The organism is Acetobacteraceae bacterium (assembly GCA_039613835.1).
In the GTDB taxonomy this organism is placed as follows: domain Bacteria; phylum Pseudomonadota; class Alphaproteobacteria; order Acetobacterales; family Acetobacteraceae; genus Sorlinia.
The window spans coordinates 1,525,001-1,581,821 of sequence record CP154827.1 but is presented as its reverse complement, the minus strand read 5'-3'; the positions used below and the strand labels follow the sequence as shown (position 1 = coordinate 1,581,821).

59 protein-coding genes, 1 tRNA gene, 2 pseudogenes and 1 riboswitch (2 of these 63 cut by a window edge) are annotated in these 56,821 nt (G+C 57.5%); of the genes and pseudogenes, 26 read left to right on the top strand and 36 right to left on the bottom strand.

Annotation, left to right across the window (positions count from 1 at the left end; all coding sequences use genetic code 11):
• From AAYR33_08780 to AAYR33_08735, 10 genes are all read left to right on the top strand, one after another.
• A protein-coding gene (locus tag AAYR33_08780; protein ID XAO71086.1) for a chloride channel protein crosses the window boundary here: on the top strand, positions 1-271 show its 3' end. 809 nt of this gene lie to the left of the window's left edge; the window shows 271 of its 1,080 coding nt (coding positions 810-1,080); its start codon lies beyond the left edge, outside the window; its stop codon occupies positions 269-271.
• Between the two features lie 194 nt (positions 272-465).
• Positions 466-816, top strand: coding sequence for an AtpZ/AtpI family protein (locus AAYR33_08775; protein ID XAO71085.1), 351 nt, complete (start codon positions 466-468; stop codon positions 814-816).
• A gap of 74 nt (positions 817-890) precedes the next feature.
• Positions 891-1,640 (top strand): F0F1 ATP synthase subunit A, encoded by a 750-nt coding sequence (locus AAYR33_08770; protein XAO71084.1) that lies wholly within the window; start codon positions 891-893, stop codon positions 1,638-1,640.
• Between the two features lie 47 nt (positions 1,641-1,687).
• Complete coding sequence (locus AAYR33_08765) at positions 1,688-1,912, top strand: ATP synthase subunit C family protein (protein XAO71083.1); 225 nt, start codon at positions 1,688-1,690, stop codon at positions 1,910-1,912.
• A gap of 59 nt (positions 1,913-1,971) precedes the next feature.
• Entirely contained in the window at positions 1,972-2,547 is a 576-nt protein-coding gene (locus AAYR33_08760) for a hypothetical protein (GenBank protein ID XAO71082.1), read from the top strand.
• 12 nt (positions 2,548-2,559) lie between these two features.
• Complete coding sequence (locus AAYR33_08755) at positions 2,560-3,078, top strand: F0F1 ATP synthase subunit B (protein XAO71081.1); 519 nt, start codon at positions 2,560-2,562, stop codon at positions 3,076-3,078.
• 57 nt (positions 3,079-3,135) lie between these two features.
• Entirely contained in the window at positions 3,136-3,870 is a 735-nt protein-coding gene (locus tag AAYR33_08750; GenBank protein ID XAO71080.1) for a glycosyltransferase family 2 protein, read from the top strand.
• A 4-nt stretch (positions 3,871-3,874) separates the two neighbouring features.
• On the top strand, positions 3,875-5,536 hold the full coding sequence (locus AAYR33_08745) for a glycosyltransferase family 39 protein (protein ID XAO71079.1): 1,662 nt from the start codon (positions 3,875-3,877) through the stop codon (positions 5,534-5,536).
• Positions 5,537-5,656: 120 nt separating this feature from the next.
• Positions 5,657-6,463 carry a creatininase family protein gene (locus AAYR33_08740; GenBank protein XAO71078.1) on the top strand — a complete coding sequence of 269 codons (807 nt, stop codon included), beginning with the start codon at positions 5,657-5,659 and terminating at the stop codon, positions 6,461-6,463.
• A 15-nt stretch (positions 6,464-6,478) separates the two neighbouring features.
• Positions 6,479-7,726: a YncE family protein gene (locus AAYR33_08735; protein ID XAO71077.1), complete on the top strand. Its 1,248-nt coding sequence runs from the start codon at positions 6,479-6,481 to the stop codon at positions 7,724-7,726.
• A gap of 42 nt (positions 7,727-7,768) precedes the next feature.
• On the opposite strand, the gene AAYR33_08730 is transcribed toward AAYR33_08735, so the two are convergent.
• The 12 genes from AAYR33_08730 to AAYR33_08675 all read right to left on the bottom strand — a co-directional run bounded on the left by AAYR33_08730 (position 7,769) and on the right by AAYR33_08675 (position 17,580).
• Positions 7,769-8,551 (bottom strand): nitroreductase family protein, encoded by a 783-nt coding sequence (locus AAYR33_08730; GenBank protein XAO71076.1) that lies wholly within the window; start codon positions 8,549-8,551, stop codon positions 7,769-7,771.
• A gap of 65 nt (positions 8,552-8,616) precedes the next feature.
• On the bottom strand, positions 8,617-9,168 hold the full coding sequence (locus tag AAYR33_08725) for an adenine phosphoribosyltransferase (protein XAO71075.1): 552 nt from the start codon (positions 9,166-9,168) through the stop codon (positions 8,617-8,619).
• A gap of 66 nt (positions 9,169-9,234) precedes the next feature.
• Positions 9,235-9,603 carry a response regulator gene (locus AAYR33_08720; protein ID XAO71074.1) on the bottom strand — a complete coding sequence of 123 codons (369 nt, stop codon included), beginning with the start codon at positions 9,601-9,603 and terminating at the stop codon, positions 9,235-9,237.
• A gap of 7 nt (positions 9,604-9,610) precedes the next feature.
• Entirely contained in the window at positions 9,611-10,615 is a 1,005-nt protein-coding gene (locus AAYR33_08715) for an MFS transporter (GenBank protein ID XAO71073.1), read from the bottom strand.
• 97 nt (positions 10,616-10,712) lie between these two features.
• Positions 10,713-10,937 (bottom strand): hypothetical protein, encoded by a 225-nt coding sequence (locus AAYR33_08710; protein XAO71072.1) that lies wholly within the window; start codon positions 10,935-10,937, stop codon positions 10,713-10,715.
• Positions 10,938-11,167: 230 nt separating this feature from the next.
• Positions 11,168-11,854 (bottom strand): VTT domain-containing protein, encoded by a 687-nt coding sequence (locus tag AAYR33_08705; GenBank protein ID XAO71071.1) that lies wholly within the window; start codon positions 11,852-11,854, stop codon positions 11,168-11,170.
• 125 nt (positions 11,855-11,979) lie between these two features.
• Positions 11,980-12,339, bottom strand: coding sequence for a lysozyme (locus tag AAYR33_08700; GenBank protein ID XAO71070.1), 360 nt, complete (start codon positions 12,337-12,339; stop codon positions 11,980-11,982).
• A gap of 580 nt (positions 12,340-12,919) precedes the next feature.
• Positions 12,920-12,994, bottom strand: a tRNA-Thr gene (locus tag AAYR33_08695).
• A gap of 120 nt (positions 12,995-13,114) precedes the next feature.
• Positions 13,115-14,446 (bottom strand): folylpolyglutamate synthase/dihydrofolate synthase family protein, encoded by a 1,332-nt coding sequence (locus tag AAYR33_08690; GenBank protein ID XAO71069.1) that lies wholly within the window; start codon positions 14,444-14,446, stop codon positions 13,115-13,117.
• A gap of 45 nt (positions 14,447-14,491) precedes the next feature.
• The gene (accD, locus tag AAYR33_08685) at positions 14,492-15,355 is read right to left on the bottom strand and encodes an acetyl-CoA carboxylase, carboxyltransferase subunit beta (protein XAO71068.1); all 864 of its coding nucleotides are present in this window, start codon (positions 15,353-15,355) and stop codon (positions 14,492-14,494) included.
• Between the two features lie 174 nt (positions 15,356-15,529).
• Positions 15,530-16,327, bottom strand: a complete 798-nt coding sequence (gene cysE, locus AAYR33_08680) for a serine O-acetyltransferase (protein XAO71067.1) — start codon at positions 16,325-16,327, stop codon at positions 15,530-15,532.
• Positions 16,324-17,580, bottom strand: a complete 1,257-nt coding sequence (locus AAYR33_08675; protein ID XAO71066.1) for an FAD-dependent monooxygenase — start codon at positions 17,578-17,580, stop codon at positions 16,324-16,326. Before AAYR33_08675 ends, cysE begins: the two co-directional genes overlap by 4 nt.
• A 173-nt stretch (positions 17,581-17,753) precedes the next feature.
• On the opposite strand from AAYR33_08675, the gene AAYR33_08670 reads away from it, so the two are divergent.
• The 3 genes and pseudogenes from AAYR33_08670 to AAYR33_08660 all read left to right on the top strand — a co-directional run bounded on the left by AAYR33_08670 (position 17,754) and on the right by AAYR33_08660 (position 19,542).
• On the top strand, positions 17,754-18,092 hold the full coding sequence (locus tag AAYR33_08670) for a P-II family nitrogen regulator (GenBank protein XAO71065.1): 339 nt from the start codon (positions 17,754-17,756) through the stop codon (positions 18,090-18,092).
• Between the two features lie 35 nt (positions 18,093-18,127).
• A pseudogene (locus AAYR33_08665) lies at positions 18,128-19,143 on the top strand (ammonium transporter).
• 33 nt (positions 19,144-19,176) lie between these two features.
• Entirely contained in the window at positions 19,177-19,542 is a 366-nt protein-coding gene (locus AAYR33_08660) for a hypothetical protein (protein XAO71064.1), read from the top strand.
• A 249-nt stretch (positions 19,543-19,791) separates the two neighbouring features.
• Here AAYR33_08660 and AAYR33_08655 read toward each other — a convergent pair whose 3' ends face one another.
• A complete protein-coding gene (locus tag AAYR33_08655) occupies positions 19,792-20,751 on the bottom strand; it encodes a retroviral-like aspartic protease family protein (GenBank protein XAO71063.1) in 960 nt (319 codons plus the stop codon).
• On the bottom strand, positions 20,748-21,692 hold the full coding sequence (locus tag AAYR33_08650; protein XAO71062.1) for a tyrosine recombinase XerC: 945 nt from the start codon (positions 21,690-21,692) through the stop codon (positions 20,748-20,750). The genes AAYR33_08655 and AAYR33_08650 overlap by 4 nt, the downstream gene beginning before the upstream one ends.
• Before the next feature lie 318 nt (positions 21,693-22,010).
• On the opposite strand from AAYR33_08650, the gene AAYR33_08645 reads away from it, so the two are divergent.
• Positions 22,011-24,266, top strand: coding sequence for a primosomal protein N' (locus AAYR33_08645; GenBank protein ID XAO71061.1), 2,256 nt, complete (start codon positions 22,011-22,013; stop codon positions 24,264-24,266).
• A 5-nt stretch (positions 24,267-24,271) separates the two neighbouring features.
• Here AAYR33_08645 and AAYR33_08640 read toward each other — a convergent pair whose 3' ends face one another.
• The 4 genes from AAYR33_08640 to ykgO all read right to left on the bottom strand — a co-directional run bounded on the left by AAYR33_08640 (position 24,272) and on the right by ykgO (position 25,652).
• Positions 24,272-24,517 carry a hypothetical protein gene (locus tag AAYR33_08640; GenBank protein XAO71060.1) on the bottom strand — a complete coding sequence of 82 codons (246 nt, stop codon included), beginning with the start codon at positions 24,515-24,517 and terminating at the stop codon, positions 24,272-24,274.
• 340 nt (positions 24,518-24,857) lie between these two features.
• Positions 24,858-25,097 (bottom strand): hypothetical protein, encoded by a 240-nt coding sequence (locus AAYR33_08635; protein XAO71059.1) that lies wholly within the window; start codon positions 25,095-25,097, stop codon positions 24,858-24,860.
• Between the two features lie 72 nt (positions 25,098-25,169).
• Positions 25,170-25,523, bottom strand: coding sequence for a hypothetical protein (locus AAYR33_08630; GenBank protein ID XAO71058.1), 354 nt, complete (start codon positions 25,521-25,523; stop codon positions 25,170-25,172).
• A gap of 3 nt (positions 25,524-25,526) precedes the next feature.
• The gene (gene ykgO, locus AAYR33_08625) at positions 25,527-25,652 is read right to left on the bottom strand and encodes a type B 50S ribosomal protein L36 (protein XAO71057.1); all 126 of its coding nucleotides are present in this window, start codon (positions 25,650-25,652) and stop codon (positions 25,527-25,529) included.
• Between the two features lie 146 nt (positions 25,653-25,798).
• Between ykgO and AAYR33_08620 the strand changes: the two genes are divergently transcribed.
• Positions 25,799-26,221 carry a hypothetical protein gene (locus AAYR33_08620; protein XAO71056.1) on the top strand — a complete coding sequence of 141 codons (423 nt, stop codon included), beginning with the start codon at positions 25,799-25,801 and terminating at the stop codon, positions 26,219-26,221.
• 144 nt (positions 26,222-26,365) lie between these two features.
• Here the strand turns inward: AAYR33_08620 and AAYR33_08615 are convergent, their stop codons facing one another.
• Positions 26,366-27,430, bottom strand: coding sequence for a hypothetical protein (locus AAYR33_08615; GenBank protein ID XAO71055.1), 1,065 nt, complete (start codon positions 27,428-27,430; stop codon positions 26,366-26,368).
• A gap of 83 nt (positions 27,431-27,513) precedes the next feature.
• Positions 27,514-29,598, bottom strand: coding sequence for a S9 family peptidase (locus AAYR33_08610; protein XAO71054.1), 2,085 nt, complete (start codon positions 29,596-29,598; stop codon positions 27,514-27,516).
• 222 nt (positions 29,599-29,820) lie between these two features.
• Between AAYR33_08610 and AAYR33_08605 the strand changes: the two genes are divergently transcribed.
• Positions 29,821-30,399, top strand: coding sequence for a DUF2501 domain-containing protein (locus tag AAYR33_08605; protein ID XAO71053.1), 579 nt, complete (start codon positions 29,821-29,823; stop codon positions 30,397-30,399).
• 50 nt (positions 30,400-30,449) lie between these two features.
• On the opposite strand, the gene mdoH is transcribed toward AAYR33_08605, so the two are convergent.
• From mdoH to AAYR33_08565, 8 genes and pseudogenes are all read right to left on the bottom strand, one after another.
• Positions 30,450-32,630, bottom strand: a complete 2,181-nt coding sequence (gene mdoH, locus AAYR33_08600) for a glucans biosynthesis glucosyltransferase MdoH (protein ID XAO71052.1) — start codon at positions 32,628-32,630, stop codon at positions 30,450-30,452.
• The gene (locus tag AAYR33_08595) at positions 32,606-34,138 is read right to left on the bottom strand and encodes a glucan biosynthesis protein G (GenBank protein ID XAO71051.1); all 1,533 of its coding nucleotides are present in this window, start codon (positions 34,136-34,138) and stop codon (positions 32,606-32,608) included. The genes mdoH and AAYR33_08595 overlap by 25 nt, the downstream gene beginning before the upstream one ends.
• 137 nt (positions 34,139-34,275) lie before the next feature.
• A pseudogene (locus tag AAYR33_08590) lies at positions 34,276-35,733 on the bottom strand (mannitol dehydrogenase family protein).
• 236 nt (positions 35,734-35,969) lie between these two features.
• The gene (locus AAYR33_08585) at positions 35,970-36,668 is read right to left on the bottom strand and encodes a hypothetical protein (GenBank protein XAO71050.1); all 699 of its coding nucleotides are present in this window, start codon (positions 36,666-36,668) and stop codon (positions 35,970-35,972) included.
• 207 nt (positions 36,669-36,875) lie between these two features.
• Positions 36,876-37,484: a PDZ domain-containing protein gene (locus AAYR33_08580; protein ID XAO72446.1), complete on the bottom strand. Its 609-nt coding sequence runs from the start codon at positions 37,482-37,484 to the stop codon at positions 36,876-36,878.
• A gap of 44 nt (positions 37,485-37,528) precedes the next feature.
• Entirely contained in the window at positions 37,529-38,029 is a 501-nt protein-coding gene (locus tag AAYR33_08575; GenBank protein XAO71049.1) for a trypsin-like peptidase domain-containing protein, read from the bottom strand.
• An 85-nt stretch (positions 38,030-38,114) separates the two neighbouring features.
• On the bottom strand, positions 38,115-38,432 hold the full coding sequence (locus tag AAYR33_08570) for a hypothetical protein (protein ID XAO71048.1): 318 nt from the start codon (positions 38,430-38,432) through the stop codon (positions 38,115-38,117).
• Positions 38,433-38,446: 14 nt separating this feature from the next.
• Positions 38,447-39,628 (bottom strand): OpgC domain-containing protein, encoded by a 1,182-nt coding sequence (locus AAYR33_08565; GenBank protein ID XAO71047.1) that lies wholly within the window; start codon positions 39,626-39,628, stop codon positions 38,447-38,449.
• A 208-nt stretch (positions 39,629-39,836) separates the two neighbouring features.
• Here AAYR33_08565 and AAYR33_08560 point away from each other — a divergent pair, with 208 nt between their 5' ends.
• Complete coding sequence (locus tag AAYR33_08560) at positions 39,837-40,931, top strand: Mrp/NBP35 family ATP-binding protein (protein XAO72445.1); 1,095 nt, start codon at positions 39,837-39,839, stop codon at positions 40,929-40,931.
• Between the two features lie 694 nt (positions 40,932-41,625).
• On the top strand, positions 41,626-42,927 hold the full coding sequence (gene rho / locus AAYR33_08555; GenBank protein XAO71046.1) for a transcription termination factor Rho: 1,302 nt from the start codon (positions 41,626-41,628) through the stop codon (positions 42,925-42,927).
• A 94-nt stretch (positions 42,928-43,021) separates the two neighbouring features.
• On the opposite strand, the gene AAYR33_08550 is transcribed toward rho, so the two are convergent.
• The 6 genes from AAYR33_08550 to AAYR33_08525 form a co-directional block, all read right to left on the bottom strand.
• Positions 43,022-45,616: an MMPL family transporter gene (locus AAYR33_08550; protein ID XAO71045.1), complete on the bottom strand. Its 2,595-nt coding sequence runs from the start codon at positions 45,614-45,616 to the stop codon at positions 43,022-43,024.
• Between the two features lie 226 nt (positions 45,617-45,842).
• Entirely contained in the window at positions 45,843-46,322 is a 480-nt protein-coding gene (gene ribH / locus AAYR33_08545) for a 6,7-dimethyl-8-ribityllumazine synthase (protein ID XAO71044.1), read from the bottom strand.
• A gap of 70 nt (positions 46,323-46,392) precedes the next feature.
• Positions 46,393-47,715 carry a 3,4-dihydroxy-2-butanone-4-phosphate synthase gene (gene ribB, locus AAYR33_08540; protein XAO72444.1) on the bottom strand — a complete coding sequence of 441 codons (1,323 nt, stop codon included), beginning with the start codon at positions 47,713-47,715 and terminating at the stop codon, positions 46,393-46,395.
• A 32-nt stretch (positions 47,716-47,747) separates the two neighbouring features.
• Positions 47,748-48,359 (bottom strand): riboflavin synthase, encoded by a 612-nt coding sequence (locus AAYR33_08535; protein ID XAO71043.1) that lies wholly within the window; start codon positions 48,357-48,359, stop codon positions 47,748-47,750.
• Positions 48,360-48,370: 11 nt separating this feature from the next.
• Positions 48,371-49,453 carry a bifunctional diaminohydroxyphosphoribosylaminopyrimidine deaminase/5-amino-6-(5-phosphoribosylamino)uracil reductase RibD gene (gene ribD, locus AAYR33_08530; protein XAO71042.1) on the bottom strand — a complete coding sequence of 361 codons (1,083 nt, stop codon included), beginning with the start codon at positions 49,451-49,453 and terminating at the stop codon, positions 48,371-48,373.
• Between the two features lie 88 nt (positions 49,454-49,541).
• Positions 49,542-49,686, bottom strand: a riboswitch (FMN riboswitch).
• Between the two features lie 489 nt (positions 49,687-50,175).
• Positions 50,176-50,331 carry a hypothetical protein gene (locus AAYR33_08525; GenBank protein XAO71041.1) on the bottom strand — a complete coding sequence of 52 codons (156 nt, stop codon included), beginning with the start codon at positions 50,329-50,331 and terminating at the stop codon, positions 50,176-50,178.
• Positions 50,332-50,509: 178 nt separating this feature from the next.
• Between AAYR33_08525 and AAYR33_08520 the strand changes: the two genes are divergently transcribed.
• Genes AAYR33_08520 through AAYR33_08510 form a run of 3 tightly spaced genes read left to right on the top strand, consistent with a single transcriptional unit; the run spans position 50,510 to position 51,608 of the window.
• Positions 50,510-51,124 (top strand): deoxyribodipyrimidine photo-lyase, encoded by a 615-nt coding sequence (locus tag AAYR33_08520; GenBank protein XAO71040.1) that lies wholly within the window; start codon positions 50,510-50,512, stop codon positions 51,122-51,124.
• Entirely contained in the window at positions 51,121-51,255 is a 135-nt protein-coding gene (locus AAYR33_08515) for an FAD-binding domain-containing protein (GenBank protein ID XAO71039.1), read from the top strand. The genes AAYR33_08520 and AAYR33_08515 overlap by 4 nt, the downstream gene beginning before the upstream one ends.
• A complete protein-coding gene (locus AAYR33_08510) occupies positions 51,249-51,608 on the top strand; it encodes an FAD-binding domain-containing protein (GenBank protein XAO72443.1) in 360 nt (119 codons plus the stop codon). The genes AAYR33_08515 and AAYR33_08510 overlap by 7 nt, the downstream gene beginning before the upstream one ends.
• A gap of 2 nt (positions 51,609-51,610) precedes the next feature.
• Here AAYR33_08510 and AAYR33_08505 read toward each other — a convergent pair whose 3' ends face one another.
• Together AAYR33_08505 and AAYR33_08500 are read right to left on the bottom strand one after the other, a co-directional pair.
• On the bottom strand, positions 51,611-52,051 hold the full coding sequence (locus AAYR33_08505) for a hypothetical protein (protein ID XAO71038.1): 441 nt from the start codon (positions 52,049-52,051) through the stop codon (positions 51,611-51,613).
• 316 nt (positions 52,052-52,367) lie between these two features.
• Positions 52,368-53,456, bottom strand: coding sequence for an A/G-specific adenine glycosylase (locus AAYR33_08500; protein XAO71037.1), 1,089 nt, complete (start codon positions 53,454-53,456; stop codon positions 52,368-52,370).
• Positions 53,457-53,465: 9 nt separating this feature from the next.
• Between AAYR33_08500 and AAYR33_08495 the strand changes: the two genes are divergently transcribed.
• From AAYR33_08495 to AAYR33_08475, 5 genes are all read left to right on the top strand, one after another.
• Complete coding sequence (locus AAYR33_08495) at positions 53,466-54,029, top strand: DUF721 domain-containing protein (GenBank protein ID XAO71036.1); 564 nt, start codon at positions 53,466-53,468, stop codon at positions 54,027-54,029.
• Positions 54,030-54,181: 152 nt separating this feature from the next.
• Positions 54,182-55,123: a 2-hydroxyacid dehydrogenase gene (locus AAYR33_08490; GenBank protein XAO71035.1), complete on the top strand. Its 942-nt coding sequence runs from the start codon at positions 54,182-54,184 to the stop codon at positions 55,121-55,123.
• 270 nt (positions 55,124-55,393) lie between these two features.
• Positions 55,394-55,951, top strand: a complete 558-nt coding sequence (locus tag AAYR33_08485) for a PfkB family carbohydrate kinase (protein XAO71034.1) — start codon at positions 55,394-55,396, stop codon at positions 55,949-55,951.
• Positions 55,915-56,601: a PfkB family carbohydrate kinase gene (locus AAYR33_08480; GenBank protein ID XAO71033.1), complete on the top strand. Its 687-nt coding sequence runs from the start codon at positions 55,915-55,917 to the stop codon at positions 56,599-56,601. The genes AAYR33_08485 and AAYR33_08480 overlap by 37 nt, the downstream gene beginning before the upstream one ends.
• A protein-coding gene (locus AAYR33_08475) for a class II D-tagatose-bisphosphate aldolase, non-catalytic subunit (protein XAO71032.1) crosses the window boundary here: on the top strand, positions 56,561-56,821 show its start. 795 nt of this gene lie beyond the right edge of the window; only the first 261 of its 1,056 coding nucleotides appear in the window; it begins with the start codon at positions 56,561-56,563; the stop codon falls past the right edge of the window. Before AAYR33_08480 ends, AAYR33_08475 begins: the two co-directional genes overlap by 41 nt.

Here is a 56,821-nt window from a genome sequence, read left to right as displayed (position 1 = left end):
TTTGCATGCGGCTAATAAAAAGATCGCGTCACTGACCATGCTACATCATCATTTCCTCACACCATCCATGAATATCCAGGAAGCCGTCCATATCTTCACCCTCGCGGAGGCGGACGCGCTCGCCGTCGTCGAATCATGCGCCGATCGCAGATTGCTCGGCGTATTGACGAAGAAATATGCGTTGCGCCGTTACGCTGAGGAACTGGACCGCAATCGACGGGAATGGGCAGGCGAGGCGCGGCTTCGGCGTGATGGCCCGCATGGCGCGTAACGGAACAGGGCGATCCGGTCCTTCCGCTTGCGCCGGGGCCTGAATGCGGCGTTGTGCGGCCGTGTTTAATTACCATGCTGTTGAAAAAAACGCCTGACTCCACCCGATACGGTCCCGCAGCGATTGACATGCTGCAACTTCATGGCTAGCAACCGCGTCATCAAGGCAGCTCATATGACAAGGGGGTGGGCGGTATGGAATTATCGAAAGAAGATGGCGCTGATAAGCCCTCACAATCACGGGGGGCAAGCTTCGATCAAAGGCTGGCTCAGGCCGAGTCGCGCCTGGGTCCGGACCCGTCTATGCGGGATGAGGCCGACGCGGCATCGGGCGAGAATGCGGGAAAGGGCGATATGTCCCTTTTCGGCTTTGCTGCGCGTATCGAGACCGAAATGGTTGCCGCGCTCGCCGTGGGTGGCCTGATCGGTTACGGGTTTGATCGGCTATTGGGATTCCGTGCCTTGTTCCTCGTCATTTTCGCCCTTGCCGGTGGGGCTGCCGGCACGTTAAACGTTCTGCGCGCCGTCAAGCAGGCTGATATCTGAGGGGCAGGTGCAGGGCGGTCATCAGTTTTACAGCCATCGCGACCGGTGGCTGAGGTAGAAGCGGGAGAGGCAGTTTGGCCGCCGAGAGAACGATCGACGCACTCAGTCAGTTCGAGCTTTATCCGGTGCTCGGACAGGTGGGTGCGGCACTTCAGATCAGCCAATCCCCTGTTTTTATGGCCATTGCCGTCCTGATCGTGCTGGCGCTGCTTTATGCAGGCATGCGCCCCGCCGCCGTCGTGCCGGGGCGACTGCAGGCCGCAGCCGAAATTGGCTATGAGTTCATCCATAATCTCGCTGTTGAGACGATCGGGCCGAAAGGGACGACATTCTTACCCTTCGTCTTCGCGATCTTCTTCTTCATTCTGACGGGTAATTATCTCGGCCTGCTGCCTTATTCATTCACTTTCACCAGCCACATCGTCATCACGGTGGCGCTGGCGCTGATGGTGTTTGCCGTCTCCATTCTGGCCTCACTCAGATATCAGGGTTTCGGCTTTTTCACGCATTTTATGCCGGAGGGCGCGCCGAAATTGCTGGCGCCGCTGCTGATCCCGATTGAGATCATCTCATTCCTGTCGCGCCCGGCCAGCCTTTCCATCCGGCTTTTTGCGAATATGATGGCAGGCCACGTGCTGCTGGAGGTCTTTGCCGGTTTCACCATTATGCTGGCCGGGGTTGGGATTTTCGGCCCCGTACTCGCCGTGGCGCCCGTCGCGATCAATATCGCCCTGATGGGTCTGGAATTGCTGGTGGGTTTGTTGCAGGCTTATGTCTTCGCCATTCTCACCTGCATTTATCTGCGTGAGGCCGTGACACATTAATGTCGCCGCCTCGATATCTCTCGTTTGTTTGATAAGGAAGTAACTTCATGGACGTCTCAGCTGCTCGTGAAATCGGTGCCGGTATTGCTGTCATCGCCCTTGCCGGCGTCGGTATCGGGCTCGGCAATATCTTCTCGACCCTCGTAAGCTCGATTGCGCGCAACCCGGCGTCGCGCCAGCATGTTTTCGGGCTTGGTATGCTCGGCTTTGCCCTGACGGAAGCTGTGGCGCTCTTCGCGCTTCTGATCGCCTTCCTGATTCTGTTCGTCTGAGATCGGGTTAATTCGGCATGCCAAGGGCCACACGATCATCATCGACGCGTTTTGGGATTTTGTCCCGTGCGCTGATTTTGACATTGGGCGTTTATCCCGCTTTCGCGCGGGCCGAAGGCATGCCCCAGCTTGATTTCAAAAACACGCTCCTGCTGGGTCAGGTCTTCTGGGGCGCGATCATCTTCATCGCTTTTTACCTCGCGCTCAGCCGTTCAGCATTGCCGCGGGTGGAGCGTGTTCTCACGGATCGTCGCCAGCGTATCGAGGGTGACCTTGAGACGGCGCGCCATGCGCGACGCGGTGCCGATCACGCTGTGAAAGAGTTACGTCGCGTCCGGAAGGAAGCTGCCGCCCAGGCGCAGGAGAATATCGACCGCGTCCTCCGTGAAGCCCGTGAAGCCGCGGAGTCTGAAAATCGCGCCATGGCCGAGCGCCTGAACCGTGAGATCGTGGAAGCTGAAAAACGCATCGTGGCTAAGCGGGAGGCGGCCATGGCGGCCCTGCCAGACGTCGCGACGTCAACGGCGGAGGCGATTATCGCCAAAATCCTGACGCCACCGCACGCAGCCACCACGCCATCCGGCCAGGCCATTCGGGAAGCTGTCGCGCAGGCGCTCCCGCGTCAGTCAGATTGATCGGAGGGCACCATGCTTCACGACCAGAGATTTTATGTCGCTGTTGCCTTCGTGCTGTTCTTCGTCTTTTTTGGACGCAAGATCTGGCGGGTGGTGGCCTCGGGACTGGACGGCCGCGCCGCGCAGGTGCGGCGCGACCTCGATGAAGCGGGCGCTTTGCGCCGCGAGGCCGAGAAGATGCTTGAGGATGCCACGCGCAGCCGTGAAGAAGCCATTGCCGACGCCAAAACACTGATCGAAAATTCCCGTCGTGAGGCCGCCATGATTGCCGATGCCGCCCAGCGCAAGGCGGAGCAGGTTCTTCAACAGCGGGAGCGCCTCGCCCATGATCGCATCGCCGCTTCCCGCCGCGCCGCGATCCAGGACGTGAAGGAGGCGGCTTCCCAAGCTGCCGTCACGGCTGTGCGATCCCTCATGAGTCAGGATGTTGCGCGCGACGATTCGCTGGCTCAAAATCTATTTGAACAGGGTCTCGATGCCTTGCCGGATGCGCTGAACAGGCATGACGGGAAAACGGCGAAACGCCACTAATGCTTTCGGCGCGCTCATGCGCTTCCGAACAAGATCGGGATGAGGTAAGCTTCAGAAATGTCCCGCCCTCTCTCGATCGTCATCGCTGTTCTGAATGAGGCCCGCAATGTGGGGCCGGTTTGTGCCGAACTGTCAAAAAAGGCGGCGTCATTCCCTGAGCATGAAATCATTTTCGTCAACGATGGCAGCACGGATGACACATTGGCGTCGCTGCGCGCGGCGCGGGCGGCGGGGCTGACGCAGATGCGGATCATTAGTCATGACCGGCGTCTCGGCAAATCCGCGGCGCTCCGCACCGGCATTGAGGCGGCGCAGGGACAGTGGATTGCCACGATGGATGGTGACGGGCAGGATGATCCAGCAACCATCATTGCAATGTATCGGGCCGCTACGCACGCTATGGGGGCGGAGGCCGAGGCGCCGATCGTCGTCGGTGTGCGGCGCAAGCGACGTGACGGGATCTCCCGTCGACTGGCCACGCGTTTCGCAAACGGGTTACGACAAAAACTCCTGAAGGATGGCTGCCCGGATACAGGGGCACCCATGAAGCTTTTCCGGCGGGACATGTTTCTGCGCCTGCCGCAATTTGAGGGCCTGCATCGGTTTTTGCCCGCTTTGTTTGGCACGTATGGTGCGCAGCTGATCTGTATCGAAACGCAGCATCGGCCCCGCCTGCATGGCGTTTCAAAATACACCAATTTCGACCGCGCCTGCGTGGGGTTTCGCGATATCATGGGTGTTGCCTGGCTTCAGAACCGCACGCGCCTGCCGCGCCAGCTTACGGAAGAATAGCGGTTTGGCGCGCTTAAATTGGCGCCATTACAGCGCCATCGCCCTCCTGACTTTTCTGATCTTTCTGCCAGGGCGCATGACCCTGCCGCCCCTTGATCGGGATGAGTCCCGCTATATGGAAGCCTCCGGACAAATGCTGGAGACGGGGAATTTCATTGATGTGAAATTTCTGGATCAGAAGCGATATCTGCAACCAGCCGGTATTTACTGGCTGGAGGCCGGGGCAGAGGCGGTCTTTGGTGGCCCGTCCGCGCGCCATATCGCCTGGCCCTATCGCATCCCCAGCCTGATCGCCGTCACGGGTGCCGTAACATTGACGGCATGGCTCGGGAGCGTGCTTTTCGGTACGATGACGGGCTTGCTGGCGGCGGCCTTTCTCGCTGTCTCAACGCTTATGATGGCGGAAGGGCGGATGGCGACGATCGACACCGTCCTGCTTTTCGATATCCTTCTGGTTCAGGGGGCCCTGCTCAAAACCTATCTGTCCGCGCAACAGGGACGCGTTGCCCCCTTCAAATGGGCTTTATTGTTCTGGCTCGCGCTGGGTTGTGGACTCATGTTGAAGGGGCCGGTCGTCCTCATCCCGTCTTTCGGCACGATTGGCGCTTTATGGCTATGTGAGCGACGGCGGGAATGGTGGCGCGGGCTCCGCTTCAAATATGGTTGGCTCATCGCGTTGGCGGTCGTTCTGCCCTGGTGCATCGCGATCGGGTTTGTCAGTCATGGTGCGTTTTTCCGTGATGCGGTTGGGGTCAATTTTCTCGGCAAGATCGGCCAGGGTCAGCAGGCGCATGGTTTGCCGATGGGCTATCATCTCGCGGTGTTTCTGCTCGCCTTCTGGCCGGGCTCACTTTTCGCCGTGCTGGCATTGCCGAAGATCTGGGCGCGACGTCATGAGATGGCTGTTCGATATTTACTCTGCTGGATCATCCCGCATTGGCTCGTCTTTGAAATCATCGCGACAAAATTACCGCATTACGTTCTTCCTACTTATCCCGCGATCGCCATTCTGGCGTCCGCCGGCATCATGGCATGGGCACCCGCCGTGCCGCGTCACCTCGTCGGGCGTTGGCTGACCCGGCTTTATGGCGCTCTGTGGTTTATCGTCGGGTTGGCTCTGGCGGTATCAGGCGGTGTGCTGATCTGGCGGGACCAGCATTTCGTCCATCCTCTCCTCATTTTCGGCTCCGTGCTTGCCTGCGTGACGTTGGGCGCTTCTGGCGTTGCGTTGCTTCAGGTGCGGCGCCGGGTGGCGGCAATCTGGGCTGTCCTCTCTGCCGTGCTGATCCATCTCGGGTTGTTTCTGATTGTCATCCCGAAATTATCGACCATCCAACTCGCGCCACATGCTGCGGCACTTTTTAAAGCGCACCGGATATGTGGTGATCAGACGACACTTATTTCGCCCTCTTATTCCGAGCCGTCCCTTGCTTTCCTTGTCGGGACGCAGACGAAGCTCTTCGGTGTCGGTGCGGCGGCGACCTACATGGCGTGGCGTCCTCAATGCACACTCGTCCTCATTGACCTTAAGGCAGATGGTCGTTTCAAAGCCGTTCTGGGAGATCAGCAGGAAGATCTTGAATTATTGGGGCGGGTCAGCGGTTTAAATTATTCCAACGGGCATAAACTCGACCTTGGACTCTGGCGGCTTAAAGCCGCGCCGTGATTCTCACCTAAAATTTTAATTCAGCTCCCGATGCAAAGACGTGTTTACTCCAGGCCCTGCAAAGAAGGGCTACCTGACTAAAGGTCACTCATCCGATTTTGCCGCTGTTCAGGGATGAAAATGCACGTCGTACCGCGCATGATTTTGTTTGTCGGGGTCGCGCTTCGGTTTGGCTTTCCCATCTCATCGGCTTTCGCGGCGCCGGAAGTCGCGCTTGAAAAAATGACCTGGCCGGAAATCGCCCGCGCCATTCAGAATGGCGACAGGACGGTGATCATTCCGATCGGCGGCACGGAGCAGAGCGGGCCTTTCATAGCGGTCGGCAAGCATAATGTCCGCGCCGCGGCGCTCGCTTTACGGATCGCGCGGGGGCTGGGCCATTGCCTGGTCGCGCCCGTCATCACTTACGTGCCGGAAGGCGACACATCGTCCCGCACACCTCGTATGCGCTTTCCCGGGACGATCTCCATCCCGCCCCAAATTTTCGAAGGGATGCTCGTTGGTGCGGCTGAAAGCCTGCGTGCGCAGGGCTTCAAACGTATCGCTATCATCTCCGACCATGGTAGTTACCGCGCCTTTGTCGCGCGTGTGACGCGGCAACTCAATCATCATTGGCAAGGGGCAGCCCGCATAATCGACGTGACGCCCTATTACGATGTCCTGCAAAGCCGGTTCGTCCCATGGTTGCGGGAGAGGGGGTTCGCGCAGGATATCGGCCAACATGCGGATTTGATGGATGCGTCTCTTATGCTGGCGGTTGACCTTGTGATGGTTCGGCTTGCGCTGATGAAGAAGTCTTTAAAGTCAGGGAAAGAAGACGGTGTGTATGGAGGTGATCCCCGGCCCAGCACCGCTGCGCTCGGCGCGGTTGGCACTTCCTTTCAGGTCGACACGGCCATTGCCCGACTGCGTCGAGATAACAAATAATTGAGAGGATCATTCATGAGCTTACTGCATTTGAGATTCTTCTTTTCAATGGCGGTTGCCGCAGGGTCACCCTTCATCCTTTCCACCCCTTCCCCCGCGCAGCCAGATTACGGGTCAGCAAAACCCTTCGCTGTCACGCCTGAAAAAACGCCTATCCCGAGTGCGGCGCCGTCGCCTTCGGAGGAGGTGAAAACGATCCCGGGTATGCCGCCTGTTGTAAACCCGAAAAATATATATAGCGAAACGACGGGCCCCGAAAAATTATCACCCATTGTGGCGCATGATCTCAAACGGGTTTACGTCCCCAATCTGAGAGGAAATTCGGTTTCAGTTATCGATCAGGCGAGCTTCAAAGTCGTCGACAGCTTCAAAGTGGGCCGCAGCCCGCAACATGTCGTGCCATCCTGGGACCTCCGCCATTTATGGGTGACGAATAATGCGGAAGGCCATGAGGATGGCAGCCTCACGCCGATTAACCCAGTGACGGGTCGTCCCGGCCCCTCTCTGCCCGTGGATGATCCCTACAATATGTATTTCACCCCGGACGGTAAATTCGCGATTACCGTCGCGGAGGCGCATCGTCGACTGGATTTCCGCGAGCCGCTTTCCATGGCGCTGATTGGCTCGGTAGCGACACCGGAATGCTCCGGTGTCAATCATGCCGGATTTTCCGGTGATGGGCGTTACGCTATTTTCACCTGTGAATTTGGCGGGTATCTCGTCAAAGTGGATACCGTCAATCGTAAGGTGCTCAGCTATCTCAAATTATCAAAAGGGGGTATGCCGCAGGATATCCAGACAGCGCCGGATGGTCACCGCTTTTACGTCGCGGACATGATGGCTGACGGTGTCTTCATCCTGAATGGCGACATGTTCAAGGAGACGGGGTTTATCCCGACCGGTGTCGGGACCCACGGCGAATATATCAGCCGAGACAGCAAATTACTTTATGTCGCCAATCGCGGCTCCCACAAAATTCATGGACCTAAAAACGGTCCGGGCAGTGTCTCCGTCATTGATCTCGCGACCGATAAAGTCATCAAGAACTGGCCGATCCCTGGCGGGGGCAGTCCAGATATGGGGAATGTCTCGGCGGATGGCCGTTACCTCTGGCTTTCCGGGCGTTTCGATGATGTGGTTTACGCCATCGACACGCGAACCGGCGCCGTCCGCAAAATCCCGGTGGGGTTGGAGCCCCACGGCCTGACCGTCTGGCCGCAACCGGGGCGTTATTCCCTGGGCCATACCGGCATTTTACGGTGAGCTCTCAAGTGGCACGGGCGGGTGACACCTTGCCGAGCCACTTTAAGTGAGTGGAAAGCCGAGCGCCTGGAGCACGTCGTGCAGCTCCTTACGTTTATTGACATAAGCGTGATCCGTCGCCTGGCGGGCAGCGTGCGCCGTCCACCGACGAGGCGGGAGATTTTGCTCCTGCTGGAAAGCGCTGACGCGCGCGTCGTAAGCGTCGATCAGCCCCGCCTCTGCCTGATGAACGTATTTTTCATGATGGAGCACGACGCTTTGCGGCAGGCGCGGCTTGATGCTGGCCGGATGGGCCGGGTTGGGCCAGCCGACACACATGCCGAAAGCGACGAAGCTCCGGGGTGGCAGTGCGAGGGCCTCTGCAACTTCCTTCACGTGGCTACGGATACCGCCGATATAAGTGATGCCCAGCCCGGCAACCTCAAACGCAATGGCGGCATTCTGCGCAGCGAGCGCGGCATCCACAACGGAAACGAGGAAGAAATCGAGATAATCGAGCACGATGTCCGGCCTGTCTTCCCGCTGCGCCGCGCGTTCAAGACGAGAGAGGTCCGCTACCCATGCGAGGAAAACAGGCGCCTTGCGCACGTGATCCTGATTGCCGGATAATTGCGCCATAAGATCGCGCATCGCCGGATCTTGAATGGCAATGACCGACCATGCCTGCATATTGGACGAGGTCGAGGCCGAGGAAGCTGCGGCAATCGCCCATTCCAGCACGCCTTCAGGCAGGGCGTCCGGCAGGAAGGCACGCACGGAGCGATGCGCCAGCATTGTTTCAAGAGCATAAGAGAGTTTTGATGCGGCCTCAGGCCGCGGGGGCATATTGTCTTCTCGGTAGCGCTCTGCCCAGAGAGATTCCAGTTTTTGTGGCATTGGGTAACTCTTAATCACACATCGTATGAAATCAGGGCGTTCAGGTCCGTATCGATTTTCTCACGGCCTTTAAGGCCAGTCAGCTCAATCAGGACGGAAGCACCAATCACCTCGGCCCCAACTTTCCTCAAGAGGGCGATGGAGGCTGCCAGCGTGCCGCCTGTCGCAAGCAGATCATCCAGCACGACCACACGTTGCCCGGGGATAATGGCATCTTCCTGGATGTGGAGCTCGTCAGCGCCATATTCCAGCCCGTACTGAAGCGAGATGGTTTTACCGGGAAGTTTGCCAGGCTTGCGCAACATGATGAAGCCGCAGCCCAGTCGCTGCGCAAGCGGCGCTGCTGTGAGGAAACCGCGACTCTCGATTCCGGCGAGGATATCCGGTTTGAAAGCGGCAACGGCACGCGCCATGCGGGCTATCGCGATCTGCCACGCATCGGCATGGCGGATCAGCGTCGAGATATCATAGAAAAGAATGCCTGGTTTCGGGAAGTCCGGCACGCCACGAATGAAATCTTTGAGGTTGATCTCCGGCTGGGGGTCGGCGTAGGCAGTATCCGTCATAAACGCGCTTTCAGAAGTCGAAAAAACGGGGCCTTATCCTGATGGTTTCCCCTCGATTTGTAAATGTCACACCGGTTTTTTCTGGGCGCGGGCAAGGGCGGCCAGCATCGTCGCTGCGCGAAAGGGCTTGCCCAGTCGAATAATGGCATCTCCCGCATCGAGGTTGCCCCCCTCGGTGAAGTCGCCCGAAACCAATATCGCAGGCAAAGCCGAGAAGTTCTGGCGCATGCGGTCGATGAGGGCCAATCCGTCCGTCTGACCCTTAAGATGCAGGTCGGTCATAAGCAGACCGGGCCCGATATGCTCGCAGCTTTTCAGGGCGTCTTCAGCATTGGTGCATTGATGTACCTCGTAGCCATTCCGCGTCAGGAGAGTCTTGACCACAAGAGCGATAGAAGCGTCATCCTCAACAAGCAGGACAATGATCGGACCCATTATCGCTTCAATCCACGCTGAGAATGTCAGGTGACGGGAGGGTTCGTGGTTTTCGCGCCGCGACGAGGCCCATCAGAATGGCGGCGATAAACATCAGCGCCACCATCGGGAGGGGTGATGCCGCCGGCAATGACCCGATCAGGAAGGAGACCGCCGCGCCGAACACATATTGAATCGTACCTGCCAGCGCGGAGGCGCTTCCCGCATGTTGATGATGGTTTTTAAGGACCTGCACAATGGTGTTGGGCGTGATGATCCCCGTCATGGACAGCGCCGTGATCAGGAGGGTGATGAAAGGTGGTAACGTCGTCGCGCGCAGAGTGCCCGCTTTTTCAGGGTAACGCACCGCGATCATCGCTACGATGAGCAAGAGCAATGTGCTGCATATTGTGACAGAGAGTGCCCAACCGAAAAGGCGCGTGCTGCGCACTTTCCCCACCAGCACGCTGTTGATCTGGGAGGCGCCGATCATACATACGGCGCAGATGCCGAAAATCATGCCGTAATGCGCGGGGGAAAACCGGTAAAGATGCTGAAAGATGCCTGGTGCAGCCGTCAGATAAGCGAAAAACATGAAACCACTTAAACCATAAATCAAACTACTGCGTGAAAAGAGAGGTTCGCGGATGATGGCATGAAAGCGCTGCCACAAAGCCAGAATATGCACATTTTTGCGCCGCTCCAATGGCAGTGTTTCCGGAAAAAGAAAAATCAGGATCACAGATGAGAGAACACCATATCCGGCGGATAGCCAGAAAACCGCGCGCCAGCTGACCCACTCCAGCGCGAATCCACCCAGCATCGGCGCAAGCACTGGCACAGTCCCCTGGATAAGGATGAGGCGGGACATTAATCGTGAGGCTGCGTCACCTGTTGCGAAATCACGCACGGCGGCGCTTGGGACGACGATGCAAGATGATGCGGCGAGCGCGGCAAAAAACCGTGCGACCGCGAGAAGCGTCATCGTTGTCGCCCAGGCACAAGCCACGCTGCTGAGCGTATAAGCAACCATCCCCCCCAGAACATGGCGGCCCGCCGCCCAAATCTGTCGGAGAGCGGTCCCATGATGATCTGGCCAATAGCCAGCCCGACCATCCAGGTGGATAAAGTCAGCCCGGCACTTCCTGATGGGACGTGGAGGGAATGCTCAATCGCCGGGAAGGCGGGCAGATATATATATCCGTCGAGATGGGTCCGATAGCACAGATCATCCCGAGAAGGAATGCCACGCGTTCATAGATACGATGTCGATGCGCAATATCTTCCAGTTGCTGACCTCTCCGGATCGAAGAGAAGCGCGCACCTGCAGCATTGCGTGCGCTTGTAAGTAACATGGAACGCTCCGAAAGACTTAGAAAACGGCGCTTGATCTATTTTTATGGTCGGAAAGGTAACGAAAGAAAGCGGTTGGAACTTGGGTAGCATTGATATGAGTCGAATAAGACGCGATCAGCTGAACGCCTGATGCAAGAGGAGCCTGCCCCGCCAGCGCCGAATGGCCCTGGCGGGGCAGGTAGAGCCACGCTCTCTTAAGATAAAGTCCATCCTGGCTGGGTGGTTCAATTCAAAATTTTTCCTGACGGTGGCGCATGATGAGAATGCCGAGCATCATGGACAGGGCGAAAAGAAGCACCTCGACCGTAATCTGACTGCCCCGCCCGAGGTGGGAGCCGCTTCCGATCAGGACGAAAACGAGGTTCTGCGGGAGGGAGCCGAGTAATGTTCCGGCAATGAAGGCGGAGACACCGATGTCGTAATATCCGGCACCCAGGGCGACGAGCAGGGCGGACCCGACCGGCATGAGGCGAAGCATCAAAATGGCGCAGAAGGGTGCATTCCTGGCAACATGCCCGAAGGACTCCATTTTTTTTTGCCATAAGCGTGTTGGCGGGGTTGCCTGCCCGTCACGATTCCGTCTCTGCCGCATGATTCTTGCGAGGTAAAAATCGATGAGATTACCGAGTAAGGTGGCCGCCATGGCAAGGCTCAAACCCATCACAACCCCGAAAATCAGTCCCGCCACGGCGCATAATGCCTGACGTGGCATCCCAAACGCCGCATAAAAAATGCCGAGAAGACAGAAAATGACGGGTGCCCATGGGGAATGCTGCCACGAAGCGACCACGCGCGTAAAATTGGCGGCGACGGGGACATAACGTGCAACGGTCATAATACCGGCCAGGACAATGACAATGAGACAGGCGCGAAGCAGCTTCCCCATGCCGCCACGTTTGAGGGGAGTCTGCTCCATGCGCCGTTATTCTCCGTGATTTTAGAAGGCTGCTTTCAGGAGCCACAAGGTAAAGGGCTCGATTTCCGCCTTCTTCTATCAAGCTTGCCGAAAGTTTCAAACGAGTCGTCTTCAACCGAGACGGTTCAATCGTCTTTCTGTGCGCGTTTCAGGACGTCAATCACGCCCTCACCATGGAGAAATAACCGCCGTTCCGCCTCGCGCCGCCGGGTTAACTCACGCAATGTGATGCCGCCAGCATGGATCCAGAGGAGGAATTGATTGGCAGCGCTCTGGTAATCGCTCTCATTCAATTTCCGCAGAAGCGTCGAACTGGAGAAAGCATTTTCCCCGACATTATAGATGAAAGATGTGAGCGCCGCATATTGCGCCGGGCTGAGAGCCACGCGCGTCATCGCCTCGATTTTCTGCTCAATATCGATGATCATTCTCGTGAGCATAAGATCGGCCTGCACCTGCGTGATGGCCGGGCTGTCCTCCCGCACGGGCGCGCCATCGGACAAGCATTGATGGGGGGGTTAAATTACAGCTTTCGAAATGCGCAATGAGTCTGAAAGCAAGCGTTGTCATATCATCCATTGTTTTTTTCTTTATGATGAAGGCTGAAATATCTGGACCTGCCGCGCGCGCTGTTCACTTCAAAGGCCGGAAGAATAAGCAAATCGAAACGTCAGATGGCGACGCCGCGTCAGAAATGAAATTTCGGGAGAGGGAATGAAAAAGACTGCGCCCCCGCAAGCGGGGTAAAATCGTCATCTTCAGGACCAAATTCTTAATTATAAAGCATCCATCTCCTTCATTCAATTGCGCGATGGGCCGTCTTAGGAGGGTCTCTCCCGAGAGAATGGAGCGCAAAGCGTCGCCATCCCGGACGCTTCTTCAGCTCTTCGATGTCTCAGATGGGGTTTAGGGCCATTTTTTAAGGCGCGAGCCAATCGGCTGATCGCAGCGCAATCAATCCGCCAATAGGGGCCGCATCGGAGAAATTGTGAGGAACAGTGACTGCGTCCGCGTCGCGAGTGCAGGGGGGCCTTATGGGCGCGACAACTTCCAAACAAGAGAGGCTGGTGCCGGGTGAGGGATTTGAACCCCCGGCCTTCGGTTTACAAAACCGCTGCACTACCACTGTGCTAACCCGGCATCAGCAGGCCCTTTTGCGGTTAAACGGGATAATTCGTCAAGCGTAAAATCGGTTGAGACCGTTAAGAATGCCCGAGTTGATGGGAGGGCACGATTGACCCCTCACGCATCAGGGCGGCGTCATACGCGCTCAACGACCTTGTCCCGGCGCAACGCGGCACCGGCAAGGTAAAGGCTGCCACAAATCAGAACGCGCCCCGTTGCACCACTGAGCTTTTTTAAAGCGCCGAGGATATCCGGGCCGGGGATGGCGACATGGCCAGAGGCCGCGACGATATCCGCCACGGAAATCGCATCATATTGATCCGGCTCCATTACTGCATGGACGGAGGTCGCGTAAGGGAGTAGGGGGCAGATGAACCCTTCAATATCCTTGCTGCTTTTCATGCCGATCAAAAGGTGAAGCGGGCGATCCTGCCATTTTTGCAATGTCGGCAAAAGGGCGTGACCGGCATGGGGATTATGCCCCCCGTCAAGCCAGATTTCCCAATCGGGTGGCACGTGATTAAGGATCGACCCACTTAATTTCTGTAACCTTCCGGGCCATTGCGTCTGCGTTATGGCCGTCCAGTCCGCATTTTGTATTCTGTCGATGGCAGCGCTGCGCAAGGCGGCGATGGCGAGCGCGGCATTGCCATATTGGTGCTGCCCGACCAGGCCAGGTGCGGGGAGGGTGAGGTCGCCATAACGGTCCGAATAAACCATCCCGCCATCGGGAAGGACGCGATAGGTGACTTCCCGCCCGATCATCCATAAGGGCGCGTTCAGCTTTAAGGCTTCGGCTTCAATGACCGAAGTCACCGCCGTGTCCTGCGACGCGCTGATGACCGGACAATGAGGTTTGATGATCCCCGCTTTCTCCCGCGCGATCTCGGTGATGTTGTCCCCGAGGAAAGATTGATGATCCAGCCCAATCGGGGTGATGACGCTCGCAAGGGGGGCGGACACGACATTCGTCGCGTCGAATCGCCCGCCGAGACCTACTTCAATAATGGCGAGGTCCGCCGGCTGCCGGGCGAAAAGAAGAAACCCCGCGGCCGTCAAAATTTCGAAAACCGTAATGGGCGCGTTCCCATTGATGGCTTCCACTTCTTCCAGCGTTGCGACAAGCTCATCCTCCTGCACCAGTTCCCCTGCCAGGCGAAATCGCTCTGTGACAGAGACGAGGTGCGGACTGGTCATGACATGGACGCGCCATTGATGGGCTTCCGCAATGGTGCGGATGAAGACGCATGTGCTGCCCTTCCCGTTTGTCCCTGCCACATGGATCACAGGGGGGAGAGCACGCTCCGGATTTCCCAATCCGTGGAGCAGCGTCGTCAGGCGGTCCAGCGACAGGTCAATATATTTCGGGTAGGCCGCCTGGACGCGCGCAAGGATTTTGCCGACCGAACCCGAATATTCGCTGACCAGCCTGGCAGGCTGGCCTTGCGTCGGGTTTGACGGCGTCATGATCGGCGTTTCAGTCATGAGCGATGGCGCGGCCCGGGGAAGCGCTTACGCCGCGCCGGTATCTTGGCGTTGCATCATGAGGCCGATGATGCGGTCGAGCGTCTCTTTCAACGCATCACGCGGCGTAACGATATCCACCATGCCATGATCACGCAGATACTCGGATCTCTGGAACCCTTCCGGCAGTTTTTCCCGCACCGTATCCTGAATGACACGCGGCCCGGTAAAAGCGATCAGGGCCTGTGGCTCCGCAATATGCACATCACCCAGCATGGCGAAGGAGGCGGAGACGCCACCGGTCGTCGGGTTCGTCAGCACCACGATATAAGGCAGTCCGGCATCTTTAAGCATCTGGATGCCGATCGTCGTGCGCGGCATCTGCATGAGGGATAACACCCCCTCCTGCATACGCGCACCGCCGGAGGCCGTGTAGATAATCAAAGCCGCTTTTTGCAGAATGGCGAGTTTGCAGGCGGCGATAAAAGCTTCACCCAGCGCGGAGCCCATTGTGCCGGCCATGAACTCATAGGCCATGACGGCGACAACCGCCGGATGCCCCCCGACCTGCCCATGCGCGACCACCAGCGACTCATCCAGATGCGTTTTCATGCGCGCATCTTTGAGCCTGTCCGTGTAGCGCTTCTGATCCTTGAAGCCGAGCGGATCAACCGCGACCCTCGGGAGTTCAATGCGCGTATAGGCGCCCTCATCAAATGTCCATTTGAGACGATCCTTGGCAGCCGCCTTACCATGATGGCCGCAATGGGGACATACTTTCAGGAACCGGTCAAAATCCTTGACCAGAATCATCTGAGAGCAAGACTCGCACGTCGTCCACAAATTTTCCGGGACATCCCTCTGCAGAAGTCCCCTGATTTTAGGACGGACATATTCGGTAAGCCAGCTCATCTTCCCTCATTATCGTGTCAATGCAATGTCGCTTCCCTGAAGGGAAAAGCGCGACCTTTTCGTGATGATGCGGATCAGGCATCAGCGCCCATCATATCGTTTCTACCCGGCAAAAGCCATATCGGTCTCCCGTCATCCACGCGGGGCGTTCCGTCAGGCTGCCGCCGCAACACTTCAGATGACAAAATCCGTATCCGGGAAGCTTTGATCCATGGAAAGGGCCGGGTCGCTGGTATTTGGCTTGCCGACCGGTCGCGCAGGATTGCCCACGACTGTGACATGGGGTGCAACATCATTCAAAACGACGGAACTTGCCCCGATTTTAGCACCTTCCCCTACCGAGATATTGCCGATCACCTTCGCGCCCGCGCCGATCAGGACACCGCGCGCGATTTTGGGATGCCGATTGCCGGACGTCTTACCCGTGCCGCCAAGCGTGACATTCTGGAAGATGGAGACATCATCCGCAATGACGGCTGTCTCACCAATGACGATGCCCGTGCCGTGGTCAAAAATGACGCGCCGCCCGATGGTGGCCGCCGGGTGAATATCGATGCCGAAACGCTCTGAAACGAGGCTTTGTAAATGTTGTGCCAGGTGCTTGCGGTCATGCTGCCAAAGCCAGTTTGCCACGCGGTAAGCCTGAAGCGCGTGATAGCCTTTGAAAAAGAGGAAGGGCGTCACATAATCCGTACATGCGGGGTCACGCTCATAGACGGCCAGCATATCCGCGGCGGCATCCTCGGCAATGCGCGGTGTGTCTTTGAGGCAGGCCATGATCAGGGACGATAATGCGGGCACGGAAAGGGCGCGGTCTGATAGTTTTGTGCCCAAAAGAGCCGCCAGCGCCGCATCGAAGCTTCGATGTTCCGTGATCCCTGTCGTGAAAACGCCTTGAATCAGCGGGTCGCAGCAGACAGCGCTTTGGCGCAGCATGTCCTGCCAGATTTTATCGAGGTCCAGCGCGTTCATAATAATCCCATTGTTCGTCGGATGAAACGTGCACGTAAGGGGGCTGCTTTCTCAAAGCCCCGCATTCCGACGCGGCGTAAAATCTGCATGACGGGGTGGCGGGTGGCGAAAACCCTCTCCATGATATCGCAGGTGAGCAGCATCGCCATATTATCGGGGCGCGTCAGACGCTGATAGAGTTTCAACACATCATCACGGCCCGGATCCTGCCCCTTCTCAAAAGCGTTTACCAAAACTTCAGATAAGATCTTGATATCGCGAAAGCCCATATTCAAGCCCTGGCCCGCAATCGGATGCAGTCCATGGGCCGCATCGCCAATCAGCGCGAGGCGATGAGACACATATTTCTGGGCGTATTGCGCGGAAAGCGGGTAAAGCCAGCGCCGTCCGACAGGTGTCGCGGCACCGACATGCTCATCCAGACGCGCATTGATTTCGCGCTTGAAAGTCTCATCGGGGAGAGCATGAAGATAATGCGCGCGCGCGGCCGGTGCGGCCCAGACGATGGCGGAGCGGTGCAGAGCGGCGTCCGTACCGATCAGGGGCAGTCGCGCAAAAGGACCATCGGGCAGAAAGCGCTCCAGAGCGGTGCCATTATGCGCATTCTCATGCGCGATAATCGTGACAATGCCATTTTGTTTATAGGCCAGATGCGTCAACGGGATGCCCGCCTGCTTCCGTAGCGGACTTTGACGCCCCTCTGCCGCGATAACGAGTTGCGCCCGATATTGCGCACCGGAGGCGAGCGCAATCATGGCGCCATCATTTTTAAAAGTGAAACGCGCCTGGTCTGGCGCGGCGATGATGAGGTTCGGGCCTGCATGATGACGGAGGGTGGCATGAAGGGCGCGTCGCAAATCCATCGCCTCGACCATCCAGCCAAAACCCTGCAACCCGGCCTCATTATCAGGCAGGCCCTGCGCGCTGAAGGTGAGTGATCGTGCGCCGATGCGCGTGAGGATGCGCGCGACATTTGGAGGCGGCCCGGATTCATGCCGCCCGTCAATGACGGAAATTTCCTTTATGGGCTGCACGCCGTTCGGGAGGTGCGACCAGACAGCTGATTGCGCCAGAACCCGCCGTGACCCTTCCGAAAGCGCATAAGCCCGACCATCCAGATGGGGGCCGATTGCCGCTTCAAGCGGGGAACGTTCAATAATAAGGACGCGTAGCCCGGCCCGGGCCAGAACGCACGCCAGGGTTGCGCCAACCGGGCCGGCGCCATTGATGCAAATATTGACAGTCTTCATCATCCTGCTTTCTCAACACGCCCTGCATGGCGCATTCAGCGTCAGAGGCGTCCATAAATCAAACCTTTAATGCAAGAAGAGGCTTGCCTTGCGCGTCGCCAAACTGGCACGAATTGGAAACGATCTGTGATGCGGGATTCGTAGCCCGTAAAAAAACGTTGCGAAGGACGAACATCATGAAGCTGATCACGGCCATCATCAAGCCATTCAAGCTCGATGACGTGCGCAATGCACTCATTCCACTCGGCGTGCAGGGTTTGACGGTTACGGAAGTCAAAGGTTTCGGGCGGCAGAAAGGACAGGCAGAGATCTATCGCGGGGCGGAATATCAGATCAGCTTTCTTCCCAAACTGAAGATTGAAATCGCCGTTGCGGATGAAATCGTTGATGACGTCGTGAAAGCCATCCAGACCAATGCCAGCACCGGGAAGATCGGTGATGGGAAGATTTTTATTTCCTCACTTGATGAGGTCGTCCGCATCCGGACGGGAGAAGAAGGGGTAAGCGCATTATGACACGATCCCGCCTGTTGACCCTTGCGGGCTGTTTAATGGTTCTGCCGGGCCATCTCTTTGCGGCAGATGCGGCAGGTACGCCGCATATCGATACGGGTGACGCCGCCTGGATGCTGACGAGCACGGCGCTCGTCCTGCTCATGACCATTCCCGGTGTCAGCCTTTTTTATGCCGGGATGGTCCGCAAGAAAAACGTGCTGGCGACGGCGATCCAGTCTTTTACGATCTGCTGCATCGCGAGTGTCGTCTGGATGGTGCTGGGCTATAGTTTCGCCTTCGGCACCGGCACGCCCTATTTCGGAGATTTCTCGCGTGCGATGTTGCGCGGCATCGCGGATCACTTCACGCAAGGGCAGGATGCCGCTTTGGTGTTGGGGCGGCGGCGCAATCTCGGCCTTGATGATTTCTCACCCTATAATCTGACTTACGCGATCATCGGCGCGTCTCTGCTCTGGATCGGCTGGTTCGGCTTCAATGCCGGTTCCGCAGGTGGGGCGAATGGTCGCGCGGGGATGGCCATGCTGACAACCCAGGTTGCTTCCGCCGCCGGGGCGTTGGTATGGATGATCGTCGAGTGGTTCCATGCTAGAAAACCGACCGCTTTGGGCATTATTTCCGGGGCGGTTGCCGGACTGGTGGCCATCACCCCGGCGGCTGGCTTCGTCCTGCCGGGGGCGGCTCTGGTGATCGGGTTCGTGGCCGGGATCGCCTGCTTCTGGAGTGCCGCCATCCTTAAACCACGCCTGGGTTACGATGATAGTCTCGATGCTTTCGGGGTGCATGGAATGGGCGGCATTGTCGGTGCGCTCTTCTGACAGGTGTCTTCGCCTACGGGCCTCTATCGGCGACGGAGGCCAATCCTGCAGGGGTCACGGGCTCTCTGATGCAGTTGGGACGTCAGGCTGAGGCGTGCGGGGTGACGATCATCTGGTGCGTCGTGGTAACCTATCTCATCCTCAAACTGATCGATTTCACCATCGGGCTGCGTGTCTCTCAGGGTGCGGAACTTGAAGGACTGGATATGGTTCTACATGGAGAGCGGATCAACTGATCCGCATAGCCACGTCTCCGGAGGGATGGTTTGATGGATGGGAAAAATTTTTCAGGCGCTTTTCTGGCGGCTGCATTGATGGTCATGGGCATGTCGGGGACGGCGGCCCATGCCATGACGGCGAAGGAATGTTACAAATCCTTCCGCGCTGAACGAAAGGCGGGTGACCTCAAGGGCATGGAATATAAGGATTTCAAAGCGGCGCGTTGCAGTGACGCAACCCCCGCGGCGACATCATCTACCCCCGCTCAAGCAGCGATGCCGACCACGACGGCAAAGGCCCCCGCTGCGCAGACACCGGCACCCACCACGTCGACGCCGCCAATCGGCCCGACGACCAGCCGTCGCGGGGAGTGCCGTTTTCCCGTCGGCCGTGGCGTCGCAATATTCCAATCTTAAACCCGGCCACGCGCGTATGCAGACCTGCCTTGACCAATATAAAGCGAATAAAGCGAGCAACGGAAATGGCGGTTTGCGCTGGATCCAGAAGGGCGGCGGCTATTACTCGGAATGCAATAAACGCCTGAAGCAGCAATCTCCGGTAAGACTGTGCCCGGCAGGCTCGCCCGCTGGGGCAGGAAGCGCTTGAAAGAAACGCTGAGGCGGCCTTGATCGGGCCGCCTTTTCTTACCCTTCATTTGCGCACATCTATCGTATGAAGACGGAGGATGTCTGAAAAGACACCCAGACATCATGTCGGGAGATGAAATCGGCACCCAGCAGCATGTCGGCATCGTCATCAATATCCGACACTGTGATGACCGGTGCTTTCAACGTCAGGGCGGGTTGCTCCGCCGCTGTCGCATCGCTGGCAAATGACAGCGTATTGAAACGGTGCCAGTAATAGCGGCGCGCATTGAGATCGACACCGCTCGTGATACCGCCACGATCTTTTGCAAGCATCTGATTGCTGACACCCACATGATTGGCGAATCGTCGCGACAAGGTGATGGAACGCGCACCACTATCGATCAGCGCGTTACCCATGACGCCATCAAGGATGAACACGACATAAAGGCGCAGGCCCCGCCGATGTGCCTTAAGTTTGATCCAGCGCGACCCATTGGGGAACCCTGCCGACCCGAGAGGGGGGACAAGATCGCAACCACCGGCCACGGGCACATAATGCCAAAGGCGGAGACGGTGGTGAGGGGCATCGAATTCCACAGCGAGACCCTGCATCATATCCGCGCCAATGAGCCCGGAAAGCCCGTCAAGCGATTTGGGTAGATTAGGGAGAATGCCGAGTGGGAAAGACCACGCACCGAAATCAAGTTTGCCGAGGCGAAAGTCGGACGCAATGCGGTTGCGCACGATCTCGCTGCGCCCGTCCGGACCGTGAATGACGGTGCGGCGATGAGGATCGACCGGTAGATGCAAAGCATCGGCGGCTTTCGGGGTGATCAGACTCCCTTCAGAGCCGGTATCGATAATCATGTCCCGCTTCTGAGACCCGATTTCGATGGGGATATGCAGAAATAACGCATCATTGCTGAGGGGGAGTGAACTCAGCAATGTTACCGCGCAGCCTGTCCACGCATCAGCCCGAGGTATGGTCAGGGAGGTGACGAGGAGGGCCCAGATGATGGGCTTGAGAAGGCGCATCATGGCTTGTTCGCCCGGGGATGAGCGGACCAGACGCGCAGGAGATGCGCCTCATCCGTCTTCGTATAGGTCTGGGTTGTTGAGAGGCTGGCATGGCCCAGTAATTCCTGGATCGCCCTCAAATCCGCACCGCTTTCCATCATATGCGTGGCGAAAGAGTGCCGCAAAGCATGTGGCGTCGCAGAGGCCGGAAGCCCCTTGGCCTGACGCCAAAGGTGCATGGTGCGCCGAGCGGTCGCGGGGTCAAGCCGGCCCCCTTTCTGCCCGATAAAAAGCGGGGCGTCCGGTTCCGCCGCCGGGCGTTGCCGCCGCCACGCCGCCAGTCTTTCCTGCACAATCGGGATCAAGGGCACGAGGCGCTGCTTATTCCCTTTGCCCGTGATGCGCAGCGGCCCGCCAGGTGCCGCGTCGACATCACCGATGGAAAGGGCCAGGGCTTCCCCGATGCGCAGGCCGGCACCGTAAAGCAAGGTGTATAAAGCGATATCGCGTGCGACAAACGCGTTGGATGCGGTGAAGCTCGCAATTTCCTCAGCGGCTTCCCGCGCGACAGGGCGGGCCAGGGGACGCGGCAGGGGCTTGCGCGTCTTGGGTAATTTGAAGGCGGTCACTTGCGCGTTCTGGATATCATAGCGCAGGGACAGAAAGCGGTAAAATGCACGCAAGGCCGAGATATGTCGGCTCCGACTGCGCGCCGCACCGTCTGCAAGGCGCTGACTCAACTCAGCTTCACGCGTTTGATGGGCGAGGAGTGCACGCATATCGCTTGCGGCGAGATGGGCGAGATGCGTCTCGTTGATTTTCTCCCCGAGATGCGCTTCAAAAAAAGCAAGGGATGTGGCGACGTCCTGATGATAGGCACGGATCGTATGCGGGCTGGTGCGCTTCTCATTTTCCAGCCAGGCCAACCAGGCGCTGACGAGGGTTTCTGCACTGTGAGCCATGAAGTGACCTTGTTGAACAGCTTCTGAAAAATTGATCGTGACGCGCCGTCATCCTAGCTGAAATATCAGCGCGGCGTCCGTTTAAAATTTCAGTGCCGTGACAAGGCTCCCCGCGCCACGCTGGAAGAGGGCCGATAGGATGGTGGCAGGAAATTCTTCAAAATCCATCGGGGACGTGGCAGGATCATATGATGCTTCTGACCGCCGCCACTTGATAAATATGTCCATGCCGGAAGAGGGTATGCGACAGCTGGATAAGAGGCCGCAATCCATGCATCGCGTTTCGTCCGTCCCGTCCCCGATGCGAGAAAAAACCGCGTGACGCATGACGAGAACCTTGCGGATGCGGCGCACGCCCGGTCGCCCCTCCCGGCAGCGTCCTTCCGCGTCGATGTCCTTCTGCCACGGCGGCTGCAATCGGCTCTGACTTATACGACTCCCGATCCTGACCTGGTGCCAGGTGATTTCGTCGCTGTGCCATTGGGGAAGAGGGAGGAAATCGGTTGCGTGTGGGATAAAGCCGAGGTGGTTGCGGCGCACCTCCCCGCTGATCTCGCCTTTCCACCGCCGAAACCTGTTGACCCGAGCCGTTTGAGGCCGGTCTTTCGCCGTGTTGACGCGCCCGGCCTGCCGGAAACGCTGCGTTGCTTTGTTGATTGGGTGTCCGCCTATACACTCGCGCCCCAAGGCATGGTTCTCGCCATGGCAATGCGCGGATGGACGCCGGCGCCACCGAAAGCCGTCAGGCTCTGGCGTCTGGCATCGCCCAGTCACCCGCCGAAACTCACCGCTGCGCGGCAGAAAGTGCTGGATGCCGCCGCAGCGAAGCCGATGAGCATCAAGGACCTTGCCGAGAAAGCCGCCGTCAGCCCCGCCGTCATCTCGGCCTGCATAAAGCTCAATTTGTTGGAGGCCGCGCCCTCTGAACCCGCTTTCAGTGATGACGCGGATGATGTCCCCCAGCCTCCCACCCTTTCCGCATCTCAGGAGACGATCGCGCGGGCATTGCGGGATGCCGTCCAAAAGCAGCAATTTGAGGCCATCCTGCTGGAAGGGGTCACTGGCTCCGGCAAGACGGAGGTTTATCTTGAAGCCGTGCAGGAATGCCTTACGCTCAAGCGGCAATCCCTCGTTCTCCTGCCGGAAATCGCACTTTCCACGCAATGGATCTCACGTTTCACCCGACGCTTCGGCTTCGCACCGTTTGTCTGGCATTCCTCCATGGGGGATGGGCATCGCCGTCGCGTCTGGCAGCATGTGCGCAGCGGTGCGCCCTGCGTGGTTGTCGGGGCGCGCTCGGCACTTTTTCTTCCATTCACTGATCTCGGCGTGGTGATTGTCGATGAGGAGCATGAGCCGGCTCTCAAGCAGGAGGAAGGCGTGATTTATCATGGTCGGGACATGGCCGTGCTGCGCGCGCGACAGGCCGCAGTGCCCGTCATGCTTGTCTCCGCGACGCCGAGCCTTGAGACCCTCGCCAACGTGCAGGCAGGTCGATATCGCCACCTCGTCCTGCCGGATCGCCATGCTGGCGCTGCATTGCCGGACGTGCGCGCGCTGGATATGCGCCTTGCACCGCCATCACGCGGCCAGTTCCTCTCCCCCACGCTTCTCTCCGCCTGTCGTGAGACGTTGGCGCGTGGGGAGCAGGCCATGTTGTTTCTCAATCGACGCGGCTATGCGCCTCTCACTTTATGTCGGCAATGTAGTCACCGGATTGAATGTCCGAAATGCACGGCCTGGCTAGTGGAGCATCGCGCGCAACGCCGCATGGTGTGCCACCATTGTGAATATACGATGCCAATACCATCGCAGTGCCCGTCCTGCGCGGCGACGGAAAGCCTCGTGCCGGTCGGGCCCGGGATAGAGCGCGTGACGGAGGAAGTGCAGCGCGAATTGGCCGGGGTGCGCGTCCTTGTCATGTCCTCAGACAGTTTGGTCTCGGCGGAGGCGGCGCGCATCGCCGTGACGCAGATCGCGCAGCAGGAAGTTGACCTCATTATCGGGACGCAGCTCGTCGCGAAAGGGTGGCATTTCCCGCACCTCACCCTCGTGGGGGTAGTGGATGCGGATCTCGGACTTAATGGCGGGGACCTTCGCGCGGCGGAGCGTACGGTGCAGTTATTACAGCAGGTCGGCGGGCGCGCCGGGCGGGAGGCGCGACCGGGCACCGTGCTGTTACAGACTTACCTACCGAACCATCCTGCAATGAAGGCGCTTGTCTCGCAGAATTTCCATCATTTCATGGCGCAGGAGGCGGCGAATCGTAGCCCCGGTTTCTGGCCGCCTTTCGGACGTCTCGCCGCTCTCATCGTCAGTGCCGGGACGCCGGAATCCGCGGATGCTCTGGCACGCACCTTGTCGGATGCGGCCCCGAAAGGCGAGGGACTCGAAGTGCTCGGCCCCGCCCCCGCTCCATTGACAAAGTTGCGCGGAAGGCACCGTCGACGTCTCCTATTACGGACGCGTAAGGGGATCGCCGTGCAGCCTTTGCTGCGTCTATGGCTGCAAAAACTGCGCCTTAAAAGTGATCAGAAAATCGTGGTGGATATCGACCCGGTTTCGTTTTTCTGACGCGACTATGTTTTCTTACGGAAGGCCCGCGCGGCCAGCCCGACGACGGAGATCATTGTCAGCGTACTCTGGGCATGTCCCCGGAAACGTCGTGGGCCGACCGTGCTGAGAAAAGTGAGCGCACCGATCACCAGCTCGCCATTCATCTTGATCGGCAATAGCGCTTTATGTTGCCTGATGGCCGAGATCGCCTCTCGATTATCGCGTGACGCTGGCATTTTTGGTGGCGTCACCGTGCGGTGCCTGAACATGACTAAAATCCTTATCGCTCCATGCGATCGAAACTCGAAATATCTTGCCGGGTTTGCCTCACAAAGGTGGGAGATATAGCCCGAAAACGGCCCTGATGGTCCGTCAGGATAAAGGGCGGGTTTGCCGATCGGGAAAAATCACGGAGGTCGCCGGTCGCGACCCCAGCTTCAACCCGCCAAACCCGGAAAAAACCGCTTCCTGAAAGGCAAAACGCCATGATGATGCGCGAGGTGGAACAGGTGCGCGGGTATTTCGTCAGCAAAAATGGCGAGCGTGTTTATTTCATGTGATGCATTCATGAAGACGTTGCTTCATGCTGTCGCCAGCGTCTTTAGCTTGTCACAATGCGCGCGGGTGGGATGAAAATCCGTGGGCGTCGGTCAATGGTTCACCCTGTTTTGAGGCAGGGTCCAGTATTTCAGCTTTCTGATGTGCCTTGAGGGCGGCATGACGGTTCCCCCTTTGCGATTCAACCAAGGAAAGTAGACGCCATGAGACGGAGTCCTTCGGGTCAAGCTGCAAGGCCATGCCGAGATCGGCAATCGCCCCAGGTTCATCCCGACCCTGATGCCGAATCATCGCACGGAAACGCCATAAAACAGCCTGGTCAGGTTGTAGCGTGAGGGCACTGCTCAGATCATGCTCCGCTTCCTAGGGGCGGTTCTGTTTTTGAAGCGCCCGACCATGTCGCACAAGGATGTAAACAGCCGGGGTTAATTTTCCCAATCTGACGGCATGAAGCTGGGCCAGAAGCGTGCGGGCTTCACTTTCCGAACGTGACTGCTTCAAGACTTGTTCAAGTTTTTCAAGGGTGGCGGGGCCTTGTTTGCCGGTCTTCGGTGTCACATGCGAGTCGGATGCGCTTTTGCCCGGATTCTTTGCGGTAGCGGCGGTTTGGAAGGCGCATAAAGTGAGCGCAGCCAGAAAAACAAAACGAGCAAGCCTGGCCTGCCCATCCGTCGACGTCCTGTAGGAACAAGGTGCGGTCAGAAACTGACGCGCCAAGATTTAACCCTGGCGGGCTTTCATACGCGGGTTTTTCTTATTAATCACGTAAACGCGGCCACGGCGACGCACGACGCGGCAATCCTTGTCGCGGATTTTGGCGGATTTGAGACTGTTACGAATCTTCATTTGTTTCACTTCCCAGGGCATGCTTGACGAACGGGCGTGCGCCCGTGAAAGGCGCTCTCAGATAACGAGGTGACGCCGTGAAGTCAACTATATATGACGCGTCACGATCGGGATAAGAGGATCACCCTGTCACAAGCACACGGTGAGTGGTCATCACCGGTGAGACACGCTATCCTCTTTATATGAAGTTGCGTGTGCTCACCGCTCTGGCGGTATCGATTGGCGGATTGGCAATGCCTGCCAGCGCTGCGGATGACCCACCCTCAAAAGCGCTGACCGTCATTTTGTCGCCTATTCTCGATATCCTCAAGGTCAAACCGGACTCTGCCAGTGACGCTTGTATTGCGACGCTGAAGGAGCTCCGCCTGACACAGAAAGCGCTCAGCAGCGGCCGTTATGATGACAACCCGTCCGATTTTGCCATCGCCCATGACGTGCTGGAATCGGATTTCGAAAATGCGATCCAGATTTGTGGCGCCGACGCACAGCGCCTTTGTCGCGATGAGACCCCGATTAACAAAACGCTCGGCGCAATATGCGAAAATTTCGCGCGCCGCCACCCGGCGTAAGATATCACGTCGCGCCGCAACCTGACTTTTTACTCGGATGATGCTTTTGCCGTCCGGGAGGCGAAGCTCGCATCTTGAGAGCTGTGACCCGGGTCATAGGTGATGGCCTCAGTCAAGGGGTGCCAGCGATGAGCTGCCAGCACATCATCTGTTAAAAGTTTTTAGGCCTGCCGGTTCATTACCATTCGCGTGTACGAGGACGATACTGCCATCACGGATCGACTGTCCCTTGGCGAGCCAGGCATTCGCGCCTAGGGGGATGACGCCCAGTTCCCGCGTGCGGGTCACGACATAGGGGCCTGACACGAGACCCGGATAGCGGAAGAAGATGGAGGGCGTCTGATTATCCGCGATCAACAGCTTTTCAACTTCAAGGATCTCTGAATCCACATCCGTGCCGGGGATCAGAAGGAAGTTTCGTTCAAGTGGCGCGTCACGCAGATAGCGATGCAGATAGGCGTGATTAACCCAGGTGACATTGAGCTTCCCGGCGGCGATGGCTTTTTTGAGCCAGCTATATTTCTCCCCATGACGCACAATCCACAGGCCGCTGACATCGATGGTCATCGGTAGATGGTGCTTGGTCCCGAAGGCGATCAGCCTTTCATAAAAATCCTTATTGAAAGCATGTGATGAAGGACACATGTCGATCGTGAGATAAGCGACATGTGGCGCTGGATGGAATGCATGGGTCAGGCTCTGATTCTGGATTGGAAATGGCGGCGCCGTTGTCCGCGCAAGGGCCCGGGCATAATTGGACGTCCTGAGCACATCATCTTGATTTTTCGCGATTTCAAAATTGGAGGCGGGTTGTACCGAGGTTTTCAAAGTCTGCGGGTCAACCAGCAAGTAGCTTGAAACACCTGTTTTCTCGAAACGTCGGATGGCGACATATCGATGGTGATTTGTATCAATCACGACCTGTTTGATGGGTTTATAATCCGAAATTTCCCGTGTTTGGGCGCAGACTGTTGACGCCAGACTGACCCATAAGCCCAGCCCGAGGCAACGCATCGCGTTGCGCAGCGCCGTCATGGGGCGGGTCACGCGGGGAGATCGCTTTCGCAATAAAGCGGCCACCTCGCACATGCCGCGTCGAGATGCGTCCTGAATTCTGCCTTGCACATCATACGGCATCATCGCCTCCTCCTCCTGATTGTAGCGGGCCTGACGCGCCGCCCCTCTCCACGCGAGAAGGCGCGTCGCCATGCGTTAAAAACTGTCGAGATTTTTCAGAATATCGACACGACCATGGAGAAAGATGTGCGGCACCTTGTCAAGTTAACCCCGTTTCAGGAGGGCTTTCTGTCCGATAATGCCCATATGGCAAAGCTGTAGATCATCGCGATATCCTTCAGCCGACGATAGCGCCCTGAAGCGCCGCCATGTCCGGCCTCCATGTTGATTTTGCACAAAAAGGGGCCGCCTTGGGCGATCGCGCGCAGTTTTGCGATCCATTTCGCGGGCTCCCAATAAGTCACGCGGGGGTCGGTCAATCCGCCTGTGGCGAGGATGGGCGGATAAAGGCGTGGCGCGATATTATCGTAAGGCGAGTATCCGGCGATGCGGTCATAAGCTGCCTCATCGTCGAGGGGGTTACCCCATTCAGGCCATTCAGGGGGTGTAAGCGGCAAATGCGCGTCCGACATGGTGTTGAGCATATCGACAAACGGAACCTGCGCCGCAATGCCGCCAAACAGGTCCGGCGCCATATTGGTGACAGCACCCATCAACAGCCCGCCCGCTGAAGCACCCTGCGCTACAATGCGCCCCTGCCGGACGAAATTCTTATCAATGAGGTGTCGGGCACAGGTTATGAAATCGGTGAAGCTGTTGGTCTTCTTTTCGCCGCGCCCGTCCAGAAACCACGACCAGCCTTTCTCCGACCCGCCACGAACATGTGCGACAGCGTAAAACCAGCCGCGATCGGCGAGGCTTAAGGCTGAAATGGAGAATTCCGCATCCATCGGTATGCCGTAAGAGCCATATCCATAGAGCAGCAAAGGGGCCGTGCCATCCCGCGCTGTATTCTTGCGGGATAAGATTGTGATCGGAATGCGCGCGCCATCCACTGCTGTCGCGAAAAGTCTCTCGACACGATAATCCGCCGCCTGATGGCCGGATGGTACGTCGCGACGTTTGCGGAAGTTCTTCCGGCCGGACGCTACCTCATAATCAAACCATTCCGGCGGTGTTGTCGGAGAGGCGTAGACGTAGCGCAGAAGGCTTTTATCATATTCCAGAAAGCCGAGCGGCGTCAGGTCGAAAGCGGCTTCTTCCGGCTTGATGGCGGTGCTCTGCGCGCGTATGTCCCCGGCGGTGTCACGCGGGATAAAACGAATATCGACATTGCCATCGACGCGCTCCGCCCAGGCGAGGTGGGTGTTGCACGCGCTGACACTCATCACGAAATGCCCGGCCTTCATCGGCAGAAACGGTTTCCAGTCTTCCCACGCGGCCGCATCATCTGAAGCCTGCATGATTTTGAAATCGATGGCATCCTCATTTGTCACGATCATGAAGCGATCATGCCAGTGCGTCAGGTGATACCGGACTCCTGTCCGTGCCGGACGGAAGATGCGCGGCGTTTCAGTCGGGGTGCACGCGTCGATCAGACGGGTTTCGTTCGTGTCATGGTTACCCCGGCCCAGCATGATCCATTTGCGGGATAATGTTTCCTGCAAAGTGAGGAAATAGCCCGGATTGGTCTCCTCAAATATCAGCGTGTCGTCACCACCCGTGATGGGGCGACGAAAGACTTTGCGAGGCCGACCATGCTGATCCCGCCAGATCCAGAAGATCCATGCACTATCGGGTGAGACGACAAAGCGCCCTGTCGAATCGGTGATTTCCTGCCCGATGATTTCGCCGTTCGCCACATCTTTAAGGACGATGCGGTAAATTTCAGACCCTTGCGTGTCAACCGCGTAAATGAAATAGCGATGATCCGGCGAATGCGAAGTTTCCGACAGCGCGAAATAAGCATATTGACCCGCCTCACGATTAGCATCGAGAAGGATCTCCTCTCGACCGCTTTCGATGTGACGGCGAAAAAAAATCGAATATTCACTGCCTTCCCGAAATCGCGATGCATATTCCCATGCGCCGTCAGGCCAGGGGACGCTTTCTTCCGCGCCGGGCGTGCGACCCATCATTTCCTCAAAAAGCCGTTCTCGCTCCGGCGCCATATCGGCGAGGATGGCATCGGCGCAGGCGTTCTCGGCCATCAGATGCTTTGCAATGTCTTCACGGAGGATTTCCGGCTGTTGCAAGACTTCCTGCCAGTTTTCATCCTTCATCCAGGCGTAGGGATCTGTGCGGGACCGGCCGAGTTGTGTCGTCTCGACGGGGACGCTTCGAGGTGCCGGTGGCTGCATGGGTCTTTCTCCGACGAGTCATGAAAATATGTTGGCCAGACTAACATTTTTTCCCCTTTCGGTGAATGTCGCGTCGCCACCATTGATGGCCCGTCTCCCGCTGAATGATATTTTGTTTGACAATAAACCCGTCCATTGGGAAGGTGTTAGAATTTGGTAATGCGCTGCCTCCATTTCAAGGATGCGCATCATTGTTGAGTCGGGCAGACAAGGAGTTATAAAATGTTATTTCATCATTTCAGATTTTCGTGTGCCGCCGTATCTTGCGCGGCAATCGGCGCGCTTGTCGCGGCGAGTGGCGCCAATGCCCAGACGGTCGTGCAAGGTAACCCATCGGCCGTGCCGGGTATGCAGTCCAACGTTGTGCCTTCAGGCTCGGTGCCTGTCATGCGCCAACAGGGCGCTGCCGTGGTACCCGGCAAAATGCAGGCGGTGGGGGGCAAAAACCTCTCCAACACGGTTCTGACCGCCAAAAGCCCCGGCGTGCTCGGTAGTGACGGCTTGCCGGATATTACATCTGCCGGACCGGGCAACGTTGCCGGTCTGCTCGCTTATTGCGTGCAGAATAAAATCGGCTCTCGCGGCATGACGCGCGTTGTCGGACACTCACTTGCGAAACGCGGTGATGTGCAGAGTGACCAGTTTTACTCACTGGGTGGGCGGGGGCTGCTACAAACCGCGTCTGCGGAGACATTTGACGTTTCGACCCTCAGCAAGTCAAGCCGCGTCAAACTCTGCACGGATCTGGCCATCCGTGGGAAAGGGTTCGGCACAGATCGCGCCAAGGCGATGGCTAAGTAAGTTGCTTATATAAAATCGGGCCCGGCCGCTATCTGCCCCGGGTCAGATGATCAAATATTGCGCGTGCCCAGGGCAACAATGCGCAGGACACCTTCCTTCGACGTTAAAACAGCCAGTTTTTCCAACCGCGACAAAGTATAAAGTGCGGTGTCGATGTCCGGTGCCTCCTGAAGCTTCAGCATCCCGACCAGAAGATGCGGGTCAATCGGCTCACCGGCCTGACGAGGCGGCGGCAACATGTGCAAATGCGCGTTCAGCAGCGCGCTGTCCTGCGCTAGTGCATGGAAAGCTTCGGCAAAATATGAATTGCGGCTCTTCTCCATCCGCGTGCGTCGGTTTGCGTCATAAGTTTCGAGCAATAGCAGCACCTCGGGTGGTGCCGACTCTTCCGGGATTAATAAAAGGTGGAGCCGACGCAGAAAAAGCCCGATGGCCCGGCTGGATGTCGCTGCCGCCAGCGGTATGGCCAGAGCCAATCCAATCAGCACCGGCGTCATCCAGAGGAAAAGCGAATAAGAGACGGACCACGCCGCGACCGCCAGCAGAAAGCCGAAGAGAGAGTAAATCCAGTAACTCCGAATCACCTCGCGCATACTGACGCGCCCATCCTCTCTGTTTTGGGCGTTCCAGCCGGAATCTCGGGCATTAAGGATCGAGACAACGGCAGAGGTGTGGATCAGCATGGCGATGGGCGCGATCAGGCCACTAATGATCGTCTCAAACATGACGGAGACGGGCATAAGCAAGGCACCGCCACAACCTTTGAGAGTTGTGCCGTCCCGGTAAGTGGCCAGTAGCGCCATGAATTTCGGTGCGAGCAGGACGATCATGGTGCCGAAAAACACATACATGGCCTGTATCGGGTCAACTTGCGGCCAATGCGGGTAAAGCATCTTTGTATCGCCGAAATATTCAGGCCGGTAGAAATGCGATTGCAGCGAAATCAGAATGCCGAAAAGCAGAAATAGCAGCCATAAAGGCGCGGTGATGTAGGAGCCAATCCCGATCAGAAGATGCATTCGACTGACCCAATGTAGGCCCTTCGCGCGTAAAATCCTGCCATGTTGCAGATTGCCCTGGCACCAGCGACGGTCCCGGATGGCGACATCGGTCAGGGAAGGCGGGCTTTCCTCATAGGAGCCGAAAAGACCGGGCACCATATGAATGGCCCAGCCCCCACGCCGCATCAAGGCGGCTTCGATAAAATCATGACTCAGAATGCCGCCACCAAAGGGCTTACGGCCCGGAAGGTGCGGCAAACCAGCCTGCTCGGCAAAGGCTCGCGTGCGGATGACGGCGTTATGGCCCCAATAATTCCCCTCCGCTCCATGCCACCAGGCAATGCCATGCGCGATGAGCGGGCCGTAAACACGTCCCGCAAATTGCTGCATACGCGCAAAAAGCGTCCGCCCGCCGACGATGACGGGCAGGGTCTGGATGAGGGCGACATTCTCATGATGTTCCATCGCAGAGACGATGCGGGCGATGAGCCCCCCATCCATGACGGAATCCGCATCCAGCGTCAGCATTTGGGGATAGGCCGCGCCGTGTCGTTTGACCCAATCCTCCAAATTTCCCGATTTTCGGTCAATATTCTGCACGCGGCGGCGGTAAAAGATCCGGCCCTCCCCATGAACGTCCCTGACGAGGTCGAGATAGGCCTTTTCCTCCCGCACCCAAATATCAGGGTCTGTCGTGTCGGAGAGGATGAAGAAGTCGAAAGCGTCAATATGGCCTGTCCGCACAAGGCTTTCATGAATGGCGCGCAACCCTGTCAGGACGCGTTCCGGGCTCTCATTGTACGTGGGCATCAGGATTGCGGTGCGCGTCATCAACGTCGGGAAGGAGCCATCCCGCGTGATGCCCAACCCAAGCCCGCCAGCGCGCCAAAGTGACACGAACCCCGCGCAACTCGACGTGAAAGAAAAGGAAATCCACGCGCCGAGAACGACGAACAGCGCCAGCACAATAACGCCGAGCGCCGAAACACCGACGGAATTGAGCACGAGATTCATCTCGTAAGCGCCGAACAGCGTCAGGATGATCGCCCCGCCGATGACAAAAGCGCGACGCGCCCAGATATTTGCGGGCGAGGTGACGGGCGTGGCGCGTCGGCCGTGACGATCAGGCGCTGAGAAAAGACTCTGCCGCTTCATGTCCAGGGGCGCCGGGGGCGGCATGAATTCCCGGACAGGTGACTTGGAGGTTACGGCGTCCAACGATAAATCCATTTTTCCGAGACGGGACCCTGATCATTTGCGAGCTGGCATTGCAGCTCGGCAATTTTTGCATCTTTAGGGTAAAACTCAAACATTGTGCGCCAACCTTTAATGTTGGGATTTGACTCGACCACAACATTTTTGACGCTTCCCGCGGAAGTCTCCCAAATCAGGTGGAAACTGGCATTGTCCGGGAGGTTTTCAAAGGGCTTCCCCGTAAAGTCCACGACGATGTACCGCGCATCAGGGTGGTCCGTCACTTCACCGATGCGTGTGGCGCCGATGCGCGCCATATCGGTCGGCCATGGCGTGTCCCAACCCCAATACATGCGATAAGTGTAGCTATATTCATTTCCCAATTTCATCGGCTCAGCCGGGCGCCAGAAGGAAACGACATTATCATTGACCTCATTCGGTGTCGGGATCTCGACCAGGTCAACGGCACCCTCACCCCAGTTACCGACCGGCTCAATCCAAAGGGAGGGACGTTTTTCATAGAACAGGGCGAGATCTTCAAAATCACGAAAAGCCCGACGGCGCTGCATCAGCCCGAATCCCTGCGGGTTGACGTCATGAAAAGCTGAAAATTGCAGGTCGATCGGGTTGTTCAGGGGCCTGAAAAGCTGCTGTCGCTCGCCCGTCCACATCTGAAGCGCCTCACTATCATGCGCGCCCGGACGCCAGTCATCGACATGGTGCCGGTTATTACTGTCAAAATAGAACATGCCGGTCAGCGTCGCGATCCCGCCTTTGTTGATATTCTCCCGCGGGAAAAAACTCGTCTGAACGTCAAAGACGGTCGTATCGCCCGGTTTGATCGTGAAGTGGAAGGCGCCCACGACGGAGGGGCTGTCCATCAACGCATGGATGACGACGCTTTTGACACCAGGTTGCGGCTTTTCAAGCCAGAATTCCCGGAAGAGCGCGAATTCCTCCCCCTTCGGGTCACCGGTACCATTGGCGAAACCACGTGCGGAAAGGCCGTAATTCTGCCCTTTGGCCACAGCCCGGAAATAGGATGCGCCGAGAAATACCGCGCATTCCTCCTTCATATCATCCTTATTGAGCGGGCACCGAAGGCGCAGGCCGGAAAATCCGAGATCATCCGTCACGCGCAATTGCTGGTCCTGATATTTGAACATGTCAGGGTCATAGGCGATGGGGTGCGTCTCACCGTCAATCACCTCATTCATGAGGATCTTCGGACGGTAGAGGAACCCACGCGGGAAAAATTCCACATCGAAATAGAGATCATCCTCCGCCCAAAGGGCGCGCTCTGATCTGAACTCAATGCCTCGAAACTGGTCGAAATTGAGGTTATTGATCTGTGTCGGCAGGGTCTGGGCCGGCGCGGCATAGGCGGAACGCGCAAGTTTGCGCGCCTTTTCCCGCACGGTATTGGCGTCGAAACGGGTCGTGGCAGCCGGATCTTTTGCGAAAGCTTTTTTCAGTCCGGTCAGGTTCAGTACGGATGCGCCTGCACCTAATTTCAGGATGTCGCGTCTAAACACGATTTTCATCTCCCTTGCTCGTATCGCTTTCGCGCTACTTATTCGCGTTGTGACACCGCCCCTGTCGGCGCGCACCGCCCCGTGATCCATGGATGCGCGCATGGCGCAAGCCTGCCTGGCTGGCAGACTCTCATAATATGTCGGCTTTACAGCAAAGATAGTGCGGTACGGAAACCCTTTTTGCGCAGGACTTCACGATAAAACACGAGTTTATCGAAAAAGATCTGGTCACCCACATCGCGCCACCCGTCAAATGCACTCAGTTCAAACACGTCGGAGAAAATGTTACTGCGAATGCGTGCCCAGTCACCTTCCGTCAGGCTCGGCTCAAAGAGTTGGTAGCTCTTCCCGTTTTCACCCTTGCCTTTCAGCGCTTCCAACCAGCTTGCAGCGCCGAAAGCGAGGATATCGACCGGCAGATTCTTCCGCAGGCGACGGCGCATTGTTTCCGTCCAGAACGCCTGGATCTTCGACGCGCCATCTCCGCCGACACGCACAGTCTGATCACCCATCGCGCTGTTCGAGAAACGCTCCAGCGCCGTCTCCTTATAAGCCTCCGGATCGACATTGGCGGGTGCCTCAATGTCGGTCAGCACATACTCATTGAGGAAACGTGTCACCACATCGCGCAGCGCGTCATCGGCGAGGGCTTCATCAATCGTCTCATATCCGCTGAGGAGCCCCATAAAGGCCAGAAAAATGTGCGATGCATTGAGGATGCGGAGTTTCAGATTTTCATGGGGGTGACGTCGTCAACCAATTGTGCGCCAACCGCCTCGAAACGGGGGCGACCCGTCGCGAATCGGTCCTCCACCACCCATTGGGTGAAGCTCTCCGCGATCAACGGCATGTCATCTTCAAGGTCACTCGCTTTATTAAGGCGCTGCTTGGTAGCATCATCCATGCTGGGCGTGATGCGGTCCACCATCGCATTGGGCAAAGTCACATGCTCAGCAATCCAGCGGGCGAGGCCGGCATCCCGCGTTTCGGCAAAACTGAGAATGGCCTTTCGGGTGACATCATCATTATGACGCAGATTGTCACATGAGAGCACGGTAACACCCTTTCCGCCCGTGTCCCGGCGGCGGGCCAGCCCCTCAACAACATAGCCGAAAAAGCTTTTAGGATGATGCGGGTCCGCGAGGTCCTGCCTGATCGCGGGCGCATCAAGTCGGAAGAGCCCGGTCATCTCATCGATATTATAGCCACCCTCCGTGATGGTCATGGATATGATACGTGTTGAAGGTGCCGCGAGGGCGGCTAGCACTTCATCTGGCTTTTCCGGCGCGTGCAGATAGGCGCGCACATGGCGCCGATGATGCGACAGGTTCCGTGCCGTCCGGGGCGGCTTCTGTCAGGGTATAAAGGCCGCTTTGCGCGTTGAATCCATGCGCTTTGCTGGCGCCGGAGGTCAGGCCGACACCGATAATGCCCCAGTCATGTGCGCCGGTTTTACCCATAACGTCATCGATATAGACGGCCAGATGAGCACGGAAAAAATTGCCAACACCAAAATGCACGATGCCCGGTGTGACGTCGGACGGATCATAAGCAGGCCCTGCAACGTTTTAAGGGAGGTGGCGCAATGTCTCGCGACTGATCATCATGGCCCCTGACATCAAATGTTTTTTTCGTGCAACTTCAAATCGCAGGTCTGCGTGCGTCGCGTCATGCCATCCATGCGGTACGTCTGCCGAAATTATTTCAAACCCCCCGACAAATGCCCCGCCAGAGCGGCAGCGCACAAAAAAGCGCTATCCGGCTGAAAGGCATACCGGAAGTGTAACCTGATTCTGAGGACGATCAACCTCGCGGCCTTTCCGGCCCACAGCGTTTCGTTTCAGCGTTGCATCAAATGGCGGAGATCGTCAGCCGTTTTATCGCTGGAACTCATGAGGACATCGGCCGCCTGACGCAGATCTTCCCGCAGGAAGGAAAAAACGAAATGCATTTCCGGCAGGGCATCCGGGCCGAGGAGCGGCAGATGGCTGAGAACTTCATTGCGTCGGGGTCGCTCGAGCATTTCGCCGCCTTTCCCCGCTGAAAGCAATTCGCACCGCCGCGCCAAAGCGCGATAAGCGTGGCTCAAGCCATGACGCAGCTCGCCGCGCATGTCATTCATCCCGCTGCGCCTCTTACCGATATTGATGGCGCGCGCCACCAACATGGTATCGCTCCGCATTCGGCGCATCAAAGCAGGCAGGACGCTCAATATGGGGTGGCGGCGCTCCAGCATGTCCAGATTTTCACGGTTGGCCTCCTCCAGACACTCATTCAGCACGAGTTGAAGCTTGGCTGCCTGATCATTCATCGCTTCAAGCCCTGCCCAATCCTGACGATGGGTCAAAGCGGCCTGGAGGAGCGCATCAAGGGCGCGGAACATGCGGGAGGCTGTGGTGAAGGCACGTCGACGGGCGCTGGCATGTAGCACGAGGAAAGAGACAATAATCGAGACCACGACGCCCAGAAAGATGGAGGCCAGTCCCTGTGTCAGCGGCCAGTAAGGGTTGCCATGTGAGGGCATGAGGTAGCTGATCATCAGCGTCACACCCGCAAAGCGCAGGCTGGGCCTTACGGAGGCGATAAAAGCGATCGGCGTGAGGGAGGCGGCGAAGACCAGCCAGTAATGCCCATAAAATAGCCGAAGCGTGACCGCAGCCGTCCCGAATAAAGCACCGATGATGGCGCCGACAATCTGGTCCCGCGCCGTTGTGATCGTCTGGCTGATGGTGGATTGCGCTTAGATTCACGGGAGAGCCTGATGCAATGCAAGCGCCACCCAACTGATGCCGTCTTTCGATTGTATCAGGATGAGGATGATGTTTTTCTTCTGGTCCCGCAGGCGGTCAATCTCATGGGCGAAAGCAGCGGGGGAGTCGATCTCGACTTTCTGCACCTGAAGGATGAAATCGCCAACCGCAATGCCACGTTTTGCTGCCGTGCTGTGCGGCGCGACGGATATCACCATGATGCCGCGCTGCGAATCGGGAATGTCGTGGGACTTCCTCAGATCTTCATCCAACGCCATGATGCCCAGCCCCAGATCGGCCAACGTGATGTTTTTCGGTTTGGCCTCCCACGTGCCGGCGGGCGGCATATCCGGCTTTTCGGGCGATTTGCCGATCGTCACGGTCGCTTCATGGGACTGACCATCCCGCTTATAGTCCAACTTCACACGGCCGCCAGGCTGACGCGCCGCGATGAGGCGGGCGAGTGTCCCGATATTGACGGTCTGACCGTCAATCTCTGTCACAACGTCACCGGTTTTCAGACCCGCTGCGGCCGACGGGCCGCCTTTTTTGATCTCCGCGATCAAGCCGCCTTCCTGTAATTTGAGGTTGAGAGATTTCGCGATTTCAGGCGTGACATCCTGAAGCTGAGCGCCGAGCCACCCGCGCGTTACATGACCATCCTTGATGAGTTGCTGCAGGACCGGGGCAGCACATCATTGGCCGGGATGGCAAAACCGAGGCCGATTGACCCGCCGCCCGTGCTGAAGATCGCGGTATTAATCCCGATAACCTCTCCTGCCATATTAAAGAGGGGACCGCCGGAATTCCCACGATTGATGGCAGCATCCGTCTGGAGATAATCATTATAAAGGCCGTGATGAATATCGCGACTGCGGGAGGATATGATGCCGCTTGTGACGGTTCCGGATAATCCGAAAGGATTGCCGATCGCCACGACCTTGTCGCCCGTGTGGGCGGTATCACTATTACCAAAAGTGACGGCGGGCAGTTTGCCGTCCGGCTTGACGCGCAGAACGGCGAGGTCCGTCCGGTGATCACGTCCGATAATATGCGCGAGGAGGATCGTGCCATCCTGAAGTGTGACGGAAATCTTGTCCGCATTATGGATGACATGCTCATTTGTCACGATAATGCCGTCAGAAGACATGATGAAGCCTGAACCCTGGGCCTACATCTCCCGCGCGCGGGGGGCGTCCGGCGCGGTTTTCTGCTTCATATAATCGTGGAAATACTCATCCAACGGTGAGCCGGGAGCAAATTTTCGGGATTTGCGGGCCTTGATCCGGGCCGCTATCCGGACCTCCCTCATCCGGTGAGGTTTCCGATGTGTCCCCCGGATGGATGGATGCGGAGGCAGAGACATTCATGACCTGGGGCAGGAGGCGGTCTGCGAGGGTGGCGAGACTGCCATTCTCGGGGTCACCTGGCTGTTCGGGCGCTGGTTTTTCAGGCGCCTCGGCGGAAGCCGGTTGGGCCGTCATCAGAGTCAGGCAGGACAGGAGCGAGATCGTGATGCCGTATTGCGCTTTCATGCGGGGAGGGTAACGCAAAATCTCATTCCATGTCAGTCATCTTGACGCGCTGACGCGTTATCACGGCCGGAAATCTCGGCACGGCTTTTCCCCTCCATCAAGGCTGCCTCATATTTATGATGATCAAGCCAGACAGCCAATCCATATACGCAGAGGGACCCGACGAGGTTCGACGCAAGCTGGAGCGGCCAGTGCGTGCCGAATGTTGCCATGCCGAGGCGGATGATCAGATCAAGCACTGTGCCAAGGAAGAAAACCTCCAGAGAGTGCCGTCCCATCACGGCGAGGATCTGCCCCAGGGAGGAAGATGCAAATCGTGTGCACCAGTTGGAACTCTGCACCAGAATGAAAATCGCGAGAACATCCATGATTCGCAGGGGCCCCAGGCTTGATTTATCGGCAAGGGCCCGGAGGTGAAACAGCCGGAGATCCGGCAAATGATAGAGTTTATAGGGGAAGCACTCAATGATCCCGATAATGAGCACCGCGATGCAAAGACCGCGGAAGCGCCCCGAAACGGTTAGATTGCCGCCCCGTCGGTGCACCATGACGGCGAGCAGCACACCGATGGCGAAAATGAATTGCCAGGCGAACGGGTCAAAATACCATCCATCGGAATCAATGACGTTGGGGAGGTTGATCGCAGGGTCCAGATTGACAAGCGCCCAGAGGGCGAAGCTTCCTGCCAGCAAAAGATAGGGAGACCGCCGCAACAGCCAGAACATCATCGGGAAACTGAGCAGGAACAATATATAGATGGGCAGAATATTGACCATGTCAGGCAGGGCCTGGAGGGTCACGACGGCCAGAAGCCAATCAAATCCGTGGCTGAGTTCCGGCTCCAGAAAATCGATCGGCACATCCCACTCAAGGCGCCAGAGACGGGTCAGGGCGATATAGAAAAACAGCAGGATGAGTTGGAAGAGATAAAGCCGCAAGCAGCGCGTCACGATACGATGAATGGCGACTCGCCACCCCCCGGCGGGAGGTGGGCGCATAGTCAGCCGCCCGTAAGCGAGGTAGGAGGCGTAACCTGCCAGCAGGACAAAAATATCCGCCGCATCGGCAAAGCCGAAATTGCGCATGGTCAGGCAGTTCAGCCAGTCGGAATAAACGTGGTCTGTCAACATCATCAACAGGGCAAGGCCACGAAGCGCATCGACGCGATAGTCGCGGCGTTTGCGTTTATCAATCCGATTGGCGTCGGAACTCATTTGCACCCTTGTCTCATCGTGGCTTAAAGAGAAGGCGCGCGTCCATGGTTTAAACCGCGCGGCGCGCAACCTGGCGAAATCTTGATTTTCTGACCCAGGGCGGTATAGCGGGCAACCATGCTGTTGAAAAGTGATGCAAGCCATGACGTCAGATAAATCCTCTTTCACTCAGGAAATTCTCCCGCAGGTGAGATCGGTCATCGATGAGATGTGCCAGGCGCTTGGGGTTGGTGAGCTCTTGCAATTATCCGCCATTGCGTCGGCACGCCTCGATGATGGCCATGTTTTTGTCACCTGGCAGACAGCGCGTGAGGCCGCGCCATGCATCGGCGCCATCGTGCAACGTATCGAAGCCGCGCTTGAGAAGGCTCTGGGCGTGACGAAGGCCACGATCATCCTGACGACGCACCGTCCGGAAGGTGCTGCGCAGGGCGGGCGGGCGCCGCGTCAGGGCGGTGGACACCGGCCTTTCGCCCTGGCGGACGGTTCTGCGAAAAATCAGGATGATGAGGAAGGCGCGGCCGTCATTGCGCGTCTTGGCGCGGTCATCGCGGTGGCTTCTGGCAAGGGTGGGGTCGGTAAATCAACGACCGCCATCAATATCGCCGTCGGTCTCGCGCAGAAAGGTTTGCGGGTAGGGATGCTTGATGCCGATATTTACGGCCCTTCCCTGCCTCGCATGTTGGGCCATCGGGGCAGGCCGGAAATTCGTGACGGCAAAATTATCCCGATCGATGCCTGGGGGGTTAAGGCGATCTCGATCGGCTTTATGGTGGATGAGGAACAGGCCGTGATCTGGCGAGGGCCGATGGTCATGGGCGCGATCAATCAGTTCATCAATGATGTTGCGTGGCCCGATCTGGATGTAACGGTGATTGACATGCCGCCGGGGACGGGGGATGCGCAATTATCGATCGCGCAGAAACTGCCATTGGCAGGCGCTGTCATCGTTTCGACGCCGCAGGACATCGCTTTGCTCGATGCGCGCAGAGGCGTCACGATGTTTCAGAAACTCCGCGTGCCGATCCTCGGCCTTGTGGAGAATATGTCTTATTTCTGTTGCCCGCATTGTCATCATCGCACCGAGCTTTTCAGTCACGGTGGCGCGCGCGAGGCAGCGGCGGAAAGTCACCTTCCTTTCCTCGGGGAAATACCGCTCCTCGGGGAGATCCGCCAGAGTGGTGACGCGGGTGAACCGATCATCATGGCCGCGCCGGACGGGGAAGCGGCTTTGCGTTATAAAGAAGTGGCGGAGGCTGTTCTGCAACAGATCAACGCGCATTCAAGCCGTGACGGTGTCTGACGCGCAGTTCGATTTCTGACATGCCGCAATGGTGTCGGCGGGTGCGAAATCCCGCCTCACCGATGTGGTGCTTCGCCTTGATCGAGCTGCGCGGAAATAGGGGTGCGCTGAAAAATATCAGGCCCAGCGCATCAGGAGCAGATGAGGCGACGTCGGGAGGCGCTTGGGTCTGACGCCGGTGAAAAGAACCATCCCATCAGGTAAAAATGCCGCCATCGACGCTAATGCTGACCCCTCACGCATGTGATGATTCGTTGAGGGCGCCGAAATTCAGCAAAAAGCTGCGGATCAAGGTAAAGCAAACACCATTATATCGCGCACATTCGCGTCGATACAAGCCGATGCAGCCTGTCGCACGTGATTATGGTTTAACGCCGCAACATCTTCCCGCGATGTTTGGACTTAAGTCCCGAGTGGGTGTCGTCAGATCACGCTTGGGAAAGTTACGTCAGACACATTTCTTACCACTGTCGAATGGTTGACAAATCATGCCAAGTAGGTTACGTGAATTTGGTAGCCGCCGGTCGATCGGCCGCGCGGTCCCCTTTGACATAATCCCCGATAACGCGTGCCTTAATCTCTGTGCAAAGCAGATGTCATCCGGGCCGCCGATTATCACCGTCAATTGGCCATTCCGATCATGGCGCGACCCGCTGCTATGCTCCGTCTTCCATCAGCCCATTAAGGCGCATCCATGCATCTTGCTGAACTTAAAAAGAAATCACCAGCCGACCTTTTAGCCGATGCTGAAGAACTTCAGATCGAGAACGCCTCGTCCATGCGAAAGCAGGACATTATCTTCGCCATTCTGAAGACTCTGGCGGATAATGATCAGGCAATTTTTGGTGAAGGGACGCTCGAAATTCTTCCCGACGGTTTCGGGTTTCTGCGATCTCCCGAGGCAAATTACCTCCCGGGCCCTGATGATATCTATATCTCCCCCGCCCAGGTGCGACGTTACGGTCTGCGCGGCGGGGACACGGTTGAGGGTCAGATTCGCGCACCACGAGATGGTGAGCGTTATTTCTCGCTCATCAAGGTCAATGCGATCAATTTTGAAAGTCCTGACTCCGTCCGTCAGCGGATCAACTTCGATAATCTGACGCCGCTTTTCCCGACCCAGCCCCTTAAAATGGAGTCTGAGCATGTCGGTGCGATAGAAACTAACGGCAACGGAAATGGCAAGGGCAAGAAGGACCAGCGCGACTTTACCTCGCGTGTGATTGACCTTGTCTCACCGATCGGTAAAGGCCAGCGCGCGCTTATCGTCGCGCCGCCTCGCACGGGTAAGACAGTGATGCTGCAAAGCATCGCGGCGTCCATCTCCGCCAATCATCCGGAAGTGTTCCTCATCGTTCTTCTGATCGATGAGCGTCCAGAGGAAGTGACGGATATGGCCCGCTCCGTGCGGGGTGAAGTTGTTTCCTCCACTTTTGATGAGCCCGCGACGCGACACGTGCAGGTTACGGAAATGGTGCTTGAGAAAGCCAAGCGCCTTGTTGAACATAAGCGCGACGTTGTCATTCTGCTCGATTCCATCACCCGTTTGGCGCGTGCCTACAATACGGTCGTGCCCTCATCGGGTAAGGTGCTGACAGGTGGTGTCGACGCCAACGCCCTTCAGCGGCCCAAACGTTTCTTCGGCGCCGCCCGTAATGTTGAGGAAGGCGGGTCCCTGACCATCATCGCGACCGCTTTGATCGATACGGGAAGCCGCATGGATGAGGTCATTTTTGAGGAATTCAAGGGCACGGGTAACTCCGAGCTTATCCTTGATCGCAAACTGGCCGATAAGCGCACCTTCCCGGCGATTGACATCACCAAGTCAGGCACACGTAAGGAAGAGCTGCTTGTGGATCGCTCTGCATTGTCGAAAATGTGGGTGCTGCGGCGTGTCCTCGCCCCGATGGGCACAATGGACGCTATGGAATTCCTGCTCGACAAACTCAAATATAGTAAAAATAATGGTGACTTCTTTGAGGCGATGAATAACTGATCTTTTTCATCCAAGAGGTCTTTTGAAGGCCAAATAAAACGGGGCGCTGCGGCGCCCCGTTTTTTTATCCGCCGCCCATTGCCCGGGAGGTGTGTCAATCATCAATCGCACGCCGGGGGAGGAGGGCCGGGACGAGGATGAGAGTCGCCAATAAGGTGCATCCAAGTGAAAGCAGCAGCAGGATACCCATACTGGCCGTGCCCGGATGTTGCGACGCGGCGAGTGAGCCGAACGCCGTCCCGGTCGTCAGGGCTGAGAAGAGCACAGCGCGCGCTGTCGGGGAGGCAAGCGGGAATTTGACGCCTTCCCGCCAGTTCATGACAAAATAAATATTGAATGAAACACCGACGCCCAGCAACAGCGGCAAGGCGATGATATTGGCATAATTTAGCGTGATCGGCACGGAGACAACAATGATGACCGTCAGAAGCGCGGAGAGGAGCAACGGCGCTAAAACGAGCGCGACATCCAGGAGGCGCCGCAATATCACGAAGAGGATCAGCGCAATCATGATGATGGCGTAAATGGCAGCATCGGTGAAAGCGTGAATCATTGTCTGGGCACTGCCCACGACTTCGACGGCCGTGCCTGCGACATCCTTATTGACGCGCTGCATGTCCTCAACAAAGCGATAAAGGGCTTCGTTAGAGGTAATGCGTGATTTGGGTTGGATGGTCAGAAGCGCCTTCCCGTCCGGTGTCACGTAATTTTCAGCCAATGATTTGGGCAAACTGTCGAGTGTCACCTCATCCGTTTGCAGGGAGGATTGCAGCGTCTGAAGCTGCTCTGGCAAAAACCGCGTGAGCGCGTCGTTCGTCTCAAGGAGTGTTGTGTCGGGCGCTGTCGCAAGTCGGGTAAGCGCTTTCTGGATGCGCAGAAGCGGGTCGTCATCAGGGCGCTTCTCCTTCAGGACGATTGATAGGTTTTCCGCCGCCTGTCGTGCGGCTTCCCGCAGATCCGCCGCGCTTGGAGGGGATAGGGGCGTTACGCCGACAAGGGTGGGTAACATAATGGCAGCCGTGTCGCGAATCATGGCGAGCTTCTGACCCTGCTGCGTGGGGATGAACATCCCCAGCCATATCACGGAATCCACTGTGGGAAGCGCGTCGAACACCTTGACCCATTCTCCCGCAATTTTCAGATTCGGGGCGACGAGCGCGCCTGAATAAAGGGAAGAGCGTGGGTCGTCTTGAAGCGCATGAAGGGCGCGCATCCCTTCCGTATGGGGGTTTTTCGTATGGAGTGGGTCCGCATCAAAATAAAGGCGCGGCAACAGCACGATGCCGATCACAGCGAGGATCGCAAAGCCGGAGATCACCGATTTACGGTAACGCCGCAGGAAGCGGTCGCAACCCGCCATATTCTGAAACCCGGTCTCTGTCACGCCGGAGCGGGCGCGACACAAGGCGAGCAATGCGGGTAAAATCGTCATCGTGCATAAAAAGGCAATCAACATGCCAATGCCCGCGATCAATCCCAATTGCGCGACACCGACGAAATTTGTGGGCACAAAAGCCAGAAACCCGGCTGCGGTCGCTAGAGCCGCCACTAATATCTGATGCCCTGTCTCAAACCCCGTTGCCCCGAGCGCGGTGACGAGTACGTTGCCCTCTGTGCCGGCGACTTCCTGCGCGCGAAAGCGCACGGAAAACTGAATCGCGAAATCCACGGCGATCCCGACAAATAATATCGCAAAAGCGGCGGAAATCAGATTGAGGCGCTCTACAGCGATGGCGGCGAAACCGGTTGTTATCAGCAGTCCGTAAATCAACGTGATGAGGATCGGAATAATGACGCGCGGTGAGCGCACCGCGAAAAACAGCCAGCACGCCACGAGGATGAGGGAGGTGATCAGCCCGATACCCATACCTTGCGCGACCGTCGCAAATTCCTCATCACTGAGCTGTACCGGGCCGGTGATCATGACGGAAACATCACCGGACTTGACGAAGGGCAGTTTCGCAACCGCCTCATGGATGGCGTCGCTGGCTTCACCCCCTGGCTGTAAATTATTATATTTCAGCACAGGTTTGGTGACGACAAATTGATATTGCCCGGTCATGTCCGCCGTCCCCGGCGTCAATAAACGTTGCCAGGACAGGCTCGCGGGACGTCCCTCCGCCGCGCGTTGCAGGGCTGTGGCAAAGCCGTTCAGTTGCGGCGTCATGCTGCCGGGCAAGGTTTCACCATGCGCCAGGCCCTCGCCGATCATGCCGAGCGCGTTGAAAAGGCCGCGGGCTGCCGGGTCCGCGGCGAGGGTCCCCATAAAAGGCTGGGCGGCGACAATATTATTGAGAAGGGATTCCAGCGCGGGTGGTTCAAGGAAGAGCAACCCATGCTGGCGGAGATAAGGGTCATCATCCGGCAGCCGGACGAAGCGGAATTTATCATGCTGGGCCGAGAGAATTTGCGCGAGGGCCCGTGCGGTTGCCTGACCTTCCTCCGGGATGCGGGCTTTAATGACGGCGACCATCAGATCGTCATTGCCCGGGAAGAGCCGGTTGATTGTGTCATTGTGCTGTCGCCAGGGCAACGACCGGGCGAACATCTCATCCGTATCCGTCGTGACACCAAGCTTTTTGACGGTGACAAACAGGCTGCCAGCCAGCAGGATCACGGCGCAGAGCAAGACGATAAGGGCGCGGCGCGCGCTGAATGAAACGAGCTGTCGAAGCATGGCGGCAAACATGGACGGAAATTCCTATCTCTTATGCGCCGCGCGAGGCGATGTGCGGCGGTGGAACAATATGGCAAGCCTGTCGCGTCAACCTATCCTGGAGGAACGCGCGATACGGGCCCGCTACGTCAACGCATGACATCGCGTTGCCACGCGATATCACATGAGCTTTGAATAAACGTCAAATCAGAGCATTATGCCGAAAGCGAAGTTCTCCCGCCCTCGCACGGCGTGTCGATCACGTATTTTCCGATTGTTGGCGGAGGAAGGCGATCGTCTCCAGACAGGCTGCCGCTGCTTCCCGTCCTTTATTATGGATGTCGTCGCGTGACCGGGAGACGGCCTGGTCATTATGATAGGTTGTTAGGACACCGAAGGAGATGGGCTTTCCAGTGGCGAGTTGCGCGTTCATGATCCCGATCGTGGTGCCGAGGCTGATGAACTCGAAATGCGCCGTATCGCCTTTAATGACGCATCCGAGGCAGATCACTCCATCATATTGCGCCTGACGTGCAAGGGCCTGCGCCATGATCGGCAATTCGAACGCCCCTGGTGCGTCGTAAATATCGACATTGTGAATATTACGCTCGGCAAGGCATGTCACGGCACCCTCGCGCAGACCACCCGTCACTTCCGTATTGAAGCGGCTCACCAATATTGCGAGGCGCGGGGGCGTTTCGAATGTTAAGTCGGGCGGTTGGGGGATGTGTGTGGCCATGTTTAGTCTCCTCTTGAAAGCTTTGAAGTTCCGTTCATCTCACTTTGCGTGCGACGCGTTCTGACGTCCTTCAATCCTGACGATGTCGCGCCCATATCTCGGTTGAGACATCCCTCAAAAAGCGTTCAGGTGCCGTATCGAGCGCATGCCCCATGCGGGTGCGTTTTGTTGTGAGGTAATCGCGGTTGAACGGGTTAAGCCCGACCATGAGCTGATCAATCCTGGCGACTGAAATGCCCAGCACGGTCAAACCATCACGTTTTGCCGGGTTATTTGTCATCAGGGTAATGTCATGCACGCCGAGTGTCTTCAGGATGGCCGCCGCGATTTCCCAATTTCGTGAATCGACGGGCAGGCCGAGGCGGAGGTTCGCATCCAGCGTATCAACGCCCTCATCCTGCAAGGCATAGGCGCGGATCTTATTGGCAAGGCCGATCCCGCGCCCTTCCTGCCCCCGAAGATAAATCAGCACGCCATGTTCGGCATCCCGGATGCGTGCCAGCGCCTCCCTTAATTGGGGACCGCAATCACATCGGAGGGAGCCGAGCGCATCGCCTGTGACGCATTCAGAGTGGATACGCACCAGGCATCCGGCTTTCTGCAGATCACCTTTGATCAGAGCGAGATGTTCCTGCCCGTCATCGGCGCGGAAGGCTTTGACTTTCAGATCCGTCCCGCCGAAAGCGCTTGGCAGCGCCGCGTCAGCGATTATCGTGACGGGCGACGCTGCTTCCCGCTCGGACGATGATGAACGCGGTGCGGATGCGACGGCATCCCGCCCATTTACCTCACACCAGGCAATGAGGTCAGCAATGGCAATGAGGGGGATATGATGGGTTTCACTGAACTTCTTCAATGAAGGCAGGCGCGCCATTGTGCCATCTTCATCAATGATTTCACAAATAACGGCGGCGGGGTTCAGTCCGGCGAGGCGGGCCAAGTCAATCGCGCCCTCTGTATGTCCGGGTCGGGCAACGCACCCACCGGGATGGGCACGCAGGGGGAAAACATGGCCAGGTGTGCTGATCTCCGCCGGCTTCGTACCCGGCGCGGCGGCAAGCTGAATCGTGCGTGCGCGGTCCGCGGCTGAAATCCCGGTCGTGATACCATTTGTCGCTTCGATACTGACGGTGAAAGCGGTGCCGCGCGGGTCATGCCCGCGACGCGGCATCATGGGGAGGTCGAGATGGCGGATCTGCGCCTCTTCCAATGCAAGGCAGATCAGCCCTCGACCATGGAGTGCCATGAAATTAATCGCCTCCGCATTGGCGAATTCTGCGGCGATGACAAGGTCGCCCTCATTCTCCCGCAAGGCGTCATCCACCATGATGACGGGACGACCCTCCCGAAAAGCCTTCAGTGACGCTGCGAGAGCAGGCGGGAGGGGCACCATCTTCCGGCCCGGCGGGGTGATCGCGCGATTGCTCACGATTTCACCTCATGGCGCGTGAGCGACTCAATATATTTCGCGAGGATATCCACCTCGATATTCAGCGCGTCTCCGACCTGCTTTCCCGAGAGGGCCGTGTGCTGCCAGGTATGAGGGATGATCATCAGGGCCATCTCGGCCGTGTCCTGAGGGCCCTTCCCGACCTGATTGACAGTCAGGCTGATACCATCCAGTGCGATCGAGCCTTTTTCCACCACATAACGGCGCAATGATTCAGGAATGCTGACTCGCAGATCATAGACGTCGCCATTTTGATCCAGTCTGGTGATGTGACCGACCGCATCGACATGCCCTTGCACAATATGGCCGGAAAGACGCGTTGTTGGCGTGCAGGCGCGCTCAAGATTGACTTTATGGCCCTGCATCACCGCTCCAAGCGCTGAGCGTGACAGCGTTTCCGTGCTGACGAAAAACGTCGCCCGACCATCAGGTTGAAACGCTGTTACCGTCAGGCAGACACCATTCACGGCGACGCTTTCACCGAGACTGAGATCGGAAAAGCCCGTCTCAATGGTAAAAATCCGGGCGTCCGGTTTGGGCGTGACAGATAGAATAGAGCCAAGATTTTCGATGATACCGGAAAACATAAATTGTGCCTTTAAGGTGACTGTGCTGGCGCGACTGTTGATGGGGCGAAGAAAGGTGGAAGCAGGGCGGTCGGAGACGCATCAGGAGCGCGAAGATGCACCTCATCCTCCCGGCCTGGCGCGGTGCGGATTGTCAACCACTCGTCCCACAAATTGAGGGACTCGCAGGCCGTTGTGAGGCGGGGGCCGCCCTCAACCAGCGCCCATAAGGCGCCGGCTTTTGCCAGCTGCGCGGGGAGTTCAGTGAGGTCATGGCTCACCCATGTCTCAAAACCATGCTGCTCATAGAACTCACGAATATCCGGCCCGATAACCCCACGCCGATCGCAAATTGCGAGGATACGTCGCCGCATCGGATGATCCGGGACATGCCGCACGGTAAAAAGCGGCTTATCGCTCAGGATCGTCCCGGCGCCGGTGATGATGGCGTCGGTCGCGCGGCGCAGATAATGGGCCAAAGTGAGGGATGACGGGGATGTAAACGTCTTCTGGCCCGGTGGCGGGCGCATGAACCCGACATGGTCAAGGGCCTGTTTGATGGTGATGAAGCACCTGCCCGCCCGCTGCACCTTTGAGAATGGCGCTGACAAGGCGATGGCGCGCGAAGCCTGCGGAGCAAGCGTTGGTTCCTCCCGCGCGAAACGCACATTTATGCCGTTCGGCGCGGCGCGTAACGCGTCGGCACCGCCGCGCGCCAGCGCATTCGGGTCCTCCGCGCCGATCCACACATGGTTGACGGGGCTGGCAAGGAGGGCTTTGGCGCAAGGGGGGGTGTGACCGAAGTGATTACATGGTTCCAGGGTGACAATGGCCGTGTGAATCTTCTCAAATTTGCCACTTGCACGGGCGAGATCCAGAGCTTTCCGCTCCGCATGTGCCTGGCCTGCCTGTTGATGCGCGGCGATGGCGAGGATCTGTCCCTGGCGGTCAAGGAGGGCGCACCCTACCGGGGGGTTGGGTGCCGTTGCCCCCATGAAGCGCGCCGCTTCCGTGATCGCCGCGTCAAATGCGTCGGCAATGGCCCCTAATGCCAATGGCGCGTCATCAGACGAGGCGCCATGCGCTGGCGCGGCCATATTATGTTGTTCGGTCATAATTAAGCCCTTCAAACACAGAAATTTATTCTGCAGGGCGAAAAAACGAAAGGGCAGTCATCCTCAACGCCGGACGCGGCTTCCCCTTGCGTATTCTCTCACATCCGGACTTTAACCGTCGGCTCCGGAATTTGACCGGATCTGCTTGACCCTGGGCGGACCCAGGCGCTGGCGGGCTTGTGCGTGATGCACCTACCGCCGGTTGGGAACTTCACCCCGCCCCGAGAACAAAATTTTGCGCATAACTTCGCATAGCGCGAGATTTTAATTAAGGCTTCGTGCGGGGTTTTACAAGGACCACCCCGCACCCCTTGTTTCACTTTTGTCAATGGGAACAATGACAGGCAGCGGAAACTTATTCATCTGGTGGGGGATCGCACGTATTCGTGGCGGAGAGTTTACCCCTTCTAAAAAGCAAAACTTCGCACAGCGCGAGATTTTGACGACGGGATCCTGCGCCGCCTTGCAAGGACTGCGACGCGCTTCTCACATTTTGCCGATCGGAAAATGACGGGGGACGAGATCGCGATTCCCTGATGGAGGGGCGCTTCCGCGGGGCAGGACTTACGTGCCCCGCCCTTTTCGCATCGGAAAAGATTTTCCGCCTTGTGGGCGGGATAAACTATCGACGCGAACCAGCCCGAACACAGAAGATGCTCTCGGGCCGTGATAAACCCCTGTTTAACAGCCTTCAGCCCTCAAAAAAGGGCGGGGGCCGTAGATCAGGGTTTTGCGGCGTTGGCACCGCTTGAAACAGAATTGCCAACCGCGCTGACATCACGTCCCGCGCCGCCAATCGTATTGCAAGCAGCAAGCGCAAGAATCATGGCCGTCGCAACAAGGCCGCGACCGATATTTGAAGTTGATAGTTTTTGCATGAAGTTTCTCCGTAAATAACCAGACATAAAAAATGTTTTATGATGTCAGGAGTTACTTTTTCAGGTTCAAAAATCTGTGCCCACTGGTCATAATTCGCTTGGCAGGGGCGTCGCGGGGGACGCGGAAATCCGTCAAGCGTCGTCGCACCGTCATATGCCCCCTTGGAGGAACGCAAATTTGGCTAGATCCATGGTGCTTTTCCGGGATGATCTTCGTCTCGCCGACCACCCGGCGCTCAGTAAAGCCTGCAAAGATAAACGCGACATTATCTGCCTCCTCATGCTGGATAAAGGCTCGAAAATCCGTCCGATGGGCGGGGCGGCGCGCTGGTGGCTGCATGATGCGATTGCGTCACTGCGCGCTTCGCTCCGTCAACACCATGGCGACTTGCTGATCGTTGAAGGAGATGCGCGGGAGATCGTGCCGCATCTTGCACGCCATTTTGAAATTTCGGACGTCTATGCGCATTATCGTTACGGCCCGGCGGAGCGCGATATCGATGCGTCCATCGGTAAGGCGCTCGGGCGGGACGATATCGGATTTCATCAATATCACGCGGCGGTTCTCTGCCCGCCTGAAAATATTAAAAATGGCGCGGGGCAGGCTTTCAAGGTGTTTTCAGCCTTTTGGCGCGCCATTGCGGATAAACGCAATCGGGGGAAGGCGCGCTTTCAGTCAGAAATCGCCTGGCGGGACTTCGCCATTTATAATCTGCTCCATAGCCCCGATATGACGACGGCAAATCTGCCCCCCAATTCAATCACATGGCGTGGCGGCATGAGCCGAAAATGATCCGCCTCTGGCAGAAGGGCCAGACGGGCATACCCATTATCGATGCGGGCATGCGCCAATTATGGCAGACAGGCTGGATGCATAATCGCGTGCGGATGATTGTCGGCTCCTTCTCACCAAACATCTGCTGACAAAATGGCAGGAGGGGGAGACGTGGTTCTGGGATACGCTAGTCGATGCGGACGCGGCCTCAAATGCGATGAATTGGCAATGGGTTGCAGGTTCAGGGATCGACGCGGCGCCTTATTTCCGCATCCTCAACCCGGCCCTTCAGGGCGAAAAATTTGACGGTCAGGGTGATTATGTCCGCCATTTAGTGCCTGAGATCGCAAAACTTCCGAATGCGTACGTCCAGCATCCCTGGGATGCGCCGGAAGATGTCCTCAAGGAAGCGCAGATCACATTGGGGAAAGATTACTCAAAGCCGTGCATTGACATCAAGGAAGGGCGCGCCCGCGCCATGAAAGCCTTCGAAGATCTGTGACCTCAGGGCGTTGCGCTCTGCACGGTCTGTTTTGCGAAGACGATGACTGTGTGCATCTCTTCGTCCGAAACCAAATCAAGTGGGATCGGCTCTCGGAGGGGAAGGGATGCGTCGAATGATTCGATGACTTCCATATTATCGCGTATCGGGTAGGCATGTGGCCCGATCAGGATCTGATGCCCCTCTGTCAGGCGCATGGGGCCAAGTTCCTCCCCGGCCTCGGAAGCGATGATTATCCTGTCACCATGCATCAAAGTGGCGCAGGCGCGCAGGAAGCCGTCTGTCAGAAGCGAGAAATGTTCCCATTCACTCGGGTGCTCTGCATCCATATGGATGTGGAAATCAGGCGTGCTGCGCATATATCGCGGGTGCGCGCCATCATGCGACAGAAATGTTGCCAGATTACCGGATGAAATCTGCACTTTCATTTTTGGCAGCGGCATGGGCAAGGACACGGCTTTCTCGAGCATCGCCTCAAATCTCTCGGGCATAGGTTCGGCGCGCGCATAAAAATACCCGGAACGCGCCCTAGCGCGGGGTTAATTGTGTTGAGATGATCCCGCAAAAGATCGAGATCAACAAAACGGCCAAAATAATCGAGCAGCCAGTAACGTCGGAGGGAAAAGCCGAGATTCTGCATGATCGTCCCTTTACCATCCGCCTGATAACAGGCGGTTACGTCGGCCCGGCGGGCGGTCCAAACAATATCGGCGATTCAATTCTTGATGTTGCTTTGGATAACGCAAGCCATCTTCCGGCTCAAGCTGGCAGTTTAGCCAAAGCCAGGCATTTCCGCATCAGGCTCGGAAGGGCCTGATCAGGAAGATCCTTTATCGCGCACGCCACCGCATCGGCAATCATCTCCGGCACCAAGAGGGGCGCGAGGCGCGATGATCTCGCGGTCGTCCATGAGGTGACTTCCACTTCGTACACGTCAAGATAAAGGGTCAGATGAGTAAATACATGTTTGACCCGCCCGAGATACATCCATGTTCTGGCGGACGCATTTTTCTGCGGGATGTCAGGCGGCGCGGAAACGGAAACCCAGTCACTCCCGGGAAGTGCCATCATCGCCGCGAGGAGCCCTTTTTCAGGCCGTTTTCGTAGAAGAACAGAAGGGCCCGGTCCGCGGATGATCAATGCCGTGCCATAACTGTCGGGACGTTGCTTTTTAGGTGTTTTAACCGGGTAGGACTCCTCTTTGCCTTCTCGGTGCGCAGCACAGTCTTTTTGCCACGGGCATAACATGCATTTCGGGCGTCGCGGCGTGCAGATCGTCGCGCCCAGATCGAACAAAGCCTGCGCGAAATCAGACGCTCGCGCCTGCGCAGGCGGGTCGTCATTTAATGTCGCGGCAAGGGTGGCAAGGTGCTTCTTCTCGGTGGGGAGCGGTGTGTCGGAGGCGAAGAGCCGCGATGTGACGCGCTCAACATTGCCGTCAACCGGGATGACCGGCACATCAAATGCGATGGACGCGATGGCTCGCGCCGTATAAGGCCCAATGCCCGGCAAGGCTTCCAATGCCGGGACGGTTTGGGGGAAAGCGCTGCGCGCCGCCAGTTCACGCGCGCAAAGATGCAGGTTGCGCGCCCTGCTGTAATAGCCAAGCCCGGCCCAGGCTGCCAGGACATCATGCTGGGGTGCCGCGGCCAAAGCTTGAACCGAAGGGAAACGCGCGATAAACCTCAGAAAATAAACATGTACCGTTACCACCGTCGTTTGCTGCAGCATAATTTCGCTCAGCCAGACGTGATAGGGGTCCGGCTTCTGCCCCGGTAGGGCGCGCCACGGCATGATGCGACGGTGATGATCATACCAGAGCAGCAGTGAGACAGCAGAGAAGGTCACACGAGCGATATGAAGAAATCCGACACAGCGCGCAAGTCCGGGACGACCCGTCCCGGGTCAACACAGCCGGAAAAAGAGGCACGGCGCTTTTTCGGGATGAGAGCGCTTGGCGCTTTGATCGACCCTGTCGCCCGCCCTGCCCTGAAACGCCGACCCAGCCTTGCCGTGCAGATTATCCTCGATTGGCCGCATATTGTTGGGCCCGCTCTGGCGCGTATGTCAACGCCGCGTAAATTGTCGGGCGGCACATTGACAATCGCCTGTGCCGGGCCTGCCGCGGTCGAGATGCAATATCTGATTCCCCAACTTCTGGAGCGCATCAACAGCATGGCGGGTAGGGCGCCTGCGGGCGAGGGTCGTCAGTCCCCGCTGCGATTCAGGGATCAATCCACGTTCGTGACCCGGGTGCGAATCATTCATGATGCGGTACTGGAGGAGGTGTCTGAACGCCCCGCACGCAAACCGGCTGAGCCGGTCATGATAGAAGAAGGTCGCCGTCAGCCGATCCATGATGTGTTGCAACGATTAGGGGGACTTATCTCCGCTCGGGAACGTGATAAATCGCCTTCCTGAAACCGCGTCTACCCGCGCAACCCGGCTTGATAATGAGGGCCGCTTCATGCAACAGCGTGCCGGTCATCATAAATTTGAGTCGGGTCATTCCCCGCCTGTATCCAGGCAGATCACTGATGCCTGTCGACGCAACGTGAAAGGATTATAACAGGATGAATGCAGAACCTATCGACATTCTTGTCCTCGCGCCGCAATTTGCACATGCCCAAGCGCCCCGAATGCATGAATATATCCTGCATGATTACGATTCAATCGCGGCTTTAGGTGCGTCAGCGCGCAAGATAAGGGGACTTATCACAGATGGTACGCGCGGTGCCCCACGCGATCTTCTTGAGGCCCTGCCAAATCTGGAAATCATCAGCGTCTGCGGCGTGGGCTATGATCGGATTGATCTGGAAACATGTCGCCGCCGACAGATCAAAGTCACGACGGCGCGTGGGGTCCTTTCGGCCGATGTTGCAGATATGGCGTTTGCCCTGACATTGGGCGTGTTACGTCGCACTGTCGCGGCTGATCGCTTCGTCCGCGCGGGCGATTGGAGTGCGACGCATCATTTCCCACTTTCCACGTCGCTGAAAGGCAAGCGCATGGGCATTGTCGGGATGGGCGATATCGGCATTGAAATTGCGCGGCGCGCGCAGGCTTTCGGGATGGAAGTTGGCTACCATAACCGGCGCGTCAAAGAGGAAAGCCCTTTATCTTACCACCCCAACCTGATCACGATTGCCCGCTGGTCCGACGTGCTTGTCCTCTGCCTGCCCGGCGGGGACGCAACGAGGCAAGTGGTCAATAAGGACGTGCTGGATGCGCTCGGACCTGACGGGTTTCTCATCAATGTCGCGCGCGGCTCCGTGATTGATGAGCCCGCCCTGATCTCGGCGCTTCAGGAGAAGCGGATCAAAGGGGCAGGGCTGGATGTCTTCGCCGATGAGCCGCATGTGCCGCCTGCTTTAACGTCATGCGACAATGTCGTGCTGCAACCCCACATCGCCTCCGCCACGCAGGAGACTCGGACTGAGATGGCGGCGCTCGTTTTCCGGAATCTCGACGCACAATTCGCCGCGCGCCCGTTGCTGACGCCGCTTGCCTTCTGACTTGACGGAACGCGTGGCCGTGTCGCGCCGTGTCATATTTTGTGATTCGCGCGTTTTACCGTCCCGCAACGGTTCGGCGATCGCGATTGCGACAGTGTTTGACCGGTTCAAAAGCGTTTCGGCGCGTTGGTTAAGGGTGGGAAAGCCACTTATTTCGATATAATTCTCGTTTTTCCCTTGACGATATCGCGATTTTCGCGGTCGTGCTCTTCGTTTGCCGTTAAAACAGGCTTAGTATTTCGGTCTGATGCGTTACGGAGATATGGCGGTATGAGCACGCGGGGGAAGATCATCACATTCGGCGAGATCTTCGTCGAAATTGTCGCGGACACGGTGGGTGTCGGCTTCCAGGAAACGATGGGTTTGCGTGGGCCATTTCCTTCCGGTGCCCCCGCGATTTTCATTGATCAGGTTGCGCATCTCAACGTGCCGTGCGGCATCATCTCCTGCGTTGGGGACGATGATTTCGAGCGATTGAACATCGCACGACTGGAGCGCGACGGTGTTGATGTCTCCGCCATCGCTTTTTCCTCCAATTTAACGACAGGCAGTGCTTTTGTCCGTTATCGTCCCGATGGATCACGGGATTTCGTCTATAATATTCGTGGCGGTGCCTGTTCGGAAACGCGACTGACAGCGGCAGCGCATCACCTGCTTGATCAGATCGCGCATTTTCACCTCATGGGCTCATCACTCTTCTCCCCCATCATGATTGAGGAAGCGATGATTGCCGTGCAAAAAGTGCGGGAAAAGGCGGCAAGGTTTCTTTCGACCCGAACATACGCAAGGAGATGCTGTGCGCCCCCGGTATGCGCGGCGCTATGCTGAATATCCTGAAATACTGTGATCTTTTCCTACCCAGCGGCAATGAGCTGGTGGCCCTTACCGATGCTACGGATGAGGAAGGCGCCATTGAGGAAATCTTCCGCCTTGGCGTGTCGGAGGTTATTCTCAAAAAAGGAAGTGAGGGCTGCCTATTCTTCAGCCGCGACTATCGTATCGCCGTCCCGGTCTTCCCCGTCGCGGAAATTGACCCGACGGGTGCCGGCGACTGTTTCGGCGCGACTTATGTCGCCTGCCGTTATCTTGGCAAGTCGGTCGAAGCGAGCCTCCGTTATGCTTCCGCCAGCGGTGCCCTGGCCGTGTCCGTGCTTGGACCGATGGAAGGGCGCGCTGATTTCGCGGCGCTGGACGCTTTCATTGAAAAAAACAGGAGTAAGGGTGTGACTTACAATCCTCTCATCAATCTTCGCGCATCCTATGATGCCGGTAAGGCTCAGGGTATCGTTTCCGTGTGTTCCGCGCATCCGATCGTGATTGAAGCGGCCCTGACCCGCGCAGCGCGTCTCCGGACGATCGCGTTGATCGAGGCGGCCTGCAACCAGGTGAATCAGGATGGTGGTTATACGGGCATGACACCGGCCGATTTTCGGCGCTATGTCCTCAATATTGCCGACCGCGTGGGGGCTGTCGCATGAGCGCGTTATTTTGGGTGGGGATCATCTCGGTCCCAATCCGTGGAAAAATCTGCCGCCCCATGAGGCCATGCAGAAAGCCTGCGACATGATTGCGGCTTACGCTGAGGCCGGTTTCGTCAAACTCCATCTTGATGCCAGTATGGGTTGCGCGGGTGAGGCCGACCATTTGCCGGATCAAATCGTTGCTGAACGGGCTGTCATGATGGCGGCGCGTACCGAG

Coding starts and splice junctions, on each gene's coding strand:
- AAYR33_08720 (XAO71074.1), bottom strand. CDS start 9,603: ATGGGTCCGATCATTGTCCTGCTTGTTGAGGATGACGCTTCTATCGCT.
- AAYR33_08490 (XAO71035.1), top strand. CDS start 54,182: ATGAATGCAGAACCTATCGACATTCTTGTCCTCGCGCCGCAATTTGCA.
- AAYR33_08690 (XAO71069.1), bottom strand. CDS start 14,446: ATGACGCCGTCAAACCCGACGCAAGGCCAGCCTGCCAGGCTGGTCAGC.
- AAYR33_08735 (XAO71077.1), top strand. CDS start 6,479: ATGAGCTTACTGCATTTGAGATTCTTCTTTTCAATGGCGGTTGCCGCA.
- AAYR33_08480 (XAO71033.1), top strand. CDS start 55,915: ATGCTGTGCGCCCCCGGTATGCGCGGCGCTATGCTGAATATCCTGAAA.
- rho (XAO71046.1), top strand. CDS start 41,626: ATGCATCTTGCTGAACTTAAAAAGAAATCACCAGCCGACCTTTTAGCC.
- AAYR33_08635 (XAO71059.1), bottom strand. CDS start 25,097: ATGATTCGGCATCAGGGTCGGGATGAACCTGGGGCGATTGCCGATCTC.
- cysE (XAO71067.1), bottom strand. CDS start 16,327: ATGAACGCGCTGGACCTCGATAAAATCTGGCAGGACATGCTGCGCCAA.
- AAYR33_08730 (XAO71076.1), bottom strand. CDS start 8,551: ATGCCCCCGCGGCCTGAGGCCGCATCAAAACTCTCTTATGCTCTTGAA.
- AAYR33_08660 (XAO71064.1), top strand. CDS start 19,177: ATGGATGGGAAAAATTTTTCAGGCGCTTTTCTGGCGGCTGCATTGATG.
- AAYR33_08725 (XAO71075.1), bottom strand. CDS start 9,168: ATGACGGATACTGCCTACGCCGACCCCCAGCCGGAGATCAACCTCAAA.
- accD (XAO71068.1), bottom strand. CDS start 15,355: ATGAGCTGGCTTACCGAATATGTCCGTCCTAAAATCAGGGGACTTCTG.
- AAYR33_08740 (XAO71078.1), top strand. CDS start 5,657: ATGCACGTCGTACCGCGCATGATTTTGTTTGTCGGGGTCGCGCTTCGG.
- AAYR33_08670 (XAO71065.1), top strand. CDS start 17,754: ATGAAGCTGATCACGGCCATCATCAAGCCATTCAAGCTCGATGACGTG.
- AAYR33_08605 (XAO71053.1), top strand. CDS start 29,821: ATGTTATTTCATCATTTCAGATTTTCGTGTGCCGCCGTATCTTGCGCG.
- AAYR33_08765 (XAO71083.1), top strand. CDS start 1,688: ATGGACGTCTCAGCTGCTCGTGAAATCGGTGCCGGTATTGCTGTCATC.
- ykgO (XAO71057.1), bottom strand. CDS start 25,652: ATGAAGATTCGTAACAGTCTCAAATCCGCCAAAATCCGCGACAAGGAT.
- AAYR33_08750 (XAO71080.1), top strand. CDS start 3,136: ATGTCCCGCCCTCTCTCGATCGTCATCGCTGTTCTGAATGAGGCCCGC.
- AAYR33_08565 (XAO71047.1), bottom strand. CDS start 39,628: ATGAGTTCCGACGCCAATCGGATTGATAAACGCAAACGCCGCGACTAT.
- AAYR33_08535 (XAO71043.1), bottom strand. CDS start 48,359: ATGTTTTCCGGTATCATCGAAAATCTTGGCTCTATTCTATCTGTCACG.
- AAYR33_08640 (XAO71060.1), bottom strand. CDS start 24,517: ATGTTCAGGCACCGCACGGTGACGCCACCAAAAATGCCAGCGTCACGC.
- AAYR33_08705 (XAO71071.1), bottom strand. CDS start 11,854: ATGGAGCAGACTCCCCTCAAACGTGGCGGCATGGGGAAGCTGCTTCGC.
- AAYR33_08485 (XAO71034.1), top strand. CDS start 55,394: ATGAGCACGCGGGGGAAGATCATCACATTCGGCGAGATCTTCGTCGAA.
- AAYR33_08615 (XAO71055.1), bottom strand. CDS start 27,430: ATGGCGACGCGCCTTCTCGCGTGGAGAGGGGCGGCGCGTCAGGCCCGC.
- AAYR33_08575 (XAO71049.1), bottom strand. CDS start 38,029: ATGTCTTCTGACGGCATTATCGTGACAAATGAGCATGTCATCCATAAT.
- AAYR33_08560 (XAO72445.1), top strand. CDS start 39,837: ATGTGCCAGGCGCTTGGGGTTGGTGAGCTCTTGCAATTATCCGCCATT.
- AAYR33_08650 (XAO71062.1), bottom strand. CDS start 21,692: ATGGCTCACAGTGCAGAAACCCTCGTCAGCGCCTGGTTGGCCTGGCTG.
- AAYR33_08495 (XAO71036.1), top strand. CDS start 53,466: ATGAAGAAATCCGACACAGCGCGCAAGTCCGGGACGACCCGTCCCGGG.
- AAYR33_08710 (XAO71072.1), bottom strand. CDS start 10,937: ATGTTACTTACAAGCGCACGCAATGCTGCAGGTGCGCGCTTCTCTTCG.
- AAYR33_08550 (XAO71045.1), bottom strand. CDS start 45,616: ATGTTTGCCGCCATGCTTCGACAGCTCGTTTCATTCAGCGCGCGCCGC.
- AAYR33_08755 (XAO71081.1), top strand. CDS start 2,560: ATGCTTCACGACCAGAGATTTTATGTCGCTGTTGCCTTCGTGCTGTTC.
- ribD (XAO71042.1), bottom strand. CDS start 49,453: ATGACCGAACAACATAATATGGCCGCGCCAGCGCATGGCGCCTCGTCT.
- AAYR33_08585 (XAO71050.1), bottom strand. CDS start 36,668: ATGATCAGCTACCTCATGCCCTCACATGGCAACCCTTACTGGCCGCTG.
- AAYR33_08775 (XAO71085.1), top strand. CDS start 466: ATGGAATTATCGAAAGAAGATGGCGCTGATAAGCCCTCACAATCACGG.
- AAYR33_08655 (XAO71063.1), bottom strand. CDS start 20,751: ATGATGCGCCTTCTCAAGCCCATCATCTGGGCCCTCCTCGTCACCTCC.
- AAYR33_08675 (XAO71066.1), bottom strand. CDS start 17,580: ATGATGAAGACTGTCAATATTTGCATCAATGGCGCCGGCCCGGTTGGC.
- AAYR33_08505 (XAO71038.1), bottom strand. CDS start 52,051: ATGCCGCTGCCAAAAATGAAAGTGCAGATTTCATCCGGTAATCTGGCA.
- AAYR33_08595 (XAO71051.1), bottom strand. CDS start 34,138: ATGAAAATCGTGTTTAGACGCGACATCCTGAAATTAGGTGCAGGCGCA.
- mdoH (XAO71052.1), bottom strand. CDS start 32,630: ATGGATTTATCGTTGGACGCCGTAACCTCCAAGTCACCTGTCCGGGAA.
- AAYR33_08715 (XAO71073.1), bottom strand. CDS start 10,615: ATGGTTGCTTATACGCTCAGCAGCGTGGCTTGTGCCTGGGCGACAACG.
- AAYR33_08525 (XAO71041.1), bottom strand. CDS start 50,331: ATGCAAAAACTATCAACTTCAAATATCGGTCGCGGCCTTGTTGCGACG.
- AAYR33_08515 (XAO71039.1), top strand. CDS start 51,121: ATGATCCGCCTCTGGCAGAAGGGCCAGACGGGCATACCCATTATCGAT.
- ribB (XAO72444.1), bottom strand. CDS start 47,715: ATGGTGCCCCTCCCGCCTGCTCTCGCAGCGTCACTGAAGGCTTTTCGG.
- ribH (XAO71044.1), bottom strand. CDS start 46,322: ATGGCCACACACATCCCCCAACCGCCCGACTTAACATTCGAAACGCCC.
- AAYR33_08610 (XAO71054.1), bottom strand. CDS start 29,598: ATGCAGCCACCGGCACCTCGAAGCGTCCCCGTCGAGACGACACAACTC.